At 70.2% G+C, this 57671-nt stretch carries 43 protein-coding genes and 3 riboswitches (1 of these 46 running past the window's edge); of the genes, 16 read left to right on the forward strand and 27 right to left on the reverse strand.

Features of this window, described 5'->3' with window-relative positions; translation table 11 throughout:
- On the forward strand, window positions 1-568 hold a 568-nt coding region (locus HWX55_RS28930; protein ID WP_208458724.1), incomplete at its 5' end, for a hypothetical protein.
- A 155-nt stretch (window positions 569-723) separates the two neighbouring features.
- Here HWX55_RS28930 and HWX55_RS28935 read toward each other — a convergent pair.
- Window positions 724-1245, reverse strand: coding sequence for a MarR family transcriptional regulator (locus HWX55_RS28935; RefSeq protein ID WP_175978217.1), 522 nt, complete (start codon window positions 1243-1245; stop codon window positions 724-726).
- Between the two features lie 130 nt (window positions 1246-1375).
- Here HWX55_RS28935 and HWX55_RS28940 point away from each other — a divergent pair, with 130 nt between their 5' ends.
- Window positions 1376-2554: an MFS transporter gene (locus tag HWX55_RS28940; RefSeq protein WP_175978218.1), complete on the forward strand. Its 1179-nt coding sequence runs from the start codon at window positions 1376-1378 to the stop codon at window positions 2552-2554.
- A 122-nt stretch (window positions 2555-2676) separates the two neighbouring features.
- Here the strand turns inward: HWX55_RS28940 and cobM are convergent, their stop codons facing one another.
- From cobM to cbiE, 4 genes are read right to left on the reverse strand one after another with little or no spacing between them, the layout of a single operon-like run.
- Window positions 2677-3405, reverse strand: a complete 729-nt coding sequence (gene cobM / locus HWX55_RS28945; protein WP_175978219.1) for a precorrin-4 C(11)-methyltransferase — start codon at window positions 3403-3405, stop codon at window positions 2677-2679.
- Between the two features lie 42 nt (window positions 3406-3447).
- Window positions 3448-4179: a cobalt-precorrin-6A reductase gene (locus HWX55_RS28950; RefSeq protein WP_175978220.1), complete on the reverse strand. Its 732-nt coding sequence runs from the start codon at window positions 4177-4179 to the stop codon at window positions 3448-3450.
- Complete coding sequence (locus tag HWX55_RS28955; RefSeq protein WP_175978221.1) at window positions 4176-5264, reverse strand: cobalt-precorrin-5B (C(1))-methyltransferase; 1089 nt, start codon at window positions 5262-5264, stop codon at window positions 4176-4178. The genes HWX55_RS28950 and HWX55_RS28955 overlap by 4 nt, the downstream gene beginning before the upstream one ends.
- Complete coding sequence (gene cbiE / locus HWX55_RS28960) at window positions 5264-6517, reverse strand: precorrin-6y C5,15-methyltransferase (decarboxylating) subunit CbiE (RefSeq protein WP_175978258.1); 1254 nt, start codon at window positions 6515-6517, stop codon at window positions 5264-5266. Before cbiE ends, HWX55_RS28955 begins: the two co-directional genes overlap by 1 nt.
- A gap of 202 nt (window positions 6518-6719) precedes the next feature.
- A riboswitch (cobalamin riboswitch) is annotated at window positions 6720-6911 on the forward strand.
- A 106-nt stretch (window positions 6912-7017) separates the two neighbouring features.
- Between cbiE and cobG the strand changes: the two genes are divergently transcribed.
- From cobG to HWX55_RS28985, 5 genes are all read left to right on the forward strand, one after another.
- On the forward strand, window positions 7018-8379 hold the full coding sequence (gene cobG, locus HWX55_RS28965) for a precorrin-3B synthase (protein WP_279612704.1): 1362 nt from the start codon (window positions 7018-7020) through the stop codon (window positions 8377-8379).
- The gene (locus HWX55_RS28970; protein ID WP_175978223.1) at window positions 8372-8998 is read left to right on the forward strand and encodes a precorrin-8X methylmutase; all 627 of its coding nucleotides are present in this window, start codon (window positions 8372-8374) and stop codon (window positions 8996-8998) included. Before cobG ends, HWX55_RS28970 begins: the two co-directional genes overlap by 8 nt.
- Window positions 8995-9729, forward strand: a complete 735-nt coding sequence (locus HWX55_RS28975) for a precorrin-2 C(20)-methyltransferase (protein WP_059789898.1) — start codon at window positions 8995-8997, stop codon at window positions 9727-9729. The genes HWX55_RS28970 and HWX55_RS28975 overlap by 4 nt, the downstream gene beginning before the upstream one ends.
- Window positions 9726-11441 carry a precorrin-3B C(17)-methyltransferase gene (gene cobJ, locus HWX55_RS28980; protein ID WP_175978224.1) on the forward strand — a complete coding sequence of 572 codons (1716 nt, stop codon included), beginning with the start codon at window positions 9726-9728 and terminating at the stop codon, window positions 11439-11441. Before HWX55_RS28975 ends, cobJ begins: the two co-directional genes overlap by 4 nt.
- A gap of 347 nt (window positions 11442-11788) precedes the next feature.
- Complete coding sequence (locus HWX55_RS28985) at window positions 11789-13144, forward strand: chitinase (RefSeq protein ID WP_175978225.1); 1356 nt, start codon at window positions 11789-11791, stop codon at window positions 13142-13144.
- Between the two features lie 102 nt (window positions 13145-13246).
- On the opposite strand, the gene HWX55_RS28990 is transcribed toward HWX55_RS28985, so the two are convergent.
- The 4 genes from HWX55_RS28990 to HWX55_RS29005 all read right to left on the reverse strand — a co-directional run bounded on the left by HWX55_RS28990 (window position 13247) and on the right by HWX55_RS29005 (window position 17862).
- Entirely contained in the window at window positions 13247-13990 is a 744-nt protein-coding gene (locus tag HWX55_RS28990; protein ID WP_175978226.1) for an IclR family transcriptional regulator, read from the reverse strand.
- A 60-nt stretch (window positions 13991-14050) separates the two neighbouring features.
- A complete protein-coding gene (locus tag HWX55_RS28995; RefSeq protein ID WP_175978227.1) occupies window positions 14051-15217 on the reverse strand; it encodes an acyl-CoA dehydrogenase family protein in 1167 nt (388 codons plus the stop codon).
- Window positions 15218-15254: 37 nt separating this feature from the next.
- Window positions 15255-16556 (reverse strand): citrate:proton symporter, encoded by a 1302-nt coding sequence (locus tag HWX55_RS29000; RefSeq protein ID WP_175978228.1) that lies wholly within the window; start codon window positions 16554-16556, stop codon window positions 15255-15257.
- Between the two features lie 136 nt (window positions 16557-16692).
- Window positions 16693-17862: a CoA transferase gene (locus tag HWX55_RS29005; protein ID WP_175978229.1), complete on the reverse strand. Its 1170-nt coding sequence runs from the start codon at window positions 17860-17862 to the stop codon at window positions 16693-16695.
- Between the two features lie 276 nt (window positions 17863-18138).
- On the opposite strand from HWX55_RS29005, the gene HWX55_RS29010 reads away from it, so the two are divergent.
- Window positions 18139-18399, forward strand: a complete 261-nt coding sequence (locus HWX55_RS29010) for a hypothetical protein (RefSeq protein WP_175978230.1) — start codon at window positions 18139-18141, stop codon at window positions 18397-18399.
- 157 nt (window positions 18400-18556) lie between these two features.
- Window positions 18557-18979, forward strand: coding sequence for an NUDIX hydrolase (locus tag HWX55_RS29015; protein WP_175978231.1), 423 nt, complete (start codon window positions 18557-18559; stop codon window positions 18977-18979).
- A gap of 45 nt (window positions 18980-19024) precedes the next feature.
- Here the strand turns inward: HWX55_RS29015 and HWX55_RS29020 are convergent, their stop codons facing one another.
- The 7 genes from HWX55_RS29020 to cobW all read right to left on the reverse strand — a co-directional run bounded on the left by HWX55_RS29020 (window position 19025) and on the right by cobW (window position 27226).
- The gene (locus HWX55_RS29020; RefSeq protein WP_124652787.1) at window positions 19025-19351 is read right to left on the reverse strand and encodes a low molecular weight protein tyrosine phosphatase family protein; all 327 of its coding nucleotides are present in this window, start codon (window positions 19349-19351) and stop codon (window positions 19025-19027) included.
- Between the two features lie 28 nt (window positions 19352-19379).
- On the reverse strand, window positions 19380-19952 hold the full coding sequence (locus tag HWX55_RS29025; RefSeq protein ID WP_175978232.1) for a DUF1993 domain-containing protein: 573 nt from the start codon (window positions 19950-19952) through the stop codon (window positions 19380-19382).
- A gap of 96 nt (window positions 19953-20048) precedes the next feature.
- Complete coding sequence (locus tag HWX55_RS29030) at window positions 20049-20501, reverse strand: YaiI/YqxD family protein (RefSeq protein ID WP_175978233.1); 453 nt, start codon at window positions 20499-20501, stop codon at window positions 20049-20051.
- 61 nt (window positions 20502-20562) lie between these two features.
- The gene (locus HWX55_RS29035; protein WP_175978234.1) at window positions 20563-21171 is read right to left on the reverse strand and encodes a VWA domain-containing protein; all 609 of its coding nucleotides are present in this window, start codon (window positions 21169-21171) and stop codon (window positions 20563-20565) included.
- Between the two features lie 68 nt (window positions 21172-21239).
- A complete protein-coding gene (locus HWX55_RS29040) occupies window positions 21240-22325 on the reverse strand; it encodes an ATP-binding protein (protein WP_175978235.1) in 1086 nt (361 codons plus the stop codon).
- The gene (cobN, locus tag HWX55_RS29045; RefSeq protein ID WP_175978236.1) at window positions 22322-26131 is read right to left on the reverse strand and encodes a cobaltochelatase subunit CobN; all 3810 of its coding nucleotides are present in this window, start codon (window positions 26129-26131) and stop codon (window positions 22322-22324) included. The genes HWX55_RS29040 and cobN overlap by 4 nt, the downstream gene beginning before the upstream one ends.
- Before the next feature lie 6 nt (window positions 26132-26137).
- A complete protein-coding gene (gene cobW / locus HWX55_RS29050; protein WP_175978237.1) occupies window positions 26138-27226 on the reverse strand; it encodes a cobalamin biosynthesis protein CobW in 1089 nt (362 codons plus the stop codon).
- A gap of 328 nt (window positions 27227-27554) precedes the next feature.
- Window positions 27555-27819: riboswitch (cobalamin riboswitch) on the reverse strand.
- Between the two features lie 152 nt (window positions 27820-27971).
- Between cobW and HWX55_RS29055 the strand changes: the two genes are divergently transcribed.
- The 5 genes from HWX55_RS29055 to HWX55_RS29075 all read left to right on the forward strand — a co-directional run bounded on the left by HWX55_RS29055 (window position 27972) and on the right by HWX55_RS29075 (window position 33658).
- Window positions 27972-30110 (forward strand): TonB-dependent siderophore receptor, encoded by a 2139-nt coding sequence (locus HWX55_RS29055; RefSeq protein WP_175978238.1) that lies wholly within the window; start codon window positions 27972-27974, stop codon window positions 30108-30110.
- 68 nt (window positions 30111-30178) lie between these two features.
- A riboswitch (cobalamin riboswitch) is annotated at window positions 30179-30415 on the forward strand.
- Between the two features lie 109 nt (window positions 30416-30524).
- The gene (gene cobA / locus HWX55_RS29060; RefSeq protein WP_244140673.1) at window positions 30525-31334 is read left to right on the forward strand and encodes a uroporphyrinogen-III C-methyltransferase; all 810 of its coding nucleotides are present in this window, start codon (window positions 30525-30527) and stop codon (window positions 31332-31334) included.
- Window positions 31331-31708, forward strand: coding sequence for a cobalamin biosynthesis protein (locus tag HWX55_RS29065; RefSeq protein ID WP_175978239.1), 378 nt, complete (start codon window positions 31331-31333; stop codon window positions 31706-31708). The genes cobA and HWX55_RS29065 overlap by 4 nt, the downstream gene beginning before the upstream one ends.
- A gap of 34 nt (window positions 31709-31742) precedes the next feature.
- Window positions 31743-32345 carry a cob(I)yrinic acid a,c-diamide adenosyltransferase gene (gene cobO, locus HWX55_RS29070; protein ID WP_050012624.1) on the forward strand — a complete coding sequence of 201 codons (603 nt, stop codon included), beginning with the start codon at window positions 31743-31745 and terminating at the stop codon, window positions 32343-32345.
- A gap of 2 nt (window positions 32346-32347) precedes the next feature.
- Window positions 32348-33658, forward strand: coding sequence for a cobyrinate a,c-diamide synthase (locus HWX55_RS29075; protein WP_175978240.1), 1311 nt, complete (start codon window positions 32348-32350; stop codon window positions 33656-33658).
- A 35-nt stretch (window positions 33659-33693) separates the two neighbouring features.
- Here HWX55_RS29075 and HWX55_RS29080 read toward each other — a convergent pair whose 3' ends face one another.
- Both HWX55_RS29080 and HWX55_RS29085 read right to left on the reverse strand, forming a co-directional pair.
- A complete protein-coding gene (locus HWX55_RS29080; RefSeq protein ID WP_175978241.1) occupies window positions 33694-33981 on the reverse strand; it encodes a type II toxin-antitoxin system ParD family antitoxin in 288 nt (95 codons plus the stop codon).
- Between the two features lie 117 nt (window positions 33982-34098).
- On the reverse strand, window positions 34099-35262 hold the full coding sequence (locus HWX55_RS29085; protein WP_175978242.1) for a M20 aminoacylase family protein: 1164 nt from the start codon (window positions 35260-35262) through the stop codon (window positions 34099-34101).
- Window positions 35263-35621: 359 nt separating this feature from the next.
- On the opposite strand from HWX55_RS29085, the gene HWX55_RS29090 reads away from it, so the two are divergent.
- Both HWX55_RS29090 and HWX55_RS29095 read left to right on the forward strand, forming a co-directional pair.
- The gene (locus HWX55_RS29090; RefSeq protein ID WP_175978260.1) at window positions 35622-36692 is read left to right on the forward strand and encodes a type IV toxin-antitoxin system AbiEi family antitoxin; all 1071 of its coding nucleotides are present in this window, start codon (window positions 35622-35624) and stop codon (window positions 36690-36692) included.
- Entirely contained in the window at window positions 36661-37566 is a 906-nt protein-coding gene (locus tag HWX55_RS29095) for a nucleotidyl transferase AbiEii/AbiGii toxin family protein (protein WP_175978243.1), read from the forward strand. The genes HWX55_RS29090 and HWX55_RS29095 overlap by 32 nt, the downstream gene beginning before the upstream one ends.
- 44 nt (window positions 37567-37610) lie before the next feature.
- Here the strand turns inward: HWX55_RS29095 and HWX55_RS29100 are convergent, their stop codons facing one another.
- The 9 genes from HWX55_RS29100 to HWX55_RS29140 all read right to left on the reverse strand — a co-directional run.
- Window positions 37611-38027, reverse strand: coding sequence for a PIN domain-containing protein (locus HWX55_RS29100; RefSeq protein WP_080334190.1), 417 nt, complete (start codon window positions 38025-38027; stop codon window positions 37611-37613).
- Window positions 38024-38287, reverse strand: coding sequence for a type II toxin-antitoxin system VapB family antitoxin (vapB, locus tag HWX55_RS29105; RefSeq protein ID WP_050012619.1), 264 nt, complete (start codon window positions 38285-38287; stop codon window positions 38024-38026). Before vapB ends, HWX55_RS29100 begins: the two co-directional genes overlap by 4 nt.
- Window positions 38288-38537: 250 nt before the next feature.
- Window positions 38538-39554 (reverse strand): GNAT family N-acetyltransferase, encoded by a 1017-nt coding sequence (locus HWX55_RS29110; protein ID WP_175978244.1) that lies wholly within the window; start codon window positions 39552-39554, stop codon window positions 38538-38540.
- A complete protein-coding gene (locus tag HWX55_RS29115; protein WP_124679753.1) occupies window positions 39554-40393 on the reverse strand; it encodes a formyltransferase family protein in 840 nt (279 codons plus the stop codon). Before HWX55_RS29115 ends, HWX55_RS29110 begins: the two co-directional genes overlap by 1 nt.
- A gap of 88 nt (window positions 40394-40481) precedes the next feature.
- Window positions 40482-42746 (reverse strand): TonB-dependent siderophore receptor, encoded by a 2265-nt coding sequence (locus tag HWX55_RS29120; RefSeq protein ID WP_175978245.1) that lies wholly within the window; start codon window positions 42744-42746, stop codon window positions 40482-40484.
- Between the two features lie 22 nt (window positions 42747-42768).
- On the reverse strand, window positions 42769-44145 hold the full coding sequence (locus HWX55_RS29125) for a lysine N(6)-hydroxylase/L-ornithine N(5)-oxygenase family protein (RefSeq protein ID WP_175978246.1): 1377 nt from the start codon (window positions 44143-44145) through the stop codon (window positions 42769-42771).
- A gap of 33 nt (window positions 44146-44178) precedes the next feature.
- Complete coding sequence (locus tag HWX55_RS29130) at window positions 44179-45210, reverse strand: GNAT family N-acetyltransferase (protein WP_050012614.1); 1032 nt, start codon at window positions 45208-45210, stop codon at window positions 44179-44181.
- A complete protein-coding gene (locus tag HWX55_RS29135; RefSeq protein ID WP_175978247.1) occupies window positions 45200-50188 on the reverse strand; it encodes a non-ribosomal peptide synthetase in 4989 nt (1662 codons plus the stop codon). Before HWX55_RS29135 ends, HWX55_RS29130 begins: the two co-directional genes overlap by 11 nt.
- 9 nt (window positions 50189-50197) lie before the next feature.
- Window positions 50198-57671 carry the 3' portion of a non-ribosomal peptide synthetase gene (locus HWX55_RS29140; protein ID WP_175978248.1) on the reverse strand. Its footprint extends 2189 nt past the window's final position, so only the last 7474 of its 9663 coding nucleotides appear in the window; its start codon lies beyond the right edge, outside the window; its stop codon occupies window positions 50198-50200.

Genomic DNA, 57671 nt, shown 5'->3' on the forward strand with positions numbered 1-57671 from the left:
CTTGAACTCATCCGTGTACCGCTTGCCGCTCATCCTGACCTCCTCGGTTGCCATAAATTATGGCTCGAAGATGTCTACGAAAGGCTGGCCGGTCCACACCTTGTTCTTATCACGAGCGCACTATCTGCGAACCGATGAATACACTGAACTCGAGGCTGGCATTCACAGGCCAGATCTTCCCTTCGCCTACGCGCAGTTCGAATCGTTGAACTGGTATGACCAAAGGCCCGAATCTCTATCGCAACTGGCTCAACAGATCGCCCTAGCACGAGGCCATCAAAACCCGAGCGATGATGCTTCGCGTCTAAAAACATCAGCCATCTACCTCGCGCCTTTCGGTCCAAAGGGCAGCCAGAAGCCGTCGACGGTATGCTATGCGCAGGACGGCTATGCGTTCAACGAATCAGAAGTTCTGTGGAACGCGTGGCAATTGCAGGCCCCGCACCTAGGTGATCGCCATCTCACGAGCGGCATCGGCATCTATCGTTTGGGGGTTCGGCGGCGCACCCCGACTTTCTATATCTGGGGTTCTTTGAGCCAGCTGAATGGAGGAACAAGTAGCTCGTAAGAAAGGGGAGCCACGATTGCTCCTGTCGCTGCTCTCCGTCCCGCGAACGGCTGCTTTCGGGATAGCCCGATGGCTGCTTCGGGTCGGCAAGCGACGTCCACGAAAACTCACGAAGAACTTTTTTGCCCGCCGCGTACGCTTCCATCACGCATTCTTCAACGCGACGTCCCTTCCTCCCCTTCCGGCGCCCCACCTTCCAACCCCGCCAGCAACTTCCCCAACAGTTCCGACAACTGCGCCTGTTCCGCCACCGACAACACAGCCAGCACCGCACGCTGGTTATCGATATGCGCAACAACCGCCTCATCGATCAGCGCCCGCCCCGCATCCGTCAGCGCGACGAGCGTGCCGCGCCCGTCGGCCGGGTTCGGCTGCCGCTCGACCCACCCCGCCTTCTGCAGCCGATCGATGCGCGCGGTCATCCCGCCCGACGACATCATCAGCGCGTCGTACAGCGCGGTCGGCGTCAACGCGAACGGCGCGCCGCTGCGCCGCAGCGTCGCGAGCACGTCGAATTCGCCCGGCTGCATGCCGTAGCGCGCGAACAGCGGATTGAGACGGTCGCGCGCGATCACGAGCGCAGCTTCCTGCAACCGCCCCATCACCACCATCGACGTTGCGTCGAGATCCGGACGCTCGGCGCGCCATTGCGCGAGCGCATGCTCGGCTCGATCCATTAACCCTCCTCGGCCTACCAGTTATCTTGACGTCGAGATAAATCAACGTTTATCTTGATGTCGAGATACTTTACCTGAAAAACGCGTGGCGCCTCGCTGGCAGCCGCGCATCGATATCGAGGGCCCTGCGATGAATCGCTTCACTTCCCCCGGATGGCGGCTCGCCGCGATCGTGCTCGTCGGGCTGAACCTGCGGCCGGCGCTCGCCGCGATCGGCCCGCTGCTCGACATGATCCAGCGCGCGACGGGTATCGGCGATGGCGCAGCCAGCCTGCTGACGACGATCCCGATCCTGCTGATGGGGCTCGGCGCGTTGAGCGCGCGGCGCCTGCAGCGCATCACCGGGATCGCGGGCGGCGTGTGGCTCGGCGTCGCGTTGATCGGGTTGGCTTGCGCGTCGCGCGTGGGGGCGCAGCATGCGTGGCTGTTGCTCGCGAGCGCCTGCTGCGCGGGCGTCGGGATCGCGATGGTGCAGGCGCTGTTGCCCGGCTTCGTGAAGGCGCATTTCGCGACGCGCATCGGCGGCGCGATGGGCGTCTATTCGACGTCGATCATGGGCGGCGCGGTGCTCGCGAGCGTCGTCGCGCCGTTCGCCGCCGCGCGCTGGGGCTGGCTCGCCGCGCTCGCGGGCTGGGCGTTGCCGGCGGCGCTCGCCGCGCTGGCCTGGCCGCTGGCCAGCCGTGGCGGCGACGCGCTTGTCGCCGGGCCGGCGTCGGTATCGAATGCACGGCCGTCGCGTTCGCCGCGCGCATGGCGGTTCGCGCTGTTCTTCGGTATCGCGACTGGCGCTTACACGCTCGTGCTCGCGTGGCTGCCGCCGTACTACATGCGGCTCGGCTGGTCGCCGACCGCGGCCGGCAGCCTGCTCGGCGGCGTGACGCTCTCGGAAGTCGTCGCGGGGCTGGCGATTTCCGCGACGATCGACCGCGTGCCCGATCGCCGGCCCGCGCTGCATGCGGCGATCGCGTCGCTGTTCGTCGGCTTGCTGGTGATGCTGGCCGCGCCCGACGCACTCGCGGTGCCGGCCGCGCTGCTGCTCGGCGCGGGAATCGGCGCGTTGTTTCCGCTGTCGCTGATCGTTACGGTCGACCATGCGGCCACGCCGGCCGATGCCGCGTCGCTGACGGGCTTCGTGCAGGGTGTCGGCTACCTGATTGCCGGCGTATTTCCGTTCGCGGCCGGCATCGTGCGCCAGCGTCTCGCGGACCTGACGCCCGCGTGGATCGCGATGGCGTGCCTCTGTGTCGTGCTGTTCGTGCTCGCGGCCGGGTTTGCACCGAAGCTGGCGCGGCACGTCGCGCGGGCCTGAGCGACGCCGCGGGCCAGCGGCACGGGCGCCTGCGGGCAGGCATGGTGTGTCGTCCCGGGCATGCTCGCACCAGCAATATCGTCGCGGCCCGTCCAGATACTCGGCTCCACACACAGGTGCGTTCAGCCCCCGCTCGCGTACAGCGTCGAATCCGCGAACCCTTCGGCGTCGAGCACGCGCCCGATCAGGATCAGCGCGGTGCGCTCGATCTGCGTGCCCTGCACCTTATCGACGATGTCGGCCAGCGTACCCGTCACGCGTTCCTCGTCGGGCCAGCTTGCGCGATAGATCACCGCCACCGGGCAATCGGCGCCGTAATGCGGCAGCACTTCGTCGACGATGCGCGCGAGATGGCGCACGCCGAGATGGATCGCGAGCGTCGCGCGATGCGCGGCGAGCGCGCCGAGCGCTTCGCCTTCCGGCATCGTCGTCTTGCCCGCGAAGCGCGTGAGGATCACCGTCTGCGCGACGCCGGGCAGCGTCAGCTCGACGCCGAGCGTCGCCGCGCACGCGGCCGTGGCCGTCACGCCCGGCACGATTTCGTACGGAATCCCGAGCGCTTTCAGGCGACGGATCTGCTCACCGATCGCGCCGTACAGCGACGGGTCGCCGGAATGCACGCGCGCGACGTCCTGCCCTTTCGCATGCGCGGCGGCAAGCAGCGCGACGATCGCATCGAGGTCGAGCTCGGCCGTGTTGACGACCTGCTCCGCGCGATGACCGTCGAGCACGGCGGCCGGCACGAGCGAGCCCGCATACAGGATCACCGGGCACGTGCGCACGAGGCGCTGGCCCTTCACCGTGATCAGCTCCGGGTCGCCGGGGCCCGCGCCGATGAAATACACCGTCATCGAAATTTCTCCGTCAATTCATGGGATGGCCGCTGCGTCGCGTCACGCGCGCGCGGCCGGATCGAGTGCGTCGATGAGCGCCGTGACCGAGTCGAACGCGCGGTCGGCATCGGGCAGCGGCGGCCGGCGCAGCATCACGACCGGCAGCCTGCGTTCGCGCGCGACGTCGAGCTTGGCCTCGGTGGCCGCGCCGCCACTGTTCTTGCTGACGACGACGTCGATGCCGGCCAGCGCGAACAGCGCGCGCTCGTCGTCGGGCGTGAACGGCCCGCGCGCGGCGATGACCTGCGCGCGGGCGTTGCCGGCGTGTGCATCGAGGCAGCGCACGAGCCAGAACTGGTGCGGCGGGATCGCGTCGAGATGCGCGAGCGGCTCGCGGCCGAGCGTGAACAGCGGACGCCTGAACGGCGCGAGCGCGGCCTCGATGCCGGCCCAGTCGTCGACCATCCGCCAGTCGTCGCCCGGTTGCGGCGTCCACGGCGCGCGGCGCAGCGCCCATAGCGGCACGCCCGCGTCGCGCGTCGCCGCCGCGGCGTTCGCGCTGATTTGCGCGGCGTACGGATGGGTGGCGTCGATCACGAGGCCGATGCCGGCGTCGCGAAGATACGCGGTCAGCCCGGCTGCGCCGCCGAAACCGCCGACGCGCACGTCGCAGCGCAAATCGTCGGGCGTCTTGCCGAGGCCGGCGAGACTATAGACGTGATGCGAGCCGAGCGCGCGCGCGATTTTCAGCGCATCGCCGGTGCCGCCGAGCAACAGGATGCGCGGGCTCATCGCGCCTCCCCGACGAAGCGGCCCTGCCGGTCGATCGCGAACATCTCGACGGCGACCGACGGCGGCACGATGTCGCGCGCGACCCGCAGCGCGTGCGCGCAGACGAGATCGCCGAGCGGCACGCCGTCGGCCTGCGCGAGCTTCAACGCTTCCTGGCTCGTGTTCGCGGCGCGCATCGCGGCCTGCAGCGCATCGCTCGCGCCGGCTTCCGCCGCCCACTGCGCAAGCAGCGGCAGATCGATGCTCGAATGGCGGCTGTGCAGGTCGAGATGGCCGGCCGCGAGCTTGCTCAGCTTGCCGAAGCCGCCGCACATCGACAGGCGCGCGACCGGCGCGCGCCGCAGGTGCTTGAGCACCGCGCCCGCGAAATCGCCCATTTCGATCAGCGCCATGTCGGGCAGATGGTAGTGCGCGCGCATCGCATCCTCGCTCGCGTTACCGGTGCAGGCGGCGATGTGCGCAATGCCGTTCGCCCGCGCGACGTCGATGCCCTGATGAATCGACGCGATATAGGCCGAACACGAGAACGGCCGCACGATGCCGGTCGTGCCGAGGATCGACAGCCCGCCGACGATGCCCAGCCGCGGGTTCATCGTCTTCAGCGCGAGCGCCTCGCCGCCTTCGACGCCGATCGTCACGTCGAAGCCGCCCGCGTAGCCGTGCTCGGCGGCGAGTGCTTCAAGGTGCGTGGTCATCATCTGCCGCGGCACCGGGTTGATCGCCGGTTCGCCGACCGGCAGCGTGAGCCCCGCGCGCGTGACCGTGCCGACGCCCGGCCCCGCATGAAAGCGCACGCCGGGCGCCGCCGCGAGCGCGACGCGCGCGAAGACCAGCGCGCCGTGCGTGACGTCCGGATCGTCGCCGGCATCCTTGATCGTGCCGGCTTCGGCGCCTTCAGCCGTGGCGCGGCAGAATTCGAGCCGCATCATCACGCGCTGCCCCTTCGGCAGCACGATCTCGACCGCGTCGTCAGCCTGACCGGCGAGCAGCAGCCGCGCGGCCGCGAGCGACGTCGCGGTCGCGCAGCTGCCGGTCGTGTAGCCGAAGCGCAGCGGCGCCGGCTGTTCGGGGGTTTCGTCGCGCATCACGCGTCCGTTGCGTCCGTTGGGTTCGACGCGCCGGCCGCGCTTGCGGCGTCGGGCTTGCGCACGTCGTACAGCGTGACCGGCAGCGGCTGCCGCCACGTGTCGAAGCGGCCGAGCGGTTCGGCATGCGCGAGCGACACGCGCGTAAGCGTGCCGCCATGCGCATCGCGCCATGCGACGAGCGCTATCTCGCCTTGCAGCGTGACCGCGTTCGCGACGAGCCGTCCGCCGGGTTTCAGCGACGCCCAGCACGCGTCGAGCACGCCGGGCGCCGTCGCGCCACCGCCGATGAAGATCGCGTCGGGCGCGGCGAGCCCCGCGAGCGCATCGGGCGCACGGCCCGCGACGAGTTGCAGGCCCGGCACGCCGAGCGTATCGCGGTTGTGTTCGATGAAGCGCTGCCGTTCCGCATGCGCTTCGATCGCGATCGCCTGGCAGGATGGATGCGCGCGCATCCATTCGATGCCGATCGAGCCGCTGCCGGCGCCGACGTCCCACAGCAGTTCGCCGGCCGCGGGCGCGAGGCGCCCGAGCGTCATCGCACGCAGGTCGCGTTTGGTGAGCTGGCCGTCGTGGCGGTACGCGTCGTCGGGCAGGCCGGGCGTGAGCGCGCGGCGCGGCGCGTCGGGACTCGCCCGGCAGTCGAGCGCGACGAGGTTGAGCGCGGCGGTCTCGTCGATGTTCCAGTCTTGCGCGAGGCCGTCGATCCGGCGCTCGAGCGGGCCGCCCAGATGTTCGAACACGCTGACGCGCGTTGGCCCGAAGCCGCGGGCGGCGAGTTCGGCCGCGACCGCGGCCGGCGTACGGCCGTCGGCGCTCAGCACGAACAGGCGTCGACCCGGCAGCAGGTGGCGGGCCAGCGTCGCGAGCGGACGCCCGACGAGCGAGACCGCGCCGACGTCCTGCAGCGCCCAGCCGAGGCGCGCGGCCGCGAGCGACAGCGACGACGGCGCGGGCAGGACGCGCCATTCGTCGGGAGAAAGCGCGCGGGCAAGTGTCGCGCCGACGCCGAACAGCATCGGGTCGCCGCTCGCGAGCACGCACACGGGCGCGCCGCGGCGCGCGAGCAGTCCCGACAGGTCGAACGGCGACGGCCATGCTTCACGCGCGGCGCGCAGCCGCGCGGGCAGCATGTCGAGATGCCGTTTCGCGCCGACGACATGCGTCGCGTCGAGCAGCGCGCGCCGCGCGTGGCGTCCGAGCCCCGCGTAACCGTCGTCGCCGATGCCCACTACCGTCAGCCACGCCGTCATGCACCCTTCCCCATCGTTCGATTCCATCGTGTCGCCGCGCGGCCGTGAAAGCGCCGATGCAGTCGTCCGCGTTGCAAAAAACGGCATGGTACCGTGTTCCACCCGGCGTTTCATCTGCCGGCCCGCCCGCGCCCGACCGTTGCCCGCTTCGCCCGCCGCGAATGCCCGGCCGGTCCCGAATCGCGGCCGAAATCGGGTATCCTACGGCCGTTCGTTCGCCGGTGCCCTTCGGGGCCGAAGAGGGAACACAGGGCGCACCGCGCGCCGCTGTGGCTGCCCCCGCAACTGTAGACAGCGAGCCGATCTCCCCCTCACGCCACTGGTTTCACCGGGAAGGCCGGGAGGCGGCGCCGACCTGTCAGCCAGGAGACCTGCCGGCCAGAAAGTGCGTGCGTGCCAGTCGGCGTCGGGCGGGGTGTACCGATGCGTTGGCCGTGGCGCCACACTGTTCCGGTATCCCGTTGAATTCCGCCCCCGATTCGATTCCTGCGTCGCCCATCGTGCGCCCGTCGGCTTGCCCGGGGCTCGTGCGCGTGGTCGCGGCCGCCGACGGCGGGCTGTGCCGGATCAAGCTGCCGGGCGGCCGGCTCGACGCGCGCCAGGCGCGTGCGATCGCCGCCGTCGCGCGCCGGTACGGCTCCGGCGAGATCGATGCGACCAATCGCGCGAATCTCCAGTTGCGCGGCATTCGCGAAGGCGCGTCCGATGCGCTGATTCACGCGCTGCTCGACGCAGGGCTCGGCCCGCGCACAAGCGCCGACAACGGCGCCGCCGATGCGGCCGCGCTCGCGGCGAGCGACGACGTCCGCAACCTGATGCTGAGCCCGCTCGCCGGGCACGACCCGGCCGCGCTCGTCGATAGCCACACGCTCGCCGTGCCGCTGCTCGACATGCTGGCGAGCGAGCCGCGCCGCGGCGAACTGTCGCCGAAATTCTCGATCCAGCTCGACGGCGGCGAAGCGGTCGCGGCGCTCGATCATCCGCACGACATCTGGCTCGCCGCATGGCGTCGCGGCGACGGCGCGGTACGTCTCGCCGTGGGGCTGGCCGGCTGCCCGCCGGTTGCGCACGACGACCGGCCCGCGTCGGTCGACGTGTCGATCGATCAGGGCGTCGCACTGGTTCGCGCGCTGCTGCTCGCGTTCCTCGATCTCGCGCCGGCCGACGTCACGCGGATGCGCGCGTTGCTGGCGACGGGCGGCGAACGTGCGCTGCTCGAGCGCGCGCAATACTATCTGCCGTTCCCGCTCGCGGCCGATCCGACGCTCGCCGGCTGGCGGCGCATGCGCGCGGACGCTGCGATGCGTTTCGGCGCATACCCGTCGCGCGACGGCGCGCGTTGCAGCGTCGGCGCGCAATTCGCGCTTGGGCGGCTCGACGCGGCGCAACTGGAGCAGCTCGCGGCACTGACAGAAGCCGACGGCGACGGCACGCTGTCGCTGACGCCGTGGCAAGGCGTGTTCATGCACGGCGTGCCGAACGCACGCGCGGCCGCGACGCGCGAAGCCCTCGCGTCGCTCGGCCTCGTGTGCGCGGCGTCCGACCCGCTGGCGACGCTCGTCGCCTGCACCGGCAGCGCGGGCTGCGCGAAAGCGCACGCCGACACGAAACACGACGCGCGCGTGCTTGCCGCGCGCGTCGGCCATCCGCTCGACGTGCATCTGACCGGTTGCGAACGCCACTGCGCGCTGCCGCACGCTGCCGCGCATACGCTCGTCGCGGTGGCGCCCGAACACTACGACCTTTATCGGCGCGACGCGGCCGCGGGCCTCGGCGCCCTGCTCGCGCGCCGTCTGACGATTGACCAGGCCGCGGTCCGCCTCATGGACGCGCGGCACAGCCAGGACACCACCGATGCTTGACTACATTCGCGACGGGCAGGAAATCTACCGTCAGTCGTTCGCGACGATCCGCGCCGAGGCCGACCTGTCGCAGGTGCCGCCCGATCTCGAGAAACTCGCGGTACGCGTGATCCACGCGAGCGGGATGGTCGACGTCGTGTACGACCTGCGTTTTTCCGCCGGCGCCGGCACGGCCGGCCGCACCGCGCTCGCGGCCGGCGCACCGATCCTGTGCGACGCGAGGATGGTCGCCGAAGGCATCACGCGCGCGCGGCTGCCCGCCGCCAATCGCGTGATCTGCACGCTCGGCGAGCCGCAGGTGCCCGATCTCGCGCAACGCCTCGGCAACACGCGCTCGGCCGCCGCGCTCGAACTGTGGCGTCCGCATCTCGCGGGCAGCGTCGTCGTGATCGGCAATGCGCCGACCGCGCTGTTCCACCTGCTCGACATGATCGACGCCGGCGCGCCGCGCCCCGCGCTGGTCGTCGGTTTCCCGGTCGGCTTCATCGGCGCGGCCGAATCGAAGGCGGCGCTCGACGCCGACAGCCGCGGCGTGCCGTACGTCACGCTGCTCGGCCGGCGCGGCGGCAGCGCGATGGCCGCCGCCGCGGTGAATGCGCTCGCGACGGAGGTCGAATGACGAGCGCGCGCGGACGGCTGTTCGGTGTCGGGGTCGGCCCCGGCGATCCCGAACTGATGACGATCAAGGCGCTACGCGTGCTGCAGGCGGCGCCCGTGGTCGCGTATTTCGTCGCGAAGGGCAAGAAAGGCAACGCGTATGGCATCGTCGAAGCGCACCTGCTCGACGGACAGACGCAACTGCCGCTCGTCTACCCGGTGACGACCGAGGCGCTGCCGCCGCCGCTCTGCTACGAGACGGTGATCGCGGATTTCTACGACACCGCGGCGGAGATCGTCGCCGCGCACCTCGATGCAGGCCGCGACGTCGCAGTGATCTGCGAAGGCGACCCGTTCTTCTACGGCTCGTACATGTACCTGCACGACCGTCTCGCGCCGCGCTACGACACCGAGGTGATCCCCGGCGTGTGCGCGATGCTCGGCGGCACGGCCGTGCTCGGCCAGCCGCTCGTCTATCGCAACCAGAGCCTGTCGGTGCTGTCGGGCGTGCTGCCCGAGCACGAACTGCGCGAGCGGCTCGCGCGGGCCGACGCGGCCGTCGTGATGAAGCTCGGCCGCAATTTCGACAAGGTGCGGCGCGTGCTCGACGAACTCGGACTCGCGAAGCGCGCGCTGTACGTCGAGCGCGCGACGATGGCGAACCAGCGCATCGTGCCGCTCGACGAAGTCGATCCGATGGCGTCGCCGTATTTCTCGCTGCTCGTCGTGCCGGGGGAAAAATGGCAAGGATGACGACGACGCCCGCGATCGTGATACTCGGCGCGGGCGCGCTCGATACGGCGCGACGTATCCAGGCGCGTTATCCGGGTGCCCTCGTGCACGGTCTCGCGTCGCGCGTCGAGGCCGACGTGCCGTTCGACGAACTCGGCCCTCACCTGCGCGAACTCTATGCGCGCGGCTTGCCGATCGTCGCGCTGTGCGCGGCCGGCATCGTGATCCGCTGCCTCGCGCCCGCGCTCGCCGACAAGGGCGTCGAGCCGCCGGTGCTCGCGGTCGCGGAGGACGGCTCGGCCGTCGTGCCGCTGCTCGGGGGGCTGACCGGCGTCAACGTGATCGCGCGCGAAATCGCCGAATGCGTCGGCGTCGCGCCCGCGATCACGACGAGCGGCGAACTGCGCTTCGGCGCGTGCGTGCTCAATCCGCCGGAAGGCTATGCGCTCGCCGATCTCGCGCAGGGCAAACGCTTCGTCTCCGACCTGCTCGCGGGCGCATCGACGCGCATCGACGGCGCCGCGCCGTGGCTCGACGACGTCGCGCTGCCGCGCGATGCCGCAGCCGCGCACGCGATTCGCGTGACGCCCGATGCATGGCGCGGCGCTGAAGACGAACTCGTGATTCATCCGCGCAGCGTGGTGGTCGGTGTCGCCGCGAATGCCGTGCATGCCGGCGAAGCGCTTGCTGTACGCATCGAAGCCATGCTCGACGCACAGGGCCTCGCGCGGCTGGCGCTCGCGGCCCTCGTCGCGCCCGCATCGGCAATCGGCGAACCCGCGCTGGAAGAAGCGGCGAACACGCTCGACGTGCCGCTGCGTTTCGTCGATAGCGATAGTGATCGCGACGCGCCCGCCGACGCCACGACGCTGCTCGGCCGCGCATTACGCGTCGCCCACACGCTACGTGAAGAATCGAACGGCCTCGCATGCGCGATCGCATCGCACCCGGTCGATCCGGCCACGCTCGGCCGCGCACGCGGCCGCCTGACGGTGCTCGGCCTCGGCCCGGGCGGCGCCGCCTGGCTCACGCCGGCCGCACGCGCGGCGCTCGCGGATGCGACCGACATCCTCGGCTATACCACCTACGTGAACATGGCCGGCCCGTTTCGGGCGGACCAGCGCGTGCACGGCACCGACAATCGCGAGGAAATGCAGCGCGCGCGTCATGCGTTCGAACTGGCGACCGAAGGCCGGCGCGTCGCGGTCGTGTCGTCGGGCGACCCCGGCGTGTTCGCGATGGCCGCGGCCGTACTCGAAGCGCTCGATGAAGCCCGAGACCCGCAATGGGCCGCGGTCGACCTGCGCGTGGAGCCCGGCATCTCGGCGTCGCTCGCGACGGCCGCGCAGGCCGGCGCACCGCTCGGCCACGATTTCTGCGCGATCTCGCTGTCGGACAACCTGAAGCCGTGGGACGTGATCGAAACGCGCCTGCGGCATGCGGCGCAAGCCGATCTCGTGATGGCGTTCTACAACCCGATCTCGCGCGCGCGGCCGTGGCAGCTCGACCGTGCGCTCGATATCGTGCGCGCGCATCGCGCGGCCGACACGGTGGTCGTGCTCGGCCGCGACATCGGCCGGCCGGGCGCGACGCTTTCGACGACGACCCTCGGGGCGCTACGCGGCGATCAGGTCGACATGCGCACGATGGTGATCGTCGGCTCGTCGACGACGCGGCGCTTCGCGATCGGCAACGCGCGCGAATGGGTCTATACGCCGCGCTGGTATCGCTGACTACCGCTGCGCCCGCCGGGTTGCGCATACCGCATCCCGGCGGGGTTCGCACGAATGTGAATGCGCATGCGAGCGAGCCGTTGATCGGCATGCCGGTTCGCTGGAACCGGTCCATCCGCGCGGCGGCGCGCGATCGATCGGAAAAAGTGCCCTCCGCGCGTTTCGATATTCGACCGAATCGGCAAGTTCGTTACGTATCGAGAATCGAATAACAAAAAGAAGAACACCTAAGTTTCCTATTCGACGCGAATCCTCCAAGATAGGCACGCCGCAGGCGGGACACGTCCGTTGCCCGCCGGCGACGATACGCAGGCCAGCGTATCCCTCTTCCACTTGGAGAACACAGAATGAACAACAATGTGTTGCCGCGTTTCATTCCGCGTGCGTTTGCCGCGGGTTGTCTGCTCGCGATGGCGAGCGTGTCGCACGGTGCCGGTGTCTATGCGCCCTATGTCGACGTGACGCTCTATCCGACACCGTTGGTCGATCAGATCGGCGTGCGCCAGGGCATCCAGCAGTTCACGCTCGCGTTCGTGGTCGCGGGCAACGGCTGCGTGCCGTCGTGGGGCGGCGTGCAGCCGATCGGCAACGGCGCGAGCGGCGGGCTGCTGACCGCGCTGTCCACGTCGATCGCGAGCTACCGCGCGAAAGGCGGCGAAGTCGCCGTGTCGTTCGGCGGCGCGAACGGCACGCCGCTGATGCAGGTGTGCTCGACGGTTCCCGCGCTGAAGACCGCGTACCAGACGGTGATCGACACGTACGGCCTCACCCATATCGACTTCGACATCGAGGGCGCGTCGCAGCAGGACACGGCGGCGGTCGCGCGCAACTTCCAGGCGGTCGCGCAGTTGCAGGCCGACTACGCGGCGAAGGGCAAGCCGCTGCACGTGACGCTGACGCTGCCGACGATGCCGACCGGGCTCACGCAGGACGGCGTGAACGTTGTCAACGCGGCCATCGCGAACAAGACCACGTTCGACGCGGTCAACGTGATGGCGATGGATTACGGCCCCGCGAACATCGACATGGGCGCCGCCGCGATCAGCGCCGCGCAGGCGCTCTATTCGCAGCTCGACACCGCGTTCAAGTCGGCCGGCCAGCCGAAGACCAACGCGCAGCTGTGGCAGATGGTCGGCGTCACGCCGATGATCGGCGTCAATGACGTGCAGGGCGAAACCTTCACGCTCGCGAATGCGCAGACCGTGCTGAACGCGGCCGTCGCGAACGGCTACGGTTTCTTCGGCAACTGGTCGGTCGGCCGCGATCAGGCGTGCCCGTCCGGCGGCACGTATGCGTCGCCGACCTGCTCCGGCGTCGCGCAGCAGCCGTACGCGTTCGCGACGATCTTCAAGAAGCTCGACGGCAAGTGGGGCGCGGGCGTCACGCAGGATCCGAACTACGGCGGCGGCTCGGACGGCGGCACGCCGCAGCCGGGCGCACCGTGGGCGGCCGGCCAGGTCTATACGGCCGGCGCGACGGTCACCTACCAGGGCACCACGTATCAGGCGCAGTGGTGGACGCAGGGCGACGTGCCGGGCCAGGCGGCCGTGTGGAAGCCGATAAGCGGCGGCACGCCCGCGTGGTCGGCGACGACCGCGTATCAGGGCGGCACGTGCGTGACGTATCAGGGCGCGAAGTATTGCGCGAAATGGTGGACGCAGGGCGACAACCCGAGCGCGGGCGGCGTGTGGGTGAAGTCGTGACGGTGCGACGCGCTCGCGCGTGACGCGCGGCGGGTCGTTGCCGGCGTGGCAGGACCGCACGCCGGCGACGGCCCGCTGCCCGCGCCGTCGCGCGCCGCTGCCCTACCCGCGCGCGTGCTCGGCCTGCAACCGCGCCTTCGCGTCGACGAGCAGTGCCGCATGCGCGTCGCGATGCTGGCGGATCCGCTCGGTCGGCCCGACGACCGACAGCCCGTACCAGTCGCCGTCGAGCGTCAGCGCGACCGCGATCGCCGATAGCTCCGGCGCGCTCTCGCCGAAATTCTCGGCCCAGCCGAGTTCGCGAAACCGCGCGGTCTGCGCGACGAGCGCCGGGAGGTCGGCCACCGTCGCGTCGGTCAAGCGTTCGAACGGCAGTTGCGCGCCGAGCGCCTGCTGCGCATCGCTCGCGAGTTCCGCGAAAATCGCCTTGCCGATCGAGTTCGCATGCAGCGGCCGCAGCTCGCCCGGCTGGCGCGTATAGCGGATCGCCTGCTCCGATTCGACGACATCGAGATACGTGACCGATGCGCCCTGAATCTTGCCGAGCACCGCCGTTTCGCGGCTTGCATCGCGCAGCGCGACGAGGTGCGGATGCACGATGTCGACGACCGGATCGGTCGCGTCGATCGCGGCGGCGACCGTCTGCAGGCGCCGCGTCGGATAGTAGCCGCCGCGCTTGCGCACTTCGTACAGATAGCCGCGGCTCACGAGCGTGCGCGCCATCGCGAGGCAACTCGACGCCGGCACATTGAGCAGGCGCGCGAGTTCGGTGAGCGGCAGCGGCCGCCGTTCGGCGGCGAACAGCTCGAACAGGTCGAGCGTGCGGGCAACGAGTTTGACGTCCATGACGAGCGCTAGATTCGGAACGGGAAACCGCGCGCCGGGCGGGCCGCCGGGTCGCTACGGTCAGTAAGACTTCGGCAGCCCGAGCACCTTCTCCGCGATGTAGCACAGGATCAGTTGCGGGCTCACGGGCGCGAGCCTCGGAATCATACACTCGCGCAGATAGCGCTCGACGTGATATTCCTTCGCGTACCCCATCCCGCCGTGCGTCGCGATCGCCGTCTGGCACGCCTGGAACGCGGCTTCCGCGCCGAGGTATTTCGCGGCGTTCGCCTCCGCGCCGCACGATTGGCCCGCGTCGTAGCGCGTCGCGGCCTTCATCACCATCAGCCACGCGGCCTCGAGCTGCATCCACGCCTGCGCGAGCGGATGCTGGATCGACTGGTTCTGCCCGATCGGCCGGCCGAACACGACGCGCTCGCACGCATACTGCGTCGCGCGGCGCAGCGCGGCCTGCCCGAGCCCGATCGCCTCGGCCGCGATCAGGATCCGTTCGGGGTTCAGCCCGTGCAGCAGATAGCGGAACCCGTCGCCTTCGTGGCCGATCAGGTCGTCGCGCGACACGCGCAGGTTGTCGATGAACAGCATGTTCGAATCGACCGCCTTGCGGCCCATCTTCTCGATCTCGCGCACTTCGACATGCGCACGGTCGAGGTCGGTATAGAACAGGCTCAGCCCGTCGGTCGGCTTCGCGACCTGGTCGAGCGGCGTCGTGCGCGCGATGATCAGCATCTTGTTCGCGACCTGCGCGGTCGAGATCCAGATCTTGCGTCCGCTCAGCACGTAGTGATCGCCGTCGCGGCGCGCCTGCGTGCTCAGGTGCGTGGTGTCGAGCCCCGCATCGGGTTCCGTTACCGCGAAGCACGCCTTGTCGTGGCCGGCGATCAGCGGCGGCAGGAAGCGCGCCTTCTGCGCGTCGTTGCCGAACACCTGCACCGGGTTCAGCCCGAAGATGTTCATGTGGACGGCCGACGCGCCGGACAGCCCCGCGCCCGACGCGCTGATCGTACGCATCATCAGCGCCGCCTCGGTCATCCCGAGCCCGGCGCCGCCGTAGGCCGGGTCCATCGCGATGCCGAGCCAGCCGGCGTCGGCGAGCGCCGCGTGGAAATCGGCCGGAAACCCGCCGGCGCGATCGCGTTCGAGCCAGTAGTCGTCGCCGAAGCGTTCGCAGATTTTCTCGATCGCGCTTTCGATCGCGCGCTGGTCGTCGGTCAGGTCGAACTGCATGGACTGCTCTCCCGGAAAGCGTGAACGGCCGCGCCGCTCACAATGGAAACAGGCCCGTCGCGACCGCGGCGAAGACCATCAGCACGGTGGCGGCGAACAGGAACGGAATCGTGAATTTCTGGTGCTCGGCGAGCTCGACGCCGGTCAGGCCGACGATCAGGAACGTCGCGGGCGTGAGCGGGCTCACCGGAAAGCCCGTCGTCATCTGGCCGAGCAATGCGGCCTGCGCCATCTGGATCGGCGGCACGCCGAGCAGCTTGCCGCTCTCCGCGAGCACCGGCAGCACACCGAAGTAGAACGAATCGGGATCGAACAGCAGGCTGAGCGGCATCGACAGCAGCCCGAGCACGAACGGCATGTGGCGCGCATGCTCGACAGGCACGTGCGCGACGACGACCTCGGCCATCGCCTTCAGCATCCCGGTGCCGGACATGATGCCGGTGAACGCGCCGGCCGCGAGCAGCACGCTCGCCATCATCAGCGCGGCCTTCGCATGCGCGTCGATCCGCTCGCGCTGTGCCTGGACGTCCGGATAGTTGATCACCAGCGCGGCGACCGTGCCGAGCATGAACATCACCATCGGGTCGACGATGCCCGACACCAGCGTGCCGAGCACGACGAGCGTGAGCGCGACGTTGATCCCGAAGCGTCCCGGGCGGCGCAACGCGCGTTCGGCGTCGGTCAGCTCGCGCGGCGCGATCGCGAGCGCGGCCGCGCCGGCGCGGTCGAGCCCGAGCCGTTTCGCCTCGCGCACGCCGAGCACGTACGCGGTGCCGAACACGAACACGAGTCCGACGATCTGCACCGGGATCATCGGCGTGAAGATCGCCGAACCGGGAATGTGCAGCGCGGCCGACGCGCGCAGCATCGGGCCGACCCACGGCAGGAAGTTGACGCCGGCCGCCATCGACGCGACGCACGCGAGGATCCGACGATCCATCCCGAGCCGCGTATAGAGCGGCATCATCGCGGGCAGCGTGACGAGAAACGTGACCGCGCCCGAGCCGTCGAGATGGATCAGCAGCGCGAGCAGCGCCGAGCCCATCACGATGCGCGGCGGATGGCAGCCGATCGCGCGCAGCACGCCCGCGATGATCGGGTCGAGCATCCCCGCATCGGTGAGGATGCCGAAAAATAGAATCGCAAAAACGAACATCCCGGCGATCGGGCCGATGTTCTGTACGCCGTGCACGATGAACTTGCCGGTCTGCAGTCCGAAACCGGCCGCGAGCGACGCGGCCACCGGCACGACGATCAGCGCGACGAGCGGCGACAGCCGCTTCGTGATGATCAGGCCGAACAGCGCGACGATGGCGACCGCGCCGATCCATGCGAGCATGATGCGTCTCCTCTTCAGCCGGCGCGCATCGACGGGCGTGTCGATGCGCGGGCTGGTGTGATGTCCGAATATGGGTGTGCCGGCGCGCGCGGCCGTGCACCGCCGTGCGGCACGGCCGCGCGCGTCGCGATGCCGGTCAGGTCCGGCGACGGTCGTCGCCGTCGTTGCCGTCGTCGTCCGCGAACACCTGCGCCGCATGTTCGTTCAGCGCGGGCGGTGGCCGCCGGTACGTGGCCGGCGTGCGGCCGAGCTTGATCGGCGACGCGATGCCGCGGTGCCGGCCCAGCTCGACCTTCATCTGCCGGTGCGCGACATGCGGATGGTCGAGCGCCGCGTCGAGCCCGAGCACGGGCGCGCACGGCACGCCGCGGCGCATCAGGTGCTCGGCGAGCGTCGCGCCGTCGTGCGCGGCCAGCGCCGTTTCGAGCAGCGTGCGCAGCGCGGCGCGGTGCTGGCTGCGCGCGCGGTTGTCCACGAAACGCGGATCGTCGAGCCAGTCGCGCGTGCCGAGCACGTCGCACAGCGCGGCGAACTGCCCGTTGTTGCCGACCGCCAGGAAGATGTCGGCGCCCGCCGTCGGAAAGCTGTCGTACGGCGTGATGTTCGGATGCGCGTTGCCGGTGCGCACGGGCGCGTTGCCCGAATGAAAGAAGTTCGGCGTATGCGGATGGAGGATCGACAGCGCGCAGTCGAACAGCGTCGATTCGACGAACTGGCCGCGCCCGCTCGCATCGCGCTCGCGCAGCGCCATCAGCACGCCGAGCGCCGCGTTCAGCCCCGTGACGAGATCGACGATCGGCACGCCGACGCGCAGCGGCGCACCGCCGGCTTCGCCGTTGACGCTCATCAGCCCGGCCAGCGCCTGCACGGCCGCGTCGTAGCCCGGCAGCCCGCCGAGCGGGCCGTCCGCGCCGAAACCCGACACGCGGCAATACACGAGGCGCGGAAACCGCGCATGCAGCGCGTCGAACCCGAGCCCCCAGCGCTCCATCGTGCCGATCTTGAAGTTCTCGACCAGCGCGTCCGCGCGTTCGAGCAGCCCGAGCAGCCGCTCGCGATCGGCCGGCTGCGTCAGGTCGAGCGCGATGCCGAGCTTGTTGCGGTTCACGCCGAGGAAATACGACGCGGTGTCGCCGTCGAACGGCGGGCCCCACGTGCGCGTTTCGTCGCCGGACGGCGGCTCGACCTTGATCACCTCCGCGCCGTGGTCGGCGAGGATCTGGGTCGCGTACGGGCCGCCCAGCACCCGCGACAGATCGATGATGCGCAATCCCGCCAGCGCGCCCTGCTGCTCGTGTTCCGCCATGCGTCTCGCTCCTGGTTCCGGTCGATCGGACTGCCGGTTCCGGTGGTCCCGCGCTTGCGCGCCGCTTCTCCGGATTCGATGAATAATTCTTGTGCGTGAATTTATATTCACACTGGAGAATTATGTTGTCAAGCCCGAAGGGACCCGGCTGCCGCGCGGCTCGCGTCGTCGCGCGCAAGCGGGGACGATGCCGAACGCGGGCCGGTTGCGGTGGCGCCTCGCTGTTCGCTAAGCTGGCGGGCCACGTTCATCCGAACGATACGAGGCGGAACATTCATGAAACGATTGTGGCTGGCGGCCTTCGTGCTGGCGTCGACGCTGGGCGTCGCGCATGCGCAGAACCAGACTTTCCATTTCGGCGAAGGGCAAACCGGGATGCCGGGCGCCGCGCCGCATGCCGCCGCGCCGGCGGCCCGGCCCGCGCCCGCACGTCGGCACATCACCGCGCCATCGCATCATCACCGGCGGGCGGTTCACAAACGCCGCCATTCGCGCCACGCGAAGCCGACGCGCAGCGGGATCTACACGCACGCATGAGCTTTCGTCCGTTCCGTCGTGCGACCGCGGTGCACGGAATTGTCACGAACGGCCGGTAACATCGGCGCGGCGGCTTGCATGCCGTCGCCGCCTGCTGTCGGACAACGGCCGCCGGCGTGCACTTCTCTCCACGATTCAGCACCTGTCTTGCCAGAACATGAGCACCGGGCCGGATACCCTCGCCGTCATCAAGGAACGCGCCACGATCGTGTGCCGCCAGCGCAGCAGCGTGCTGCTGGTCGCGCGCACCACGGCGCGCTGGTCGCTGCCGGGCGGCACGATCCGGCGCGGCGAGACGCCGCTCGAAGCCGCGCGGCGGGAACTCGCGGAGGAAACCCGGCTCGAGGGACTCGCGCTCGACTACGCGGTGCAGTTCGGCGGGCTGACGAAACTGCATCACGTGTTCGTGGCCGACGTGCCGGCGCACCTGATGCCGCGCGCGAGCAACGAGATCGCCCACTGCAAGTGGTTCGCCATCGACCGGCTCGACACGCTGCGGGCGAGCGTGCCAACACGCAAGATCATCGAGCTGCTGCGGCTCGACTGTTTCTCCGCATTCGTGAGCGAACCGCTTCGCTAAGGTCGGTGCCGGCTCAGGCTCAGGCTGAGGCACGGCTCGCGGCGATTACGCGCGCAGGAACGGGCCGGCCTTGCGTTCGAGCAGCGCGACGAGTTCGGGCTGCATGAACGCGTAGCGGTCGGGGATGTCGAGGCAGACGATCTTCCGGTGCTTCAGATGCGCACCGAATTGCGCCGACAGTCGCGCTTTGTGCGCGCGCTCCATCACGAACACGATGTCCGCCCAATCGAGCTGCTCGGCGGACAGCCGTACATCCGCGTCCGGCGCGAGGCCCGCGGAGTCGGTTTCGACGCCCGGCCACGCGGCGAACACCGCTTCGGCCGTCGGGCTGCGCAGCCGGTTGCGGCTGCAGATGAACAGAGCACGTGCCATGTCGCTTCGCGGCCGCCCGGAGGCCGGCTCAACCTTGCGGAATCGTGCCCGGCCGCACGTACGCGAGCATGTGCGGCACGTAATCGGCCTTGCCGAGTTCGACGCCGTGATGGCGCAGGATCGCGTACGCGGCGATCGCGTGAAAGTAGAACTGCGGCAGCGCCCAGTCGCGCGCGTACTGTTCGCCGGTCATGTCGAACGCGACCCCGTTCGGCATCTCGAGCGAGATCGGCAGCGCTGCACCGCCATCGAGCGCATCGGGCGCGAGTTCGCCGAGAAAGGCGAGCGTGCCGGCGATGAGCGCCTGCGCATCGGCCGGCGAGCCGGGTTGCGCATCGGCGTTCCAGCCGGCCTCACGCAGCGCCAACAATGCCGCCGGCAGCGGTTCGCCACGCAGCCGGTGAACCGGCTCCATCGCCTGGAAACACGAGAGGCGCACCTGTGCGGCGAGCGGATACATGTCGGGCGCGAGCCTCAGCGTCATCGCCGCGTCGGGTTCGTCACCGGCGGCCTGCCGGTGCGCGACGGCCTTGTCAAGCCACGCGGACTGTGCGCGCAGCATCTGGGTGTAGGTCGGAACGAGAAGTTGGGTCGGTGACACGCGTGCGCTCCTGTGCTGAGGGTTCGCGCCACACGATAGCAGCGTCGGCACGAACCTGCATCCTGACCGGCCGCCGGCGGGCGTCAACGCATGCCGTTAAGGCTTGCCGTGCCGCGCGAGGAACCGGTCGAACTGCGACGCGAACGTCTTGCCGTCGCGCGCGCTGAACGGCGCCGGCCCGCCGGTGTCGATGCCCGCGCTGCGCAACTGGTCCATCATCGCGCGCGTCGACAGGCGCTCCTCGATGTTCTCGCGGCTGAACCAGTTGCCGCGCGGGTCGAGCGCATGCGCACCCTTGTCGAGGACGGCGGCGGCCAGCGGGATGTCGGCGGTGATCACGAGGTCGCCGGATTCCGCCAGCTCGACGATGCGCGCATCGGCCACGTCGAAGCCGGCCGGCACCTGCACGGCCTTGATGAACGGCGACGGCGGCGTACGCAGAAACTGGTTCGCGACCAGCGTCACGTGGATTTCGGCGCGACGCGCGGCGCGAAACAGCATGTCCTTGATGACGGCGGGACATGCGTCGGCATCGACCAGTACTTGCATGGCGGGGGTTTCCAGTGGGCAGAAGCGCAAACGCCGATCATAGCGCACCGCCGGCCGGCCATCAGCCGGCGAGATCCGTGCGAAGCGCGTCGGCCGTCATCCATCGCGCGCCCCACGCCGCGGCGAGCCGCGCGCCCTGCCCGATTCGCACGGCCGCATCGTCGAAGTCGACGAACACGACGTGATCGGCCGCCGCGGGTTTGGCCGGCATCTCGCGCGTGCGGCCGTCGGACAGCACCCACAGCCAGCGCTGCTTGCCGGGCTCGCGGCGAGCGGCGCGGGCAAGCAATTGCGCGGCGGTCGCGATACCGTCCGCGAGCGGCGTGCCGCCGCCGCCGTCGACCGGCTCGAGCCAGCGCGCGTTCCACCAGCGCGGTACGGCCGGGCCGAAGCGCCGCGCGGCGCCGTTGCCGCCGAAGCAGATCAGCGCGGTTTCGACGCGTGCGCGCGCGGCCTGATCGAAATACGCGACGATCAGCCCCTTCGCGAGCGCGAGCCGCTCATGCGACAACATCGACGCCGAACAATCGAGCACGAAGCAATGTAGCGCGTGCGGCGTGCCCGCGCGTTTCCCGTAGCGCAGATGATCGCGATGCAGCGGGCCGCCGCGTTTCGCGGCGAGCGTCGCCGGCCACGCGACGGCCGTGCCCGCGCGCACCGTGCCCGGCACGCGCGCGGCGGCGCCTGACTGCCATCGAGGACCGCGAATCGCGTTCGCGGCGGCGCCGGCTCGATGGCTCAGCGTTTTTTTAGCGGCAGCGGCACCACGCTTTTTACATCGCGCAGCCCGGCCGGTTCGGGCGGCAGGTAGCCCCAGTCGCCCTGCGATGCGGACGCGTCGGCCTCTGCGTCGTCGGTGCCGCCGTGTCGCTTGTCAGGCTGCTGTGGGGTGTCCGACCGCGAACGATCGTCGCGCTCGCCCCCTTGTTGCGACGACTGCTGCGACGGCGGCGGCCCCGCATGGCGCCGATGCCGCAGCACGGCTTCGGCCACGCGTGCCACATGCGACACCGTCACCGCGTCGGCCTGCTCCAGCGCGGCCAGCGCACGCGCGGCGCGCAGCATCACGAGATCGGCGCGCAACCCGTCGACGGCCGCATCGATGCACAGCGCGCTGACGCACGCATGGACCGTATCGTCGAAATCCAGCGCCGACAGCCGCGCGCGCGCCGCGTGAATCCGGCCCGCGAGTTCCCGCTGGGCAGCCGCGTGACGCGTACGAAACGCATCCGGATCGAGATCGAACGCAAGACGCGCCTTCACGATCCGCTCGCGCTGGGCGGCGTCGAAGCAATTCTCCAGTTCGACCATCAGCCCGAAGCGGTCGAGCAGTTGCGGACGCAACTCGCCCTCCTCGGGATTCATCGTGCCGACCAGCACGAAGCGCGCGTCGTGCGCGTGCGACACGCCATCGCGCTCGACGATGTTCACGCCGCTCGCGGCGACGTCGAGCAGCGTATCGACGAGCCCGTCGGCGAGCAGGTTCACTTCGTCGACATACAGCACGCCGAGATGCGCGCGAGCCAGCAGGCCCGGCCGGAAGCGCACGCCGTTTTCGGCAAGCGCATGCGCGAGATCGAGCGTGCCCGTCACCTGCTCGTCGCTCGCCGACAGCGGCAGCGTGACGAACTGCCCTTCCGGCAGCAGCTCCGCGAGGCCGCGCGCGGCCGTCGATTTCGCGGTGCCGCGCGGGCCGCTGACGAGCACGCCGCCGAGCGACGGGTCGATCGCGGCGAGCAGCAGCGCCTGCTGCAACGCGTCCTGCGCGACGAGTGCCGCAAACGGAAAAACCGCGCGGGCGCGGTGCGTCGTCGGATCGGTCATCGCCGTCCTCCTTCCTGACGTTGTTCGCTGGCGAGCCAGATCGCCTCGATCCGCTCGCGATAAAGGCCCGGCTGCTGCCACAGCCCGCGCTGCATCGCTTCGACGAAGCGCTCGCAGATGCCGTGCAGCGCCTTCGGGTTGTGCCGTTCGAGAAACGCGCGGGTGGCGTCGTCGAACAGGTACGCGTCGGCGACGAGCGCGTACTGGTGATCGGACAGCACGCGTGCGGTCGCGTCATAGCCGTACAGGTAGTCGACGGTCGCGGCGAGTTCGGCCGCGCCCTTGTAACCGTGACGCTTTACGCCGTCGAGCCATTTCGGGTTCACGACGCGCGAGCGGATCACGCGTGCGATTTCCTCGCGCAGCGTGCGCATCTTCGGCGCGACCGGGTTCGCATGGTCGCCGTGATAGATACTCGGCTGCTGCCCGGACAGGTGCCGCACCGCCGCCGTCATTCCACCCTGGAATTGGTAGTAGTCGTTCGAATCGAGGATGTCGTGCTCGCGGCTGTCCTGGTTCTGCACGACGACGTCGATCGTCGCGAGCCGCTCGCCGAACACGTCGGGCGCCGCGTCGCCCGCGCTGTTCTGCGCGTATGCATGGCCGCCCCATTGGCGGTAGGCATCCGCGAGATCGGCGTCGGTCTGCCAGCGGCGCTGGTCGATCAGGTCCTGCAGGCCCGCGCCGTAGCTGCCCGGCCGCGCGCCGAACACGCGCCAGCCGGCGCGGCGCCGCGCGTCGTCGGGCGCCACGCCCTGCGCGATCCACTTCTCGCGTTCGCGCTCGATGCGCGCGCGGATCGGGTTCAGTTCCTCGGGCTCGTCGAGTGCGGCAACCGCCTGCACGGCCGCGTCGAACAGGTGCATCAGGTTCGGGAACGCGTCGCGGAAGAAGCCCGACACGCGCAGCGTCACGTCGATGCGCGGCCGATCGAAGATCTCGATCGGCAGGATCTCGAAGTCGGTCACGCGATGGCTGCCGTGCGCCCATTTCGGGCGCACGCCGATCAGCGCGAACGCCTGCGCGATATCGTCGCCGCCGGTGCGCATCGTGGCCGTGCCCCAGACCGACAGGCCGATTGCGCGCGGATAGTCGCCGTGATCCTGCAGATGGCGCTCGATCAGTTGCTGTGCGGATTTCAGGCCGAGCGACCACGCGGCCTGCGTCGGCACCGCACGCGTATCGACCGAGTAGAAGTTGCGGCCCGTGGGCAGCACGTCGGGACGGCCGCGCGACGGCGAACCGCTCGGCCCCGGCGGCACGAAGCGGCCGTCGAGCCCGCGCAGCAACTGCCGCATTTCCTCGCCGCCGCACGCGTCGAGCGCAGGCAACAGCGTCGAGCGCACGCGTTCGAGCACCGCGAGCGTATGCGGCCATTCGCCGGGCGGCGGAATGTCGAGGCCGGAATCCTCCGAAGCGGTTCCGCATACGACGTTCAGCCAATGCTGCGCGAGCCGTTCGAGCCGCTCGCGCGTATCGCCCGCATGCCGCCACGGCGACGCATCGAGCGTTTGCAGCACGGCCGGCCGCGGCCCGGTCCACGGTGCGGCCCAGTCGGCCGCGAGCGGATCGAATGCGTCGCCAAGCGCGAGATCGCGCGCGAGCGCGCCGATTAACCCGGCCCGTCCACCCTTGCCGTCGCCGATCGGGAAGCGTGCGAGCGCGAGCAACGTGTCGCGCCGCTGGCGCTCGACCGGCGATGCGCCGAACACGTGCAGCCCGTCGCGAATCTGCGCTTCCTTCAATTCGCACAGCCATGCATCGACGCGCGTGAGCAGCGCATCCTCGTCGCCCGCATCGCGCGGCGGCGACACGCTCAGTTCGTCGTGCAGACGATGTTCGGCGATCGTCGCGAGAATCGTCTTGCGCAGCAGCTTCGCGCGCCGCGCATCGACCATCAGCGCTTCGTAGTATTCGTCGACCTGCCGTTCGAGATCCTGCAGCGGGCCGTAATTTTCCGCGCGCGTGAGCGGCGGCATCAGGTGATCGACGATCACCGCCTGCGCGCGGCGCTTCGCCTGGCTGCCCTCGCCCGGATCGTTGACGATGAACGGATACAGGTGCGGCAGCGGCCCGAGCGTCAGGTCGGGCCAGCACGCGTCGGACAGCGCGATGCTCTTGCCCGGCAGCCATTCGAGGTTGCCGTGCTTGCCGAGATGGATGACCGCGTCGACGCGATACGCATCGCGCAGCCAGAAATAGAACGCGAGATACGCGTGCGGCGGCACGAGATCCGCATCGTGGTAGCTCGCGTAGTCGTTGTCGTCGCGCGAGCGCGACGGCTGGATGCCGACGAACACGTTGCCCGCGCGCCAGCCGGCGATCGTGAAGCGCTGCTGCCGCAGCGTCGGGTCCGCTTCGGGCGGCCCCCAGCGTTCGTTCAGCGCGTCGCGCACGGCCGCCGGCAGTCGCGCGAAGCGCGCGACGTAGTCGGCCAGCGCGTAACTCTGAAACGCGGGACGCAGCGTGCGCACGGCGGGATCGTTGGTCACGCCTTCGGTGAGTCGCGCGATCAGCGCATCACCGTCGGGCGGCAGGTCGGCCACCGTGTGGCCTGCATCGTGCAGCGCCGCGAGCACGCGCAGCGCGGATGCCGGCGTGTCGAGCCCGACGCCGTTGCCGATCCGTCCTTCGCTTTGCGGATAGTTCGCGAGAATCAGCGCGATGCGCTTGTCTGCGTTATCCAGCGTGCGCAGCCGGCACCAGCCGCGCGCGAGCGCCGCGACGAACGCGATCCGCTCCGCATCCGGCTGGTAGCGCACGACGTCGACTTCAGTGTGCGGGCAACGATACGCGAGCCCCTTGAAGCTGACCGCGCGCGTGACGATGCGCCCATCGACTTCGGGCAGCGCGACATGCATCGCGATGTCGCGGGCGTGTAGCCCCTGGTTGTCGGCCACCCACGCGTCGCGATTGCCGCCGGACAGGATCACCTGCAGCACCGGCGCGTCGCCGGCCAGCACGTCGGGCTCGGCGCTGTCGATCGCGCCGGCCGCGAACGCGGTGGTGTTGAGTACAAGCGCGACGTCGTGCGTATCGCAGAGCTGCGTGATGACCTCGCGGCTCACCGCGTCCTTCAGCGACGTCACCGCGATCGGCAGCGGATTCAATCCTTCGTCGATCAATGCATCGGCCAGCGCGTCGAACACGGCCGTGTTCGCGGCCTGCCAGTGCGCACGATAGAACAGGATCGCGACGACCGGCGCGCCCGGCGTCCAGCGCGGCCGCCAGTCGTCGACGCTCGCGCGGTCGCGCGCCGGGTGATACAGCGCGGCGGCCGGCAGCGGGCGCGGCGGTTCGGGCTCGTCGCCGAACCCGAGCGTGTGAAACGCGATACTGCGCAGCAGCGCGTCGGCGTTGTGCACGCCGCCTTCGCGCAGATAGCGCCACCACAGCCGGCACAGCTCGGCCTCGACCGTGCTCTTCGCGACGAGGTTCGGGTCCTCCTGCAGGTCGCCCGAGAACATCGCGAGCTGCTGCCCGCGCTTCGACGCGAGCGACACGGCCTGCTCGATCCCGTACGGCCAGTACGCTTCGCCGCCGAGATGATCGATCACGACCGTCTTCGCGTGACGCAGCACGTCGTCGACATAGAAATCGACCGACGCAGGCTGCCGCAGGAACGTGACGTTCGCGAGCCGCACGCTCGGGAACCCGGCCGGCAAGTGCGGCACGACGCTCGCGAGCAGCGACAGCGTCGTGTCGGCCGAACTCAGGATCACGATGTCGGCCGGCTGCTGGTCGATCCGGACGACGCCCTGCGTATCGTCGACGAAGCCGCCCGGCGTGGTGCGCAACAGATGCATCGTGCGTTACGCCTGTTGCGGCTCGGCCGCGCACGCGGCGTCGAACGCGCGTTGCAGCACGGCGGCGTCGAGATCCTCGCCGATCAGCACGAAGCGGCTCGCGCGCGTTTCGCCGTCCTGCCAGCGGCGGTCGAAATAGCTGTCGAAACGGCGGCCGACGCCCTGGATCACGAGCCGCATCGGCGCGCCGGGCAGCGCGGCGAAACCTTTCGCGCGATAGATCGTGTGCGCTTCGACCACCCGCTGCAATGCGGCGATCGTCGCTTCGCGCGTGCCGGCGTCGCCCGATACCACGACCGAATCGAAATCGTCGTGATGATGATCGTGATCGCCGTCGTCGGCCGAGCCGTGATGGTCGTGCCGCAGATGGATCGTGTCCTCCGACGCCGATTCGAGGCCGAGCAGCATCGCGAGATCGAGCTCGCCGCGCGTCGCACGCACGATCTTCACCTGCGGCGGGATTTCTTCGCGGATCGCGGTTTCGATCTGCGCGAACTCGGCGTCGCCGACGAGGTCGGCCTTGTTCACGATCACGAGATCGGCGGACGACAGTTGATCGGCGAACAGTTCGTGCAGCGGCGATTCGTGGTCGAGGTTCGGATCGGCGCGGCGCTGCGCATCGACGGCCTGCGGGTTTTCCGCGAACTGGCCGCTCGCGGCGGCCGGCCCGTCGACGACGGTCACGACCGCGTCGACCGTGAAGCTGTTGCGGATCGTCGGCCAGTTGAACGCCTGCACGAGCGGCTTCGGCAGCGCGAGGCCCGACGTCTCGATCAGCACGTGGTCGATGTCCGCGCGGCGCTCGACGAGCGCTTCCATCACCGGATAGAACTCTTCCTGCACGGTGCAGCACAGGCAGCCGTTCGCGAGTTCGTACAGCTGGCCCGACGCTTCGCCCTGCGCGCCGTCGGCATCGTCGCAGCCGATGCCGCAGCCCTTGAGGATTTCGCCGTCGATGCCGAGCTCGCCGAATTCGTTGACGATCACCGCGATGCGGCGGCCTTCGGCGTGCTGCAGGATGTGGCGCATCAGCGTCGTCTTGCCGCTGCCGAGAAAGCCCGTGACGATCGTGACGGGCAGCTTGCGTAGGGTCATGGTAGGTCCGGTGTCGAAGAGGGAATCAGGACGGGATCGTCGCGTCGGGGGCGGCGCGGCCATTCAGCGGGCGGTGCGCGGGAAGCTCGCCGCGTGATCCGCGCGGACAGTCGCACGGCGGGCGGAACAACGAATCGGACATGGTGCTTCCTTGCGAACGGTCGACATCGTGAATGCCAACACGGCTGCGGCCGGCCTCGCCTGCGCCGCCTGCCGTTCGCCCTGCCGGCCCGGGCGCGTTCGCGCGGAGGCAGATCGGAGGAGACAGCGGGAAACACCGGGCGTCGGGCCTGCTGCGGCCGTGGACGATGCGCCGCCTCCCCGCGGCGCTGAACCCCAACGTTTAGGCCGGTATCCGGGCTGACGAACACGCCGCTTCGCCTTCCCGGATGCGCGGCATCCAGTGGCGGTCGTCCGCATGCGCATGGCATGCGGCGAAGCGGCGCTGCGTGGCGCTTGCGCGCGACGCGTTCGCTTACCGTTGCGGGGGCAGCACAGGTTGGCTCGACTGCGGCGCAGGCAGGCTCCCTGTTTCCCGTTTAACTGCGCGCGCCGGAGCGGCGTGCGCGAGCACCAAAACGCGTGCGAGTGTAGGCGGCGGGGCCGGGAGCGTCAAGGCGAGCGGCCCTCAGCGAACGCGAATGATTGTCGTTTTCAACTGATCGAGATAAACTTCACCCGATAACAACACCAGCAACCGCGCAACGGCAATGTGAGGCAATCACTCAGTCATCCTTAAATTTTCATGTCGAAACGACATATCTCCGGGCGGCGCTTTCCTGCGCTGGCCCTGTCGCTGTGCTCGCTCGCCGGCGTGGCCTCCTTCCCTGCCCCGGCCGCCGAGTTCGACGACGAACTGCCCGCGCTCGAGGTGCGCAGCCGCCGTCATCCGAACGATCCGCGCGCCGAAAGCGTGAGCACGGCAACCCGCACCGCGAGCGATCCGCGCGACGTCCCGCAAACCATCGACAGCGTCGCGGTCGACGAAACGCTGTCCTACGGCGGCCGCACGCTGGCCGACGCGCTGGCCGGCGTACCGGGCGTGTCCAATACGTCGGATACGCGCTTCGATTCGTTCCGCATTCGCGGCTTTTCGGCCGCGGGCGACCTGCTGCTCGACGGTATGCGCGACGATGCGCAATACGTGCGCAGTCTCGGCAACATCGAACGCGTCGAAGTGCTGAAGGGGCCGGCGGCGGCGCTGTACGGGCGCGGCAGCGGCGGCGGCGTCATCAACCGGATCACCAAGCAGCCGTTGCCGGAAAACTTCGGCCATCTGTCGGCGGCGACCGGCAGTTATGGACGGCTCGGCGCATCGGTCGATCTCAACCGGATGCTGTCGAGCGCATGGAGCGTGCGGCTCAATGCCGCGCGCGAACACGCCGGCAGCTTCCGCGACCACGTCGACGGCACGCGCCAGACCGTCGCGCCGTCGATCAAATGGCGGGACGCGCGGCGCAGCTGGCTGCTGCAGTTCGAATACGACGCGTACCGACGCGTGCCCGATCGCGGCATGCCGGCGCCGGTCGCCGCGCTCGACGCGGCCGGCAAACCCGTTGCGTACTCGCTGCCGTCCGAGCGGCGCGCGACCTTCTTCGGCGCGGCGGGACGCGACACCATCCGCGACCAGAACATGAACTGGCGCTCGGTCTTCACGCACGCGCTCGGCGGCGACTGGGAACTGCGTCATACGCTGGGCGTGCTGGATTTGCGCAGCACCTTCGACAATACCTACGTCACGCAAAGCTACGTCACGAAGCCGCGCGACTACCGGCGCGTGCAACGGGCGCGCTACCTGCAGGACATGACGCATCTGAACGTGCAGACCGGCGTCGAACTGGGCGGCAAGGTCGCGACCGGACCGGCGCTGCATCATCTGCTGTTCGGCATCGAATACGGCTGGCAGAAACGCAGCCCGACGCTCTGGCAGGCCGACGCGACGCCGGTCCCGATCAGCGGGCCGGATCGTTTCGCTCTGGCCGGTTCGGCGCCGCGCCCGTATGCGATGAACCGTCATCGCGTGAGCGACTACGCGATCTTCGCGCAGGACCGCATCGACCTCGGTCGAGCGTGGAAGTTGCTCGGCGGCCTGCGCGGCGAACGTTTCGACGTCGATTCGACCAACGTGCTGAACGATCTGCATTCGCGGCGCACGACGACGGCATGGAGCCCGCGGCTCGGCGTCGTGTGGTCGCCGGTCCGCGCGCACAGCGTGTATGCGTCGTACAGCAAGAGCTTCGCGCCGGTCGGCGGCGACCTGATCGGCATCACGCCGGACGCGCGCGGCAACGCCAACGATCTCGGCCCGCAATACAACCGCCAATACGAGATCGGCGTGAAAAGCGACTGGCGCGGCGGCGCGCTCACCACGACCCTCGCACTGTTTCAGCTCGATCTGTACAACCGCCGCGTCGCCGACCCGGTTCGGCCGGGCTTTTTCGACCTCACCGGCCTCGAACGCAATCGCGGCCTGGAACTGGGCGTCGCCGGCCGGCTCACGGGCGACTGGTTCGTCCGCGGCGGCATCGGCTGGCAACACGCGCGGGTGGTCGACGCCGAGCCGAAGTACGCGGGCAAGCGGTCGGCGGGCGTGTCCGGGGCGAACGGCAGCCTGTTCGTCAGCCATGCGCCGCTGCGCGGATTTTTCGCCGAACTCGGGCTGGTGTACGAAGGTGCGCGTTACGCCGATCGCGACAACCTGCTCGAACTGCCCGCCTACGTTCGCTGGGACGGCAAGGCCGGCTATCGCACGCGCGACTTCGAAGTCACGCTGGCGGCCGTCAACCTGACCGATCGCGACTATTACGCGAATGCGACGGGCCTCGCGCAGATCATGCCCGGTGCGCCACGCACGTTCACGCTGACGGCGGCGTACAAGTTCTGACCGCGCGGGCCGCGCCGACGCCCCGCGCAGCCGGTCGTCCGGGGCTTGCACGCCGCAAGCCCTGTGCTATCGTATGCGCCGCGTTCGGTGCTCGCATGCGCATTCCGCGCATGCAGTTAAACGGGAAACAGGAGGCGGACATCCGCCTGGCCTGTGCTGTCCCCGCAACGGTACGCCGCCCGCGCAACGCGCTTTCCCGCGCGTGCGCCCAGGCCGCCCGCGATGCCACTGCCCTTCGACGGGCGGGAAGGCTGCGGCCTGGCAAGCGGCCAGCCCGGATACCGGCCGACGCAAGGGGCGAGCGCGATGCTCGCCGAACGCCCGATCCGCGGGGAACGGATGGGGTGCGCATTCCACCCGCGTTCGCGCGGGTTTCGCCCGATCCGACATGCACTGCCTGCCCGCCGGCCGCCGATGCGCCGCCCGCCTTCCCTGTTCCACTGTTTCGACACGGTGCGCGCCGTGCCGCGCGCGATGAGCCGCGCGTGGCTGATCGGCGCCGGCCCCGGCGACGCCGACCTGCTGACGCTCAGGGCCGTGCGCGCGATCGGCGCGGCCGACGTGCTGCTCGTCGACGATCTCGTGAACCCCGACGTGCTGCGCCATGCGCGCGCCGATGCGCTGATCGAGCACGTCGGCAAGCGTGGCGGCCATGCGTCGACGCCGCAGGCGGCGATCGTGGCCGCGATGCTCGCGCACCTGCGCGCGGGCCGCAGCGTCGCGCGGCTCAAGGGCGGCGATCCGTTCGTGTTCGGCCGCGGCGGCGAGGAGTTGATCGCGCTCGGTGCGGCGGGTTGTCCGGTGGAAGTCGTCAACGGGATCACCGCGGGCATCGCCGCGCCGGCCGCGCTCGGCATCCCGGTCACGCACCGCGGCGACGCGCAAGGCGTGATCTTCGTCACGGGCCACGGCGCGGGGGCCGACGAGCCCGACTGGCGCGCACTCGCGGCCACCCGCATGACGATCGTGATCTACATGGGCATCCGCCGGCTCGACGCGATTGCCGCGGCGCTGCGCGACGGCGGGTTGCCCGGCGACACGCCGTGCGCGGCGATCGAGAACGCGACGCGCCCCGAACAGCGCCACGTGCTCGCGACGCTCGATACGCTCGTCGAGCGCATCGCGGAAACCGGTATCGGCTCGCCGGCGATCGTCGTGATCGGCCGCGTCGCGGCGCTCGCCGACGATCCGGCGGTGCGTGCGGCGCTCGGCGGCCGCGCATGATGCGCGTCGCGCTTGGCGTCGGCTTCCGCGCGGGCGTCACGGCCGCGCAACTCGATGCCGCGATCCGCGCCGCGCTCGCGTGCTACCCGGCCGCCGAACCCGCGCTCGTCGCGACGCTCGCCGACAAGGCGCGCGCCCGTGCGCTGCACACGCTGTGCGCGCGCCGCGGCTGGCCGCTCGTCGCGTTCGACGCGGCGCAACTCGCGAGCCGCCCGGAACTGGCCGCGAGCGGTCCGTCCGGCGCCGCGCTCGCCCGCTTCGGCATCGCGGGCGTAGCCGAGCCGTGCGCGCAGCTGGCCGCGCCGCACGGCCGGCTGCTCGGCCCCAAATCCATCCGGGACGGCGTGACGGTCGCGCTCGCCGGCCCGCTCTGAACCCATTGTTTCGCTTTCGACAGGACGACTCCCGATGAAGACCGATTCCGAATCCCATCAGCGGATGGCCGAACGCCGCCGCGCCGGCCATGAAAAGAAACAGGCCGCCGCCACCCAGGAAAAGGGCCTGCTGATCGTCCACACCGGCAACGGCAAGGGCAAGAGCACGGCCGCGTTCGGGATGGCCGTGCGCGTGCTCGGCCACGGGATGCGGCTCGGTGTCGTGCAGTTCATCAAGGGCGCGCTGCATACGTCCGAGCGCGACTTCCTCGGCGCGGTCGCGGAATGCGATTTCGTGACGATGGGCGACGGCTATACGTGGAACACGCAGAACCGCGACGCCGACATCGCGACCGCGCGCAAGGGCTGGGACGAGGCGCGCCGGATGATCGAAAGCGGCGATTACCGGATGGTGATCCTCGACGAGCTGAACACCGTGCTGAAGTACGAATACCTGCCGCTCGACGAAGTGCTCGCGACGCTCACGGCGCGTCCGGAGTCGGTGCACGTCGTCGTCACCGGGCGGCACGCGCCCGATGCGCTGATCGATGCGGCCGATCTCGTCACCGAAATGCGGCTCGTCAAGCATCCGTACAAGGAGCAAGGCGTGAAGGCGCAGCGCGGCGTGGAGTTCTGAGCATGCCGGCCTGCCCCGCGCTGTTCGTCAGCGCGCCCGCGTCCGGACAGGGCAAGACCTCGGTGACGGCCGGCCTCGCGCGGCTGCACCGCCGGCTCGGCCGTCGCGTGCGCGTGTTCAAGACCGGGCCGGATTTTCTCGATCCGATGCTGCTCGAACGCGCGAGCGGCGCACCCGTGCACGCGCTCGACCTCGGGATGGTCGGCGAGGCCGGTTGCCGCGCGCTGCTCGCCGACGCCGCGCGCGGCGCGGACCTGATCCTGATCGAAGGCGTGATGGGATTGTTCGACGGCACGCCGAGCAGCGCCGATCTCGCGGTCGCGTTCGGCGTGCCGGTCGTCGCGGTGATTTCGGCGAAGTCGATGGCGCAGACGTTCGCGGCGATCGCGTTCGGGCTCGCGCGGTTCCGCCCCGAGGTGCCGTTTCACGGCGTGCTGGCGAACCGCGTCGGATCGGCACGGCATGCGGAATTGCTGCAACAGGCGTTGCCCGACGACCTGCGCTGGCTCGGGCACGTGCCGGCCGATGCGGGCATCGCGTTGCCGGAGCGGCATCTCGGGCTGCATCAGCCGGCCGATATCGACGATCTCGATGCACGGCTCGAGCGCGCGGCCGATGTGCTCGCGCAAACCGCGCTCGCCGAGTTGCCGCCGGCCGTCACGTTCGCGGAGCCGGACGTGGCCGCGCCGCTGCCGCGCGCGCTGGCCGGCAAGCGGATCGCGGTCGCGCGCGATGCGGCGTTTTCGTTCATCTATCCGGCCAATCTCGCGTTGCTGGATACGCTCGGTGCCGAGCCGCGGTTCTTCTCGCCGCTCGCCGACGAACCCGTGCCCGACGATTGCGATGCATTGTTTTTGCCGGGCGGCTATCCGGAACTGCACGCGGCGACGCTTGCCGGGAATGCCCTGACCGCACGGACGATTCGCGCGCATGCGGCAGCCGGCCGGCCGATCGTCGCGGAATGCGGGGGGATGGTGTACCTGTGCGAATCGCTGACCGACGTGGACGGCTCGACGACGCCGATGCTCGGCCTGCTGCCGGGGCATGCGACGATGCAGCGCCGGTTCGCCGCGCTCGGCATGCAGCAGCTCGATACGCGCACCGGGCCGATGCGCGGCCATACGTTTCATTATTCGCGGCTGGATACGGCGCTGGCGCCGGTCGCGACCGCCGCCCGGCCCGATGGCGAGGCCGGCAGCGGCGAAGCCGTTTATCGCGCCGGCGCGATCGTCGCGACGTACATGCACATGTACTGGCCGTCGAATCCGGATGCGGTCGTGGCGCTGTTCAGCGGGGAAGCATTCGAGACATGAACGGCCGGCCTTCGGCGGTACGACGCCAACGATCTTCAGGATTCTGGGAAGGAATCGCGTGACCAGGCGTGACCGGCCTTGACCGCAACGCGTTGCGCCCGCATGCGAGCCAGGAAGGTTTCTCCGTCGAACGTCTTGGGATGACCGGAGGCCTCCCCGGCGTCCAGCGCGTCATGCAACGCGCGCACCTGTGCGTTGGATGATTCGGGCGGCCGCAATCTCGCTCGCATGGTGTCGCGATCGAAACATCGCTCCGACAGCCCGTCGGCGCCGACGTACTCGACAATGTGATCGTCTGGAGAAACAGGCGCCTTTCTCGACATGGTTCACTTCGTTTAGTTTGAGCACGATGGGCATATACCAAGGCAAGGTACATGCCGTCTGTCATGGCTGGGAGCGGATCGTGAACGCCCGGCCCCGACCTCGCGCCGCATCCTCCATCACACCAGAAACGCCTCGGTCAGCTTCACCCAGTACGACGCACCGGTCGGCAACGCCGCGTCGTTGAAGTCATAGCCGGGGTTGTGCACCATGCAACCGCCCTTCCCGTCGCCGTTGCCGATGATCAGGTAGCAACCCGGCCGTTTCTCGAGCAGGAACGCGAAATCCTCGCTGCCGGTGAGCGGCACCATCCCGTCGATCAGATTGGCTTCGCCGACCCATTCGCGTGCGACGCCGCGCGCGAACGCCGTCATCTCCGCATCGTTCACGAGCACCGGATAGCGGCGCTGGTAGTCGATCGTCGCGGTCGCGCCGAACACGGCCGCCTGCGCATGGACGACCTCCTTGATGCGCGTTTCGAGCAGGTCGCGCACGTCGGGCTTCAGCGCGCGCACCGACAGGCGCATCTGCGCGCGATCGGGAATCACGTTCGGCGCGTCGCCCGCGTGGATCGCGCCGACCGTGATGATCGCCATGTCGAGCGGCGACACGTTGCGCGACACGATCGTGTGCAGCGCGAGCACGATCTCCGCGCACACGACGACCGGATCGATCGCCCGGTGCGGCACCGCGCCGTGGCCGCCGCGGCCCTGCACGTCGATGACGACGGTATCCGACGACGCCATGAACGGCCCCGGCAGGAAACCGAACTTGCCGGTCGGGAAGCCCGGCATGTTGTGCATCGCGAAGATCGCGTCACACGGAAATTGCTCGAACAGCCCTTCGTCGAGCATCTTCTTCGCACCGCCGAGCCCTTCCTCGGCCGGCTGGAAAATCAGGTTCAGCGTGCCCGAGAAGCGGCGTTCGCGCGCGAGGTGCTTCGCGGCCGCGAGCAGCATCGCCGTGTGGCCGTCGTGGCCGCACGCGTGCATCTTGCCGGGGATCGTGCTCTGGTACGGCAGGCCCGTTGCCTCGTGGATCGGCAGCGCGTCCATGTCGGCGCGCAGGCCGAGGCGCCGCTGACCGTCGCCCATTTTCAACTGCGCGACGACGCCGGTGCCGCCGAGCCCGCGATGCACGGCGTAGCCCCACGACTGCAACTGCTCGGCGACGAGGTCGCTCGTCGCGAATTCCTCGAAACCCAGTTCGGGATGAGCATGGATGCGGTGCCGGATCTCGATCATTTCGTCGGCGAGGGCTGCGGGGATCACGCTGTGCGTCACGGTGTCGTCTCCTGTTGTCCAGTGGGGAATGTGCAGGCAAGGATAGTGCGTTGAGCGGCAACCGGACAGACAGAAAGTCGTCACGACAGCAACCACTGATTGCCGGTCGGATCGCCCACGCACGGGACGAAGCGCGGCCCTCGCGAGCGCTATGTCGTCCGGACGACTGCCGCTGGCAATCGGCACGCACGACACTGTGTGTTCAGGTTCGAATTTTCATGCGGAGGGGATCGTTGGGTGTCGCTCAACAATCTGGAATAATCCATTTACATCAAATGGTTGGGATCGTTTGTTCATTTTTTGACGAATGTACATTTTTTGTGTACGCTGACAAAACAGTGAACAAGCGATCCTCCGTGATGCCCGCAAACGCTCCTCTTCCGATATCGGAACAGCACGTGCTCGATGAGGCCTGTGCCGCGTTCGCGCGCGCGACCCGGCGCTTCGCTGCGCGGCCCGTGCGCGTGCCGGCGACGTACCGGGCGCGCGCCGATGCAATGATCCGCTTCGACATCGCCGGGCAGACTATCGAGATGCCGGCGGCCGTGAGCATCGGCGTCGAATCGCTGCAGGGCGCGCTCGCGGCGCTGCGTCGCCGCGGCGGCACGCCGGCGCCGGGCGAGCGGCCGCTGATGCTGGTCGCGCCTTATTTTTCCGCCGAACTGGCCGCCCGCCTGATCGAGCACGACATCCCGTTTCTCGATACCGCCGGCAATGCGAGCCTGATCCAGCCGGAGGCCACCGTGATGATCGCCGGTCGGCCGAAACCTGCCCGCACGCCGCGCCGTCAGGCGTCGCGCGCGACCACGCCGAAGGGGCTCGCCGTGATGTTCGCGCTCGCGACGCAGCCGGGCCTCGTCGCGCAGCCGTATCGGGGGATTGCCGCCGCGTCGGGCGTCGCGCTCGGCACGGTCAACCTTGCGATGGACGATCTGATCGCGCGCGGCCTCGTCGCGCAACGGCGCAACGGCGAACGCCTGATTCCCGACTGGCCGCGCTTCGTACAGGAGTGGGTCGCGCTCTACCCGAGCCGCCTGCGCGCGAAGTTGCCGGCCCGGCGGTTTGCCGCGATCTCGCCCGACTGGTGGCGCGACTTCGATTTCGCGTCCTTCGATGCGCAACTCGGCGGCGAACCCGCGGCCGATCTGCTGACGCACGATCTGAAGCCGGCCACGATCACCGTCTATACGCACGGCGCCGTGCCGAACCGCCTGCTGCTGCAAGGCCGCCTGCGTCCGGACGAACGTGGCGACGTCGAAATCCTCGAAGCGTTCTGGCCGCGCTCGCCGGCGCTCGACTGGCGCGAGCAGGATGTACCGCTCGTGCCGCCGCTTCTGATCTATGCGGATCTCGTCTCGTCCGGAGACAGCCGCAACCTTGCCGCCGCCGCACAGCTCCATGACCGATACCTCGCCCACCCGCCCGCTTGAAATCGATGCGAGCCGGCCGCTCGAGCCGGCGGCGGTCGCGCTGCTGCAAGCGGTCGGCGCGGCCTGCGCGCATCTCGACGCGGCCTTCGTCGTGGCCGGTGCGACCGCGCGCGACATTCTGATGTGGCACGTGCACGGCATCCGTCCGGTGCGTGCGACGCGGGATGTCGACGTTGCCGTATGCGCGGTGAGCTGGCCGTTTCACGCGCAGCTCGTCGATGCGCTCGTCGCGACCGGACAATTCGCGCACGCGCCGAAGCATCAGCAGAAGCTGCTGTTCGACAGCGGCACGCCGGGTTTTCGCACCGAACTCGATCTCGTGCCGTTCGGGCCGCTCGAAACGCCGCCCGGGGAAATCGCGTGGCCGCCCGGCGGCGAGTTCGTGCTGAACGTGCTGGGTTTCCAGGAGGCGGTCGATACGGCACTGCCCGTGTCGGTCGGCGCGGGCGTCGTGGTGCCGGTGGCCAGCCTGCCGGCGCTCTTGCTGCTGAAGCTGCTTGCGTGGAAGGACCGGCGCGCGCGCCAGAACAGCGACGCGTACGACCTGCTGTTCCTGCTCACGCATTTTCACGACGCGGGCAATCGCGAGCGCATCTGGGACGTCGCGCCCGATCTGGTGGAACGGCATGGTTTCCAGCCGGAGCTGGCGGCGGCGGCGTTGCTGGCGCGCGATGCGAAACGGATTGCGTCACCGCATACGCACGACGCCATTCAGGCGCTGCTAGCCGACGAAACGATGTACGCGATGCTCGGGCAGGACCTGCTGGCACGTGCGTTCGCGCTGTTGCCGGGTGAGTTCGACGACGATGCGGACCGGTATCTCGACGCGTTCCGTGACGCCTTTCTTGCCGGCCCACCCGCCCGCCGCGTGTGACGTGACGCAACCCGGCAAGAGGACGACGCTGCCGCGCGTCGGGCTCAAGCCACCCAGTCTTCGACGGGCAACCCCGCGACACGACTGAATTCGCGGCCGTTGTTCGTGACCAGCACCGCGCCGGCCGCGATCGCATGCCCGGCGATCGACGCATCGTTCGCGCCGATCGGCGTGCCGCGTATGGCGAGATCCGCCCGAATCGCGGCGGTGGCGTCGACTGCCGCCGAATCCCACGACAGCACGCCATCCAACCGCGAAACGAAGGCCGTCACGAGTTCCGCATGCTTCGGCGACGCTTTCTTGCCCACCGCGCCAAAGCGCATCTCGGCGTAGGTCACGGCCGACACGACGATCCGGTGCTGGGCGTTGACGCACGACTGCAACCGCGACAGCACCACGGGCGGCCGCTCGCGCATGATGAACGAACAGATATTCGTATCGAGCATGTAGAGCGTGGTCACCGGTTGGACTCCGACGGCGCGTCGGCATCGCCGGACAGGTCGAAGCGACCGGACTCGATGACGGCCGGGCGTTCGGCCAGGAAATCGGCATCGGCCAGCGGTTCGTTCGCGAACGACAGCCACGTGGGACGTACCGGCCGCAACAGCAGCGTGTCGCCCTCGCGGCGGATCTCGAGTTCCGTGACACCCTCGAATTCCATGTCCTTCGGGATGCGGATTGCCTGGTTACGGGCGTTCTTGAAAATGGAAACAGTGCGCATGAGCCACTCCATGGGAGTACGATGCGCCCATTCTAAACATATGCTGGCATATGTCAATTTGGCGGGACGCGCATTCGCGGTTGCGTCCCACGTTGTCGAGGAGGTCTGATTCATGCTGCCGGCCTGTCGTCGATGAGAGGAGCGATCCATTCTTCACGACGCAGGCCGCGCGGTCCATATACCGGACGGCCGATGCATGCGCATCGCCAGGCCGCGCAGGCCGTCGCACCGACGCCGCGCGCCCGCCTCGTCACGGCAACCGGAAAGTGTCAAAGAACGTATCGCGCTCGATCACCGTGAGCGCCGCGCGCTTGTGCGGGAAATCGAATTCCTTCAGCGTGTAGAACCCGAGCCGATGCATGTACGCGATATGCCGCACGTGATCGACGCGCGGCTCGCCGACGAGCCGCTGCGTACGCGGTTCGTCGACGAACATGTAGTGCAGCACCCCGCTCCACCACGCATGCAGCTTGCCGGCGCTCTGGAACCGCGAGTCGCCGATCAGCAGGTGCAGCCCGCGATCGTAGTCGTGCGCGTCGTAGAACGGCGCGAGGCGGTCCTCCTTCGCCCAGTAGAACTCGAAATAGCCGAACGGCGTGTCGTCGAAATAGCCGATCATCGGGTGCATGTGCGGATCGGCCAGCCGTTCGGCGAGATACGCCGCATGCTCGTCGCGCGTGCCGCGCTGGTCCCAGAAATGCGCGACGCGGTCGAGGTTCATCCAGTGGCTGAACAGATCCGCGTGTGCGTCGATGTCGACGGTGCGCAGGCTGAACGTCATGCCGACCTGCGGCATGGCGCGCGCATAGATCTCGCCGGCCGGCGACGGCGGCCGCACCGGATGCCGATGGCCGTTCGTGATCGCGTAGCGCAGCGGCATCCCGCCCGACGCAGGCGCCTTCAGCCACGGCCGCGGGTTCTGCCAGAACGTCGTGCGCGACACGGTAAGCTGCAGCGCGTCGCCCGCGACCTGCGCGCCGTCGATCACGCCTTCGCGCACCGCACGCGCGACGTACGAGGCCACGGCCGCCGCATCGGCGCCGCCGAGCGGCACCGTGATCGTCGCCGCGTCGTGCCGCGTGTCGGTGTTGAACAGCGCCACCAACGTCGGGAGCAGCGCGTCGGGCGCGTCGTCGGGCCGCCATGCGTCGAGCGCATGCTCGACGACCGTCGCCGCCTGCCCGTGCGCGGCACCGTCGAGCGCGGCGGCCACTTCACCTTCGACGGCGTCGGCGGCGCCGGCCGGTTTCGTCAGCGTGTCTTGCATCACAATGCTCCCGCGTCGTGGCGATCGGCGAGCACATGCAGCCCGCGCTCGAGCGCCGGAAACAGGCTGCGCTGGAAGTTGTTCCAGCGCAGTTCGAGAATCGTGTCGTCCGGCGCGATCGGCGTGTCGAGCACGTCGCAGATCACCTCGCCGGAATCGATACCGTTGTCGACGTAGTGGAACGACGCGCCCGTCATCGTCACGGGTTCGATGGACGACGTCGCGCCGGTGGCCCAGTCGACCCGTTCGCCGCGCGCGCCATGCAGCGCGTCGAGCGTCGCCCACGCGCCGCGCCGCTGGTACGGCGAATCGTCGGCGGTGATGCCCGGGTGGATGTTCGCGATGCGCCGGTGAAAGCGCGCGCCCGGCCGCACGAGTTCGTCGAGGATCACGAGCAGCCCGTCGAGCACGACGACGTCGGCGTCGAGTTCGAGCAGGCGCTCGAGCAGGCGCCGCTCGAACGCCTGTTTGCCGGCCACGCGCTCGCGCGCGTCGCGCGGCAACCGCCGGTACGTCGACGGGATCGAACAGAACAGTTCGTCGACCGGCCGGCCCTGCACCGTCAGCCCTTCCGGCAGGATCCACGGGCGGCCCGGCGTGCGCGCGAAGCCGTAATCGGCCACTTTCGCGCGGTCGGCCGGCGAGCCTTCGTCGTCGTCGACGATCACGCCCTGGAGCGTGTAGCGTTCGCCGAGCGGTGAATCGTTCAGGCGCTCGACGAGGAATTCGAGCGGCGCCTTCATGTAGCGCGTGCCGCCCCGATAAGCGACCGGCTGGCCGGCGCGATCGGCGGCGCCGTTGCGCAGCGACTGGATGTAGACGAGATTTTTCTTCGGCATGGAGGCGTCGTGGAAAAAAGCGGACGAAGGCGCCGCGGCCGGCCCGCCCCGGCTACGAAGGCCGGCCGGCGAACCGCGGCGCGCGACGTCACCAGTTGTATTTCGCGGTGGCGATCACCGTGCGGTCGGTCCCGAAGATGCAGACGTTGTTCGACTGGCAACCGCTGATGTAATGGCGGTTGAACAGGTTCGTCCCGTTCACCGCGAAGCGCCAGTTGCGCACGTCGTAATGCAGGCCCGCGTCGAACAGCGTGACGCTCGATACCGTCAGCGAGTTGTCGGCCGCACCGGCCGACGCGCTCTGGTAGCGAATGCCGCCGCCGAGGCCGAAGCCGGCGAGCGGCCCCGTGTACCAGGTCCAGTCGGTCCACAGCGACGCCATCTGGCGCGGCCGCGGAATGTCGACCGGCCAGTTGTTCAGCGAAACGTCGTTGGCCTGCACGTTCTTCACGTCCTGATAGACGTACGACGCGATCACCGACAGGTTGCGCGTGACCTTGCCGGTCGCGCTCAGCTCGATCCCGCGCGAACGCACTTCGCCCGTCTGCACCGACTTCGTGCCGGTCGGGTCCTGGCTCGGCAGCGCCGACGTGAGCACGTTGGTCTGGTTGATCTGGTAGATCGCCGCGTTCAGCATCAGGTTCTTGCCGGGCGGCTGCCAGCGCAGGCCGGCTTCGATCTGCTTGCCGCGCGTGGGCTGCGGCAGTCCGCCGCCGACCAGGTTCACGCCGATCAGCGGATTGAACGACGTCGCGTAGCTGACGTACGGCGACAGCCCGTAATCGCCCTGGTACGTGAGGCCGACGCGGCCCGTGAACGCCGTCACGTCGGCCTTCGTCGACGTGCCGGCCGCGCGGTCGTCCTGCCGCATGTTGACCCAGTCCTCGCGGCCGCCGAGCGTCAGCGTCCAGCGGTTCCACTTGATCTGGTCCTGCGCGTACAGGCCGAACGTGTTCAGCGTCGTGTACGTGTTGGTGCGGAACGTCGCGTCGGGCGTAAACACCGCCGTCGTGACCGGCTGGTACACCGGGTTGTAGATGTTCAGCGGCGGCGCGGCGGCCAGCCATTCGCTGTCGGTCGCGGTCTGCCGGTTGTACTGGAAGCCGAGCAGCAGCGTGTGCTGCAGCGGGCCCGTCGCGAAGCGGCCCTCGAGGTTGTTGTCGATGTCGAAGCGGCTGTAGTTCATCTGGAACACGCCGGCCCAGCGCGACACGTCGGTCGTGCTGCCGTCGACGAAGCCGTTGCCGAACACCGAGCCGTTGTCGAGCGACAGGTGCATCAGCCGCGTGTTCTGGCGGAACGTCCAGGCCGGCGTCAGGTTGCGCTCGAACTGGTAGCCGACCGACCACTGCTTCTTGCGGTAGTAGTTGAAGCTGCCGTCGCCTTCGTAGATGTCCTTGTTGATCTGGCCGTTCGGGTTCGGCAGCACCGTGCCCTGCGCGGGCAGGAAGTTCGACGAGATGTCGCCCCAGTCCTGCAGGTAGGTCGCGGACAGCGTCAGCGACGTATCCGCGTCCGGGCGCCAGCGGAACGACGGCGCGAGCGCGACGCGCTGGTCGTTGTTCGGGCCCGTCATGGCGTTGCCGTCGCGCGCGACGCCGACGAAGCGGTACGCATACTTGCCGTCCGGATCGAGCTTGTCGCCGACGTCGATCATGAACTGCTTGCGCGCGTAGTTGCCGATCTGCACGCCGGCCTCGCGCACGCGCTCGCCGTCGGCGAGCTTGGTGTGCACGTCGATGATCGCGCCGGGATCGCCCGCGCCGTACAGCACCGAGGTCGGCCCGCGCAGCACGCTGATGCTGTCGATCATGTACGGATCGACGCGCCAGCTCGCGAGGTTGATCGTGTTCGGCACCTGCAGCCCGTTCACGTAGGCGGTCGGCGTGAAGCCGCGCAGCGCAGCGTACCAGTCGGAGCGGTTGTCCGACCCGTACGACGAGAAGCCCGGCACGTAGCGCAGCGCCGCGTTCACGTCGGTGGCGCCGGTCATCTCGATCTGCTGCGCGGTGACGACGTTGATCGTCTGCGGGATCTCGTTGAGCGGCGTGTCGGTCTTGGTGCCGGTCGTGCTGCGCTTCGCGACGAGTCCGACCGTGCCGTCGCCGGCCGAGGCCGCGTTGACGGTGATCGCCGGCAGCGTGCCGTTCTGCGCGCTGCTCGACGTTGACGTCGTCGCGCCGCTTTGCGCAGTGCTGGCCGACGCCGCGGCGCCCGCGTTCACGGCCGGCGCCGTCTGCGCGTACGCGTGCCCTGCCGCCGCCGTACCGAACGCGACGCTTGCCGCGGCTGCGATCGCACGCAAACGCGTGCCTGTTGCCCACTCCATCTTCTTCTGCTCCACTTTTTTCATGCGGTCTCCGACCGCGCCTTTGTCAAAGAGCGAAAGCCATCCGGCCCGCGCTCACCCCGTTGTTCGGTCGTTTTTCGTGCGTGGCCCGCGCCGCGCCTTCGTCGTGCGCGGGTGCGATCCCGTCCTCGAGCGACGCGCAGATCTCGTCGGCGCGGCGCGCCAGTACCGACAGCAGCGTGTCGGACAGGCCGTGGCTGTCTTCGCAGCAGCCTTGCAGGTAGATGCGCGGCGCGAAGTGCTCGGGCGTCGCGAGCAGGTAGTCGCGCGTGACATCGCCGCGCGTGAGCGCATCGCCCAGGTGCGGCGCGAGCCCTTCGAGCAGCGCCGAATGCGTGTCGCGGCGGTAGCCGGTCGCGAGCACGAGCGCGTCGAAACGCTCGACGCGCGTGGCGCCGCTCATCCGGTCGCGCAGCGTCAGCTCGATGCGGCCGTCGGCGGTGCGCACCGCGGCCTCGATCGCGCTGTTCGCGAGCAGCGCATGACGCGGCGTGCCGTCGATGCGCTGCAGATACAGCATTTCGTAGATCTGCTCGATCAGCGGCCGGTCGACCACCGCGTAGTTCGTGTCGCGATAGCGCTCGAGCAGCGCGCGGCGCGCGTCGTGCGGCTGCGCATAGACGACGTCGGTGAATTCGGGGCTGAAGATTTCGTTGACGAACGGGCTGTCGTCGGCCGGCTTCAGCGCGCCCGCGCGCATCACGAGGCTCGCGTCGACGTGCGGGAAGCGGCGCGCGAGGTCGATGAACACCTCGGCCGCGCTCTGCCCCGCGCCGATCACCGCGACGCGGCGGCGCTCGCCGTCGGGCGACGCGACGAGCCGGTCGATGTCGGCCAGATACGTCGACGAATGGATCACGCGGTCGCGGCCGAGCGCGGCGAACGCATCGGGAATCGCCGGCGTGCCGCCGACGCCCACCGACAGCGCGCGCGTGATGCGCTGGCGCTCGTGGCCGGCCGCGTCGCGCGACAGCACGCGCAGCGCGTCGATCTTCGCGCCGTCGCCGCGCACGGGTTCGATCCCGAGCACGGTCTCGCTGTAATGGACGCGATCGTCGAACGCGTCGGCCACCCAGCTCAGGTAGTCGTGGAATTCGACACGGGTCGGATAGAAGTTCTTCAGGTTGATGAATTCGTTCAGCCGGCCGCGTTCGAACAGGTAGTTGATGAACGTGTAGCGGCTTTTCGGATCGCGCATCGTCACGAGATCCTTCAGAAACGAGATCTGCATCCGGCAGTCGTCGAGCAGCATCCCGCGATGCCAGCCGAACTCCGGCTGGCGCTCGATGAAGCAATGGGCGAGCGTGTGCGCGCCGCCGCGCTCCGCGAGGCGCACGGCCAGCGCCAGATTCGACGGCCCGAAGCCGACGCCGATCAGGTCGAATACGGTTTCTCTCTGCATGTCTCAGCTCCCTTTATCGGTGAATCCGGCCCGTCAGACGTGACGGCCGGAGAAGAACGTCTCGCGCAGCGTGCGCATCCACAGCGGCTGCGCGTCGGCCAGCGCGAGACGGCGCTGCCGCGCGAAGCCATGCCGCGCGAGATGGTCGGCAACCCGCGTGTGGCCGGCCGGAACGGCACAGCCGACCGCTTCGGTACGCAGGTCGTCGAGAAACAGGTAATGCACGACGGACGGCAGCCAGCCGGCCACGCGGTGCGCGCCGCGCCAGCGCGGCTCGCCGACCAGCATCCGCAGCCCGCGGTCGTAGTCGCGCGCCGCGACGTGCGGCGCGAGCGCGTCCTCCTTCAGCCAGAACGCTTCGAAATACGCGAACGGCTCGTCGTCGAAACAGCCGACCAGCCGCGTCACGTGCGGATCGGTTTCCTGCGCACCTTCCGCGCCGCGTGGCGCGGGCTGTGCGCCGGGCCAGCCGTCGCGCACGCGCGGCTCGTCGAACCAGCGCGCGAGCCGCTCGGTGTCTTCCGCCGGCTGCCAGCCGCGCAGCGTGAAGCGCACGCCGAGCGCGGGCAGGTCGCGCGCATAGACGTCGCCGCGCGGTGCGGGCGGCCGGCGCGGATGACGCCGGCCGTCGGTGATCGTCGGCAGCGTCGCGCACGGCAGCGCCGCGCCGACGCGCCACAGGTCAGCCTGCTGCGCCCAGCCGTCGCGCAGGCAGCGGCCGCCGTCGGCCAGCACGCCGCTCGCGCGCAGCGCGTCGAGCGCGACCGCCGGCCATGCGGCCGGGTCGAGCCGAATCGCCGCGTGGCGCGCGCTGTCCGAAAACGCCGCTGCGAGTGCAGCCAGCAGCGCCCGCCGCTGATCGGCCGGCGCCGCGCGATGGTTATAGGCGACGAGGCGCAGCGCGCCGTCGTCGCCAAGCTGCGCGCGCAGCAACTGCGCGCCAATGCCGTCACCCTGCGCGACGCGGATCTCCGCGCCGTCACGCGCGGCGAACAGGCCGTCCGCGAACGCGAGCCGGTAGGTATCGAGCATCGTGAATCCGTCCGGGCGCACTTCAGCCAGCATGGCGCGCCTCCTGTCCCGTTTCGGCTTGCGCATCGAGCCGCGCGCCGAGCGCCGCGAGCGTCGGCGCCGCGAACACGTCGGCGACCGTCAGCGCATGGCCGGCACGGCCGGCCGCGTCGACGAAGCGCACGACGTCGAACGACGTCGCGCCGGCTTCGAACAGGTTCGCATCGGGCTCGGGCGCGGCCGTCGCGAACGTGTCCGACCACAGCGCGGCGAGCGCGGCGGCCGCATGCGACGGCATGGCATGGGGCCGGGTTGCGGCGCCGGCACGTGCGCCGGACGCAGCGTGCGCGGCTGCGTGCTTATCAGGTGCGCCGAGCGCCGCCTCCGACGCGCCGGCGAACCGCGCGACTTCGTCGTGATACAGATCGACGAGCGTCTCGACGAAATCGCGCGCGAGCAGTTCGTCCGCATACGAGAACGCGGCGCTCACGCGGCCGTCCGGATGCTCGACGACGTCCAGCTCCAGCGTGAACACGACGCGATGGCGCACGTCGTCGAATCCGGCCAGCGACAGGCCGGCCCAGTCGCGCGCGGCGGCGCCGGTCGGGCGCAGATAGTTGAACATCACCTGAAACAGCGGATTGGCCTGCGCGGCGCGCGGCGCACGCAGCGCTGCCACGACGTCGGCGAACGGCACGTCGGCATGCGCATATGCGGCAAGCGCGGTGTCGCGCACTTGCGCGAGCACGTCCGCACGGCGCGCGGCCGGGTCGATCCGCGTGCGCACGACGACCGAGTTGATGAACAGGCCCAGCGCGGCGCGGGCCGCGTCGCCCGTGAGTTCGCGCGTCGACGCGAGCACGCCGACCGGCTGGTCGGCCGCGCCCGTCGCGCGGAACAGCGCGGTATTGAGCGCTGCGTGCAGCAGCATCGGCAGCGTCGCGTGCGAAGCCGACGCGGCGTCGCGCGCGGCGCGAATCAGTGGCGCATCGAACTCGAACGCGATGCGGGCCGCGCGCCATTGCGGCACGGCCGGCGCATCGGCGCGCTGCGGCAATACGTGCGACGGCAGATCGGCGAGCGCATCGCGCCAGTACGCGACGCGCGCCGGATGGCACGGTGCGGGCAGCACGAGCGGTTGCGCGGCCGGTTCGACGGCTTCACCGGCCGGCACGGCGCTGCGCTGCACGCGGGCGACATAGCGGGCGCGCACCGCGTCGAGCCACAGCTCGATCGATTCGCCGTCCGACACGATGTGGTGGATCGTCACCGACAGCACGTGATCGTCCGCACCGAGCCGCAACACGCGGGCGCGCCACAGCGGCGCGTCGGCCGCGAGGTCGAACGGGGCGAGCGCATCCGCGTCGGTCAGCGCGGTCGCGCGAGCCAGCGCATCGGCTTGCGCCGACAGGTCGATCACCGGCAGAGCGACGGCAACGTCTGCGTCGATCCGCTGGCCCGGCAGCGCGCCGTCGCGGACGACGAGCCGCGCGCGCAGCGCCGGATGCACGGCGGCGGCATCCGCGAACGCGGCGCGCAGCGCATCGACGTCGAGCGGGCCGCGCACGCGCAGCGCGACCGGAATGTTGTACGCGGCGCTGTCCGGCTGCGCGCGCCACAGGAACCACAGGCCGAGCTGCGCGGGCGACAGCGGCCACACGCCGTGCGCGTCCGGTTTGGCCACCGCGACGCCCGGCGCCGTGGCGCCGGAATGCGCGGCGCGCGGCGCATCGGCCACCTGCCGCGCGTATTGCGCGAGCACGGGCGCCTCGAACAGCGCACGCACCGGCACGTCGCGGCCGAGCCGCTCGGCCACGCGCGTCGCGACGCGCACGGCTGCAAGCGAATGGCCGCCGAGGTCGAAGAAGTGATCGCCGCGGCCCACGCGTTCGAGGTTCAGCACGTCGCACCAGATCGCCGCGAGCGCGGCTTCGTCGCCGTCGTGCGGTGCCTCGTACGCACGTTCGACCCGCACCGGCGCCGGCAACCGCGCGCGGTCGACCTTGCTGTTCGCGTTGCGCGGCAGCGCGTCGAGCACGATCAGTTGCGCGGGCACCATGTAGTCGGGCAGCGTGCGGCGCAGGTGCGCATCGAGCGTCGCGGCTTCGACCGGCTGCGCGGCCGCCTGCGCTTCGGCGGTCAACTCGACATACGCGACGAGCTGCGCGAGCGCGCCCTGCCCGTGCACGACCGCGCACGCTTCGCGCACCGCGTCGTGCGCGGCGAGCTGCGCTTCGATTTCGCCGAGTTCGATGCGCAGGCCGCGCAGCTTCACCTGATGATCGACGCGGCCGATGAAATCGAACACGCCGTCCGCGCGGCGCCGCACGAGATCGCCGGTCCGGTACAGCCGGGCGCCCGGCGCGCCGTACGGATCGGGCACGAAACGCTCGGCCGTCAGCGCCGGCCGGTCGAGGTAGCCGCGCGCGACGCCAATGCCCTCGCCGCCCAGATACAGTTCGCCGATCACGCCGACCGGCAGCGGATGCAGCCGCGCATCGAGCACGTGCGCGGTGCGCGCGCCGACCAGCGTGCCGATCGGTAGATACGCGGCGTCGCCGAGCTTCGCGAGATCGTCGCCGGGACGGAACATCCACAGCGTCGGCGTGATGACCGTTTCGGTCGGGCCGTAGCCGTTGACCACGCGCACGTTCGGCAGCGCGCGGCGCAGCATCGCGAACGCCTCGCGCGACGTCGCCTCGCCGCCGACGGTCAGCGAACGCAGCGTCGGCGGCGCGCCGTGCGCGAGCGCCCATTCGGCGAGCTGGGCCGCGCAGCCGGGCGGCACGTAGGTCATCGTCACGCCGTCGCGGATCATCATCGCGCAGGTCTGCGCGGGCGGCCACAGCACGTCGGCCGTCACCGACACGGCGGCGCCCGACATGTATTGCGAAAACCAGCCTTCGTGCGCGCCGTCGAAATTGACCGACTGGAACAGCAGGAACACGTCGTGCTCGCCCGCGCCGTAGCGCTCGGCGATCGCCGCGCAATGCAGCGCGAACGACGCGTGGTCGACGATCACGCCCTTCGGCTTGCCGGTCGAACCCGACGTGTAGATCGCATACGCCGCATGACCGGGCAGCACGTCCGGCAGCGCGACGTGCGCGGCTTCGTCGAGCGCAGCGATTTCGTCCGCGCGCCAGATGCGCAATTCAGGCAAGTCGGGCAGCGACGCGGCGCTCGCGGCGTCGGTCAGCACGTGCGCAATGGCCGCATCGCCGACGATCTGCGCGAGCCGTTCGCGCGGATGAGCCGGATCGAGCGGCACGAACGCGGCGCCCGACTTCAGCACCGCGATCAGCGCGACGAGCAGGTCGACCGAGCGCTGCAGCGCGACGCCGACGCGCATCTCGGGCCGCACGCCGGCCGCCACCAGGTGGCGCGCCAAACGTGCGGCACGGGCATCGACCTCGCCACGCGTCAACGCGCGATCGATATCGGCGACACCGCGTGCGTCGGGCCGCGCGTGTGCATGCGCGGCGATGCGCACGTGCACCGGCACGAACGGCTCGGCGTCGGTCGCGCCGGCCGGCGCGTTCCACGCGAAGAGCTGCGCGCGTTCGTCGGCGGGCAGCCAGTCGAGATCGCCGATCGGCAGATCCGGGCGCGCGAGCGCATCGGTCAGCAGCGTGACGAAGCGCGCGGCCAGCCGTGCGATCGCATCCGCGTCGAACAGGTCGAGCGCGTAGATGAAGGCGGCGTCGAACGTGCCGTCCGGCGTCGCTTCGACGGACAGCGTCAGGTCGAATTTCGCGGACGGCGTGCCCGACGGCAGCAGCGCGGCCGACGCCGAGCCGAGCGGCGGCAGCGCGCGGCGTTCGCCATACCCGGCCATCACCTGGAACAGCGGATGGTGGCTCGCGCTGCGCGGCACGCCGAGCGCGTCGACCACCTGCTCGAACGGCACGTCCTGGTGCATCTGCGCATCGACGAGCGCACGCTGCGTACGCGCGACCAGCGACGAGAAATCGCCGTGCGCGGGCACGTCGACGTCGATCGCGAGCGTATTGACGAAGAAGCCGATCAGGCCGGCGACTTCCGCGCGCTCGCGGTTCGCGGCCGGCACGCCGACGCAGATCCGCGCGTCGCCGGTCGCGCGCGCCAGCAGCGCATCGAGCGCGGCGAGCAGCACCGCGAACGGCGTCGCGCCGGACGCGGCCGCGAACGCGCGCAACTGCGCAGCGACGCGCGCGTCGAGCGAAAACACATGGCGCGCGCCGCGCGCACTGCGACGGGCCGGCCGCGCGGTCGCGCCGGGCAGCGTCAGCACGCCGCGCTGCGGATCGAGCCGTTCGCGCCAGAACGCGAGCTGACGGTCGCGCTCGCCGGCATCGAGCCACCGGCGCTGCCACAGCGCGTAGTCGGCGTACTGAATCGGCAGCGGCGCGAGCGTCACCGGTTCGCCCGACGCATACGCGCGATAGAACGCCGCAAGCTCGAACAGCATCACGCCCGACGACCAGCCGTCCGACACGATGTGATGCACGGTCAGCGCGAGCCAGTGATGCGTCGCGTCGAAGCGCACCAGATGCGCGCGCACGAGCGGCGCCGTGCCGAGATCGAACGGTTCGGCTTCGTCGGCCGTCGCGACGGCTTCGGCGCGTGCCGCGCGCTGCGCGTCCGGCAACGCTTCGAGATCGGTTTCGCGCCACGGGCAGCGCAGCGGTGCGTGGATCGTCTGCGCGACGCCGTCCTGCGCTTCGTCGAAGGTCGTGCGCAGCGCCTCATGGCGCGCAATCAACGCGTCGCATGCAAGACGCAGCGCGTGTACGTCGAGCGGCCCCGTCAGCGCGAGGCGCTCGGTGATGTGATACGCGTCCGGCGCATCGATCAGCCGCGCGTGCAGCCACAGCCGCGTCTGCGCGAACGACGCCGGCACGCGATCGCTGCGCGGCGTGCGCGGCGGGATCGGCAGCACGCGGAAGTCGATGCCGGCCGCGCCGAGCTTGTCGATGAAGACCGCGCGCTGCGCGTCGGGCAGTTGCGCGAAACGCGTCGCGAGCGCGAGCCAGTCGGGTTGAACCTTCGTCATCCGTCGTCCTTATTGGGTTTCCAGTTCGCCGAGCAGCGCGTCGATCGCGCTCGCCGCATCGGTCGCGCCGCGTGCCGCGCAGGCCGCGTCGATCGCTTCCGCGCAGCGCGCCAGCGTGCGGGTGTCGAACAGCGTGCGCAGCGGCAGCGCGAGCCCCCAGTGCAGGTTCGCCTGCGCGTGGGCCTGCGTCGCGAGCAGCGAGTGGCCGCCGAGCAGGAAGAAATCGCCGTCGCGGCCGATCGCGTCCACATGCAGCACGCGTTGCCAGATGTCGGCGAGCGCGCGCTCGGTATCGGTCGCGAGTTCGACGGCTTCGGTCGCTTCGCGCACCGGCGCGGGCAACGCATGGCGATCGCACTTGCCGTTCGGCGTGACGGGCAACGCGTCGAGCTCGATCAGCTGCGACGGCACCATGTACGCCGGCAGTTGCGCACGCAGCGCGTCGAGCAGCGCCGCACGGTCGAGCGGGCCGGCGTCGCCGCGCGCGACATAGCCGATCAGTTGCTCGTCGCGCACGATCACGACTGCATCGTTGACGCCCGGCGCCGCGCGCAGCAGCGCTTCGATCTCGCCCGGCTCGATCCGCTGGCCGCGCAGCTTCACCTGCGTGTCGACGCGGCCGAGGTAGTCGAGCGCGCCGTCCCCGCGCCGGCGTGCGAGGTCGCCGGTGCGGTACATGCGGGCACCCGGCACGAACGGATCGGGCACGAAGCGCTCGGCGGTCAGCGCCGGACGGCCGAGATAGCCGCGTGCAAGGCCCGCGCCCGCGAGATACAGTTCGCCGGTCGCGCCGGCCGGCACCGGCTGCCACGCGGCATCGAGCACGTGCAGTTGCAGATTCGCGATCGGATGGCCGATCGGCACCGCGACCGCCTGCGCGTCATCGGGGCCGCAGGTCCAGTGCGATACGTCGATCGCGGCTTCGGTCGGCCCGTACAGGTTCACGAGCGTCGCGTTCGGCAGCAGGCGCGCCATCTTCGCGACGAGCTCGGGCGCCAACGCCTCCCCGCTCGCGACGATCAGACGCACGCTGTCGCATTGCGCGGCGGCCGAGAAGTCGTCGAGATGCGCGGCGAACGCGGCCAGCATCGACGGCACGAAATGCAGCACCGTCACGCCGTGCGCGTGGATCGCGGCGGCCAGGCGCGCCGGGTCGCGGTGATCGCCCGGCGCGGCGATCGCGAGCTTCGCGCCGATCGCGAGCGGCCACACGAATTCCCACACCGACACGTCGAAGCCGAACGGGGTTTTATGCAGCACGACGTCGTCGCGCGTCAGCCGGTACGCGTGCTGCATCCACGCGATCCGGTTCGCGAGCGCGCCGTGCGTGTTGCCGGCGCCCTTCGGCTTGCCGGTCGAGCCGGACGTGTAGATCAGGTACGCGAGCTGCGCGTCGTCGATCGCGGCGGCTTCGTGGTCGATTTCGCGCGCTTCGTCGGCCAGCAAGTCCGCGACCGTCAGCAATTGCGTGTCGGCGCCCTCGCCCAGCGCGGCCTCGACCTGCTCGCGCAGATGCGCCTGCGTGATCGCGACGGCCGGCCGCGCGTCGCGCAGCAGGTACGCAATGCGCTCGGCCGGATAGTCGGGATCGACCGGCAGGTACGCGGCGCCGGCCTTCAGCACGCCGACGAGCGCCATCACCATGTCGAACGAGCGCTCGACGCACAGCGCGACGGGTGTGTCGGGCTGCACGCCGCGCCGGCGCAGTGCGGCGGCGATGCGCGACGTCGCGGCGTCGAGTTCGCGATAGGCCGCGCGCTGCACGCGGCCGTGAGCGTCCGCGTATTCGAGCGCGGTCGCGTCGGGCGTCGCTCGTGCGGCGTCCATGAATTGCAGGTGCAGCGGCTGCCGCTGTTCGGACGGCCAGACATGTGCGGTGTCCTGCGCACGCACGAGCGCATCGCGGGTCGCCTCGTCGGCGATCGACAGCGTGCCCAGCAGCGCGTCCGGCGTACGGGCCAGCGCATCGAGCGCGCAGGCGAACGCGCGATGCCAGGTCTCGACCTGACGCGCGTCGACGCGTGCGGTGTCGTAACCGTAGTCGATCGTCAGTTCGGCGCCGCTTTCGATTACGAGCGTCAGCGCGAAATCGGTTGCTTCGATGCTGCGTACGCCGCTCAACGCCAGCGCGCGCGGATCGGCATCGCGCACCGACTCGTCCACCGGATAGTTCTCGAACACGACCAGCGTGTCGAACAGTGCGCCGCCCGACCCGCGCGCCCAGCGCTGGATGTCGGCGAGCGGCGTGTGCGCGTGTTCGGCGGCCGCCGCGTTCTCGCGTTGCAGCGTGTTCAGCCAATCGGCCGCACGTTGCTGCGGCGCCGGCGCGGTGATGACCGGCAGCGTGTTGATGAAGAGACCGAGCACCGAGTCGACGTCCGCGAGCGCATCGGGACGGCCGGCGACGGTCGCGCCGAACGCGACGGCCGGCTGGTGCGTCATCCGCTGCAGCGCGAGCGCCCATGCGCCCTGCACCAGCGTGTTGACGGTCAGCTTCAGCGCGCGGGCGGTTTGCGCGACGCGCGCCGTCGTGTCGGCGTCGAGCATCGCGCGCCACGTGACCATTTCGGCCTCCGCGCGGTCGGCCGTACGCTCCGCGATCAGTGTCGGTGCGTCGAGCCGCGCCAGGCGTTCGGTCCAGAAGCGCTCGTCGGCGTCGCGGTCGCGCGTGCCGAGCCATGCGATGAAATCGCGATAGCGCAGCGCCGGGCGGCTCGCGAACGGCGACACGGCGTCCGGGTCGCGGTAGTCGCGCAGCACGTCGGCGAGCAGGCGCGCGGTGCTCCAGCCGTCGAGCAGCACGTGGTGACGCGTCCAGACGACCCGCCACGCATCGTCCGTCACGCGGATCAGCGTGAGCCGCATCAGCGGCGGCTCGCGCCAGTCGAAGCCGCGCGTGCGGTCGGCCGCGAGCCATGCGTCGAAATCGGCGTCGAGCGCGTCGCCGCGCGTGCGCCAGTCGAGTTGCTCGACCGGCATGCGTGCGTGCCGATGCACGCATTGCAGCGGCGCGGCTTCGTCCGGCATCACGCTCGTGCGCAGGATGTCGTGACGCGCGACGGACGCGTCGAATGCGGCCGCGAGCCGGTCGGCGTCCAGCGCGGTCGCGGTCGCGACGAGCTGGTTCACATAGCTCGCATGGCCGGGCGCGAACAGCGCATGGAACAGGATGCCCTGCTGCATCGGCGACAGCGGATACACGTCGTCGATCGCGCGCCAGTCGAGCGGCGCGCGTTCGATCGCGGCCTGCGTGAGGCCGGCGGCCTGTGCGAGCGGGAAGTCGCCCGGCGTGGCGCCGGCGCCACGATGCGCGACGCGAGACACGCAGGCATCGACGAGTTCGCGCAGCGCGGTTGCGAAGCGTTCGGCGAACGCGTCGATCGTCGCGCGTTCGAATTGCGGCGCACCGTAGACCCAGTGAACCTTCAGCGTACGCGCGCCGTCGCCGTCCGTGTCGAGGTACGCATGGATCGCGAGCGTATTGCCGAGCGGGCCTCGAGGATCGCGCTCGACGCCGGTGCCGCCGAAGCGCGGGACGAGCGTGGCATCGCGCGGCGCGTCGAACTGGCCGAGATAGTTGAACGTGACGCGCGGGCGCGGCACGGCGGCCAGCGCCGCACGCGTGGCCGCATCGCCGTAGTGCGCGAGCACGCCGAAGCCGAGCCCCTTGTGCGGCACCGCGCGCAGCGTGTCCTTGACCGCGCACAGCGTGTCGCGGGCCGTGGCTGCGACCGGCAGCGTCACCGGGTAATGGCTCGTCAGCCAGCCGATCGTGCGGCTGGCATCCGCGTCGTCGAACAGCGCTTCGCGGCCGTGCCCTTCCAGTTCGACTCGGCACGATGCGGCACCGCGCGCGCCGGCCAGCGCGAGTGCGAGCGCCGCGCCGAGCAGCTCGATCGTCTGCGTGCGATAGGCCGCGTGCGCGTCGGTCAGTGCGGCGCGGGTCAATGTCGCGTCGATCGTCTGCACGACGACGGCCGCATCGGCGTTCGTCGCCGCTGCGTCGGGGTGATCGGGCGCGATGTCGTCGCCCTGTGCCATGCCGGCCCAGTAGGCGGCTTCGCCCGCGAACGGCGACGCCGGTTCCGTTGCCGCGCGGGCGAGCCGTGCGGCCCAGGCGTCCGCGCGCAGGCCCGGCTGCGACAGGCGGACCGGCGTGTGCTCGCATGCGGCGCGGTAGGCGGTGTCGAGATCGTCGAGCAGGATGCGCCACGACACGCCGTCGACGATCGCATGGTGAATCGCGAGATAGAGCCGCGTCGAACCGTCCGGCAGCCGTGCCGCGCATGCGCAGGCGAGCGGCCCGTTGCCGAGATCGAGACGGCGTTGCAGCGCGTCGAAGCGCGCCAGTGCATCGGCTTCGTCGCGTGCGGCGACTTCGACGAACGGCAGCGCGTCGTACGGCTTCGCCGCATCGCTCGCGTGCCACGTGCCGTCGGCGGCGCATGCGAAGCGCTGGCGGAATGCGTCGTGATGTGTGAGCAACGCGTCGAATGCGCGCGCGAATGCGTCCGCGTCGAACGCGCCGCGCACGTCGAACGACACCGACTGGTTCCAGTGGCCGCGGTGCGGGATATCGAGCGCGAAGAAGCGTTGTTGCGCGGGTGTCAGGATCGGCGTGGCAGCCGGCGTGGCCGTTGCAGGCGCAACCGCAGGGTGCTGCGCGGCGACGGCCGTGTCATCCGTTTTCGCGACGCGCGCGAGTTCGGCGACGGTCGGCCCGTCGAACAGTTGCTTCGGCGTGAAGCGGACACCGCGCTTGCGCGCCCGCGCGATCACCTGCAGCACGAGGATCGAGTCGCCGCCCAGTTCGAAGAAATTGTCGTCGCGGCCGACCTTCGGCGCCTTCAGCACGGCCTGCCAGACGTCGGCGAGCACCGTTTCGACCGCCCCTTGCGGTGCATCGCCGGACGCGACCACAACCGGCACGGCGGCCAGTTCGCGCAATGCCGCGCGATCGATCTTGCCGTTCGCGGTCACCGGCAGACGCGCGAGCGAGACGAACTGCGCGGGCACCATGTAGTCGGGCAGCGTCGCGGCCAGCGCGGCGCGCACCGCGGCTTCGTCGAACGCGGCGCCGTCGCGCATCACGACGAACGTCGCGAGCCGCAGGCGGCCATCGTGCTCGATCGCGAGCGTTTCGGCCTGCGCGATCGGGCCGGCCGCGCGCACGGCCGCACTCACCTCGCCCGGCTCGACGCGGTAGCCGCGAATCTTCACCTGATCGTCGATCCGGCCGAGGAATGCCAGACGGCCGTCCGTGCGCAACCGCACGCGGTCGCCCGTCCGATACAGCCGCGCGCCCGGCGTGAAAGGATCGGGCACGAAGCGCTCCGCCGTTTGCGCGGGGCGGCCGAGGTAGCCGCGCGCGACGCCCGGCCCGCCCAGATACAGCTCGCCGGTCGCGCCGGCCGGCACGCACGCGCCGAACGCGTCGAGCACCAGCGCGCGCGCATTCGGCAGCGGCAGGCCGAGCGGCACGCCGCTCGCCGGATCGCGCGCGTCGGCGGCAATCGACGCCGTGTCGCATGCGATCGCGCCGACCGTCGCTTCGGTCGGCCCGTAATGGTTGATTACGCGGCAGGCCGGCGCGAGCGCGGCCAGCCGTGCGACGAGCGCCCACGTGAGCGTTTCGCCGCCCGTCACGAGCGCGTGGCGCGGCAGCACGTCGGCCGGCACGCGCGCGTCGAGCAGCGCCTGCAGGTGGCTCGGCACGATCTTCAGCACGCCGACTTCACGGCGGCGCATTTCGTCGGCGAACAGGTCCGGATCGAACGCGCACGCGGCCGGCAGCAGGTGCAGCGTACGGCCCGCGCACAGCGCGCCGAACAGCGTCGTGTGGCCGAGGTCCGCGGCGACGGTCGACACCATCGCAAACGACGCGTCGGGCGCGAACGCGAGTTCGTCGAGCATCCCCTGCACGTAGTCGGCCAGCGCGCCGTGCGACACGACGACGCCCTTCGGCGTGCCGGTCGAGCCCGACGTGTAGATCAGGTACGCGCCCTGTTCCGGGTGCGGCGCGACGCGCATGCCGGCCGCATGGGCGAGCGTCGCGTCCTGCGCGAGTGCGTCGACGTCGAGCGGCTGCGCGTCGATACCGGCCGGCCACGCGGCCGGCTCCGCGACGAGCGCCCAGCGCGCGCCGCAGTCGGCCGCCGCCGCGGCAAGACGCGCGGCCGGTTGCGCCGGGTCGAGCAGCACGGCCAGCGCGCCGGCTTTCAGCGCGCCGAGCAGACCAACGACGAAACGTGTCGAACGCTCGATGCAAACGACGACCGCCGCCTCGGCGGCGACGCCGCGTTGCGCCAGCGCTCGCGCGATGCGGTTCGATGCGTCGTCGAGTTCGGCGAAGGTCAGCGAGGTCGATGCGTCGGCAAGCGCGACCCGATGCGGATACGCGGCTGCCTGCCGGGCGAACGCGGCGACGATGTCGGCATGTTCGATGCGCAGTGCACGGCCGTCGCGCGGCTGGCGCGACGCCACCGATGCATCGCATGGCAGTGCGGCCGTCGTCGCGTGCGGTTCATGCGCGGCGGACGCGACGAGCGCCGCATAGCTGTCGAGCCAGGCCCGCGCGGTATCGGCATCGATGCAGTCGGTCGCATAGGCGGCGACCAGTTCGATCCCGTTCGCGTCGTCGGTGAAGTCCAGCGCGAAATCGAAGCGCGCGGCGAGATCGGGCCCCGGCGTCGCGACCGCGGTTGCGCCCGGCAGCACGCTGTCGTGCCGTGCGTCGAACTGCTGCGCGAACTTCACGCGCAGCCATTCGTCGCCGCGCTTGACGGGCGGCTTCACCGCGTCGACGACACGCTCGAACGGCACGTCCTGGTGCGCGACCGCATCGAGCGCCGCGGTACGCGCCGCATCGACGAGCGCACGGAACGGCAGCGTCGGCGCCACGCGGACGCGCAGCGCGACCGTATTCAGGAAAAGACCGAGCAACGCGCGCGTTTCGGGGCGCTGACGATGCGCGACCGGCACCGCGACGACGACGTCGGTTTCGCCGGTCAGTCGCGACAGCCATGCGTCGAGCGCGGCCAGCAGCACCGTGAAGACGGTCGCCTGCGCGTCGCGTGCGAGTTGCCGCACGTCGGCCGCGACCGCATCGGGCAGGCGCACCGATACGCGCGCGCCGTGCAGCGTGCGTGCGGCGCCCGGCTGGCGGTCGACCGGCAGCGCGAGCGGGCCCGGCACGTCGCGCAACGCGCCGCGCCAGTAGTCGAGCTGGCGCTCGCCCTCGCCGCCGGCCAGCATGTCGCGCTGCCAGTCCGCGTAGTCGGCGTACTGGATCGGCAATTCGGGCAGCGACGGTTCGCGGCCTTCGGCATACGCGCAGTACGCCGCCGACAGTTCGTCGAATGCGCAGCGCGAGCTCCAGCCATCGGTGATCGCGTGATGCGCGGTCAGCAGCAGGCGGTGACGGTCGTCGGCGAGCGCGACCAGCGTCGCGCGCAGCAGCGGGCCGCGCGCGAGGTCGAAAGGT

It is taken from the genome of Burkholderia sp. BCC1047, from assembly GCF_902833155.1.
GTDB lineage: Bacteria > Pseudomonadota > Gammaproteobacteria > Burkholderiales > Burkholderiaceae > Burkholderia > Burkholderia sola.

Coding starts and splice junctions, on each gene's coding strand:
- HWX55_RS29135 (WP_175978247.1), bottom strand. CDS start 50,188: ATGACGAAGGTTCAACCCGACTGGCTCGCGCTCGCGACGCGTTTCGCG.
- HWX55_RS29030 (WP_175978233.1), bottom strand. CDS start 20,501: ATGCAAGTACTGGTCGATGCCGACGCATGTCCCGCCGTCATCAAGGAC.
- HWX55_RS29125 (WP_175978246.1), bottom strand. CDS start 44,145: ATGCAGAGAGAAACCGTATTCGACCTGATCGGCGTCGGCTTCGGGCCG.
- cobA (WP_244140673.1), top strand. CDS start 30,525: ATGCGCCGCCCGCCTTCCCTGTTCCACTGTTTCGACACGGTGCGCGCC.
- HWX55_RS29075 (WP_175978240.1), top strand. CDS start 32,348: ATGCCGGCCTGCCCCGCGCTGTTCGTCAGCGCGCCCGCGTCCGGACAG.
- vapB (WP_050012619.1), bottom strand. CDS start 38,287: ATGCGCACTGTTTCCATTTTCAAGAACGCCCGTAACCAGGCAATCCGC.
- cobO (WP_050012624.1), top strand. CDS start 31,743: ATGAAGACCGATTCCGAATCCCATCAGCGGATGGCCGAACGCCGCCGC.
- cobM (WP_175978219.1), bottom strand. CDS start 3,405: ATGACGGTGTATTTCATCGGCGCGGGCCCCGGCGACCCGGAGCTGATC.
- cobJ (WP_175978224.1), top strand. CDS start 9,726: ATGACGACGACGCCCGCGATCGTGATACTCGGCGCGGGCGCGCTCGAT.
- HWX55_RS28985 (WP_175978225.1), top strand. CDS start 11,789: ATGAACAACAATGTGTTGCCGCGTTTCATTCCGCGTGCGTTTGCCGCG.
- HWX55_RS28970 (WP_175978223.1), top strand. CDS start 8,372: ATGCTTGACTACATTCGCGACGGGCAGGAAATCTACCGTCAGTCGTTC.
- HWX55_RS28950 (WP_175978220.1), bottom strand. CDS start 4,179: ATGAGCCCGCGCATCCTGTTGCTCGGCGGCACCGGCGATGCGCTGAAA.
- HWX55_RS28995 (WP_175978227.1), bottom strand. CDS start 15,217: ATGCAGTTCGACCTGACCGACGACCAGCGCGCGATCGAAAGCGCGATC.
- HWX55_RS28975 (WP_059789898.1), top strand. CDS start 8,995: ATGACGAGCGCGCGCGGACGGCTGTTCGGTGTCGGGGTCGGCCCCGGC.
- HWX55_RS29090 (WP_175978260.1), top strand. CDS start 35,622: ATGCCCGCAAACGCTCCTCTTCCGATATCGGAACAGCACGTGCTCGAT.
- HWX55_RS29095 (WP_175978243.1), top strand. CDS start 36,661: ATGACCGATACCTCGCCCACCCGCCCGCTTGAAATCGATGCGAGCCGG.
- HWX55_RS29055 (WP_175978238.1), top strand. CDS start 27,972: ATGTCGAAACGACATATCTCCGGGCGGCGCTTTCCTGCGCTGGCCCTG.
- HWX55_RS29040 (WP_175978235.1), bottom strand. CDS start 22,325: ATGACCGATCCGACGACGCACCGCGCCCGCGCGGTTTTTCCGTTTGCG.
- HWX55_RS28935 (WP_175978217.1), bottom strand. CDS start 1,245: ATGGATCGAGCCGAGCATGCGCTCGCGCAATGGCGCGCCGAGCGTCCG.
- cobN (WP_175978236.1), bottom strand. CDS start 26,131: ATGCATCTGTTGCGCACCACGCCGGGCGGCTTCGTCGACGATACGCAG.
- cbiE (WP_175978258.1), bottom strand. CDS start 6,517: ATGACGGCGTGGCTGACGGTAGTGGGCATCGGCGACGACGGTTACGCG.
- HWX55_RS29115 (WP_124679753.1), bottom strand. CDS start 40,393: ATGCCGAAGAAAAATCTCGTCTACATCCAGTCGCTGCGCAACGGCGCC.
- HWX55_RS29005 (WP_175978229.1), bottom strand. CDS start 17,862: ATGGCGGAACACGAGCAGCAGGGCGCGCTGGCGGGATTGCGCATCATC.
- HWX55_RS29130 (WP_050012614.1), bottom strand. CDS start 45,210: ATGCTGGCTGAAGTGCGCCCGGACGGATTCACGATGCTCGATACCTAC.
- HWX55_RS28940 (WP_175978218.1), top strand. CDS start 1,376: ATGAATCGCTTCACTTCCCCCGGATGGCGGCTCGCCGCGATCGTGCTC.
- HWX55_RS29010 (WP_175978230.1), top strand. CDS start 18,139: ATGAAACGATTGTGGCTGGCGGCCTTCGTGCTGGCGTCGACGCTGGGC.
- HWX55_RS29120 (WP_175978245.1), bottom strand. CDS start 42,746: ATGAAAAAAGTGGAGCAGAAGAAGATGGAGTGGGCAACAGGCACGCGT.
- HWX55_RS29020 (WP_124652787.1), bottom strand. CDS start 19,351: ATGGCACGTGCTCTGTTCATCTGCAGCCGCAACCGGCTGCGCAGCCCG.
- HWX55_RS29000 (WP_175978228.1), bottom strand. CDS start 16,556: ATGCTCGCATGGATCGGCGCGGTCGCCATCGTCGCGCTGTTCGGCCTG.
- HWX55_RS29015 (WP_175978231.1), top strand. CDS start 18,557: ATGAGCACCGGGCCGGATACCCTCGCCGTCATCAAGGAACGCGCCACG.
- HWX55_RS28990 (WP_175978226.1), bottom strand. CDS start 13,990: ATGGACGTCAAACTCGTTGCCCGCACGCTCGACCTGTTCGAGCTGTTC.
- HWX55_RS28955 (WP_175978221.1), bottom strand. CDS start 5,264: ATGCGCGACGAAACCCCCGAACAGCCGGCGCCGCTGCGCTTCGGCTAC.
- cobW (WP_175978237.1), bottom strand. CDS start 27,226: ATGACCCTACGCAAGCTGCCCGTCACGATCGTCACGGGCTTTCTCGGC.
- HWX55_RS29080 (WP_175978241.1), bottom strand. CDS start 33,981: ATGTCGAGAAAGGCGCCTGTTTCTCCAGACGATCACATTGTCGAGTAC.
- HWX55_RS29065 (WP_175978239.1), top strand. CDS start 31,331: ATGATGCGCGTCGCGCTTGGCGTCGGCTTCCGCGCGGGCGTCACGGCC.
- HWX55_RS29110 (WP_175978244.1), bottom strand. CDS start 39,554: ATGCAAGACACGCTGACGAAACCGGCCGGCGCCGCCGACGCCGTCGAA.